The sequence below is a fragment of the Methylosinus sp. R-45379 genome (assembly GCF_001644125.1).
Classification (GTDB): domain Bacteria; phylum Pseudomonadota; class Alphaproteobacteria; order Rhizobiales; family Beijerinckiaceae; genus Methylosinus.
The window spans coordinates 54,699-109,964 of the sequence record NZ_LUUM01000246.1 but is presented as its reverse complement, the minus strand read 5'-3'; the positions used below and the strand labels follow the sequence as shown (position 1 = coordinate 109,964).

The window sequence follows — 55,266 nt, the reverse complement described above, 5'->3', positions numbered from 1 at the left end:
GCGGGGCCGATCACGCGCACAGTGCGCGACGCGGCCATCATGCTGCGCTCCATGGCCGGCCATGATCCCAAGGACACGACCAGCGTCGATGCGCCGGTTCCCGATTATGAGGCGGCGATCGGCGCCTCGGTGAAGGGCCGCCGCATCGGCATCCCGAAGGAATACCGCATCGGCGGCGGCGCCGAGATCAATGCGCTCTGGGATCAGGGCGTCGCTTGGCTGCGCGACGCGGGCGCCGAGATCGTCGAGATTTCTCTGCCGCATACGCGTTTCGCGCTGCCGGCCTATTACATCATCGCGCCGGCGGAGGCCTCCTCCAATCTCGCGCGCTATGACGGCGTGCGCTACGGCCTGCGCGAGAAGGGCCGCGACATCGCCGACATGTATGAGAAGACGCGCGCCAAAGGCTTCGGGGCCGAGGTGCGCCGCCGCGTGATGATCGGCGCTTATGTGCTCTCGCATGGCTATTACGACGCCTTTTATGTGCGCGCGCAAAAAATCCGCAGCCTCATCAAGCGCGATTTCGACGAGGCTTTCGCGGCCGGCGTCGACGCCGTGCTGACGCCGGCGACGCCTTCCACCGCTTTCGCGCAAGGCGAGAAGGGCGCGGCCGATCCGGTTGAAATGTATTTGAACGACATTTTCACCGTGACGGTGAACATGGCCGGCCTGCCGGGCATTGCGGTGCCGGGCGGGCTCGGCGCCGACGGATTGCCGCTCGGCCTGCAGCTCATCGGCCGCCCCTTCGACGAGGCGACCTTGTTCTCGCTCGCCGCGGCGCTGGAGAGCGCGGCGCCGAAGATCGAATTCCCGCAGCCCTGGTGGACAGAGGCGAAATGACGCGCAGAGCAGAGGCCGCAAAGCTTGAACCGCGCGACGAAATGTCGGACGTGCGCGCCACCATAGACGCGCTCGACGACGAGCTCGTCGCTCTGCTCGCGCGCCGCCAGCGCCAGATCGAGCGCGCCGCGGCGGTGAAACCCTCGCTCGGCATTCCCGCGCGCGTGCCCGAGCGCGTCGACGAAGTGCTGGCGCGCGTCGCCGCGGCGTCGCAGCGCGAGGGGCTCGATGTCGAACTGGGGCAAGCGCTTTGGCGCGCGCTGATCGAATGGTCGATCGGCTATGAAGAGCGGCTGATGGGCGATCGCGAGCAAAGCGAGACGCCGTCCGGCGCCTGAGCCGTCATTGCTGGGAGCGGAGCGGCGACGACGCGATCGAGGGTCCATCGGCCCCTGGATTGCTTCGCCCTCGGCTCGCAATGACGAGCGTCGATCTTAGATGTAAGCTTCCCTCAACGATAGACACGGTTCGAGGACGAAAGACATGAACACGCGCGAGACGCAGCCGAGCAAGCTCCTCAAAGGCGCGACCGGCGACTGGGAAGTCGTCGTCGGCATGGAGATTCACGCCCAGGTGACGAGCAAGGCCAAGCTCTTCTCCGGCGCTTCCGCCGAATATGGCGGCGAGCCCAATAACCATGTCTCGCTCGTCGACGCCGCCATGCCGGGCATGCTGCCGGTCATCAATGAGGAATGCGTCAAACAGGCCATTCGCACCGGCCTCGGCCTGCAGGCGCAGATCAATCTGCGTTCCGTCTTCGATCGGAAAAACTATTTCTATCCCGATCTGCCGCAGGGCTATCAGATTTCCCAGTACAAGCATCCGATCGTCGGCGAGGGCGAGGTCATCGTCGATGTGACGCCCAGCGAGCGCATCACCGTCGGCATTGAGCGTCTGCATCTCGAGCAGGACGCCGGCAAGTCCATCCATGATCTCTCGGCCACCGAGAGCCATGTGGACCTCAACCGTTCCGGCGTCGCGCTGATGGAGATCGTCTCCAAGCCGGATATTCGCTCGGCGGAGGAGGCGCGCGCCTATGTCTCCAAGCTGCGCACCATTCTGCGCTATATCGGCTCCTGCGACGGCAATATGGAGCAGGGCTCGCTGCGCGCCGACGTGAACGTCTCCGTGCGCAAGCCCGGCGCGCCCTTCGGCACGCGCTGCGAGATCAAGAACGTCAACTCCATCCGCTTCATCGGCCAGGCGGTGGAGGTGGAGGCGCGCCGCCAGATCGGCATTCTCGAGGATGGCGGCGTCATCGCTCAGGAGACGCGCCTCTTCGATCCCGGCAAGGGCGAGACGCGCTCCATGCGCTCCAAGGAGGAGGCGCACGACTATCGCTATTTCCCGGACCCCGATCTGCTGCCGCTGGAATTCGATCAGGCCTATGTCGACGCGCTGAAGGTCGAACTGCCGGAGCTGCCAGACGAGAAGCGCGCGCGCTTCGTCGCCGATTACGGCCTGCCGCCCTATGACGCCGGCGTGCTCGTCGCCGAGCGCGCGAGCGCGGACTTCTTCGAGGAGGCGGCGAAAGGCCGCGACGCCAAGCTCGTCGCCAATTGGGTGATCAACGAGCTGTTCGGCCGCCTCAACAAGGAGGGGCTCGACATTACGCGTTCGCCCGTGTCCGCTGCGGCGATCGGCGCCATCGTCGATCTCATCTCCACCAGCGTCATCTCGGGCAAGATCGGCAAGGATCTGTTCGAGATCGTCTGGCAGGAAGGCGGCGATCCGCGCGAGATCGTCGAGACGCGCGGCTTGAAGCAGGTGACGGACACTGGCGCGATCGAGAAGGCGATCGACGAGATCATCGCCGCCAATCCCGACAAGGTCGCGCAAGCCAAGGCGAAGCCGACCATGCTCGGCTGGTTCGTCGGCCAGGTGATGAAAGCGACCGGCGGCAAGGCCAATCCGCAAGCCGTCAATGAGTTGCTGAAGAGCCGTCTCGGCGTCTGAGACACTTCCGACAGAGCCGAAACTCGAATCACCGGCGGCGTCGATTCGATCGAATCGACGCCGCGCGATGGCCGCAGCGCGGCTTTCGCGAGACGCGGCGCGCGCGCTGCGCACAATTTTTTTTCACATGGTTAGCAGCGCTGCGAGAGCGCGCGTGACGAGCTTCGCAGAGGCGGCGCCGGCGTCGTCGCGCATGCGTCGAGACATGCGAAGCGATCGGCGCGGAGCGTCGGCGACAGCGTGAAACGAAAGCGCAAAATCGCGCTTCGTCATGCGCGCATCGTCGCGCGAATGCGTTACGCGCAATTGTGCGCATCTCCTAGTCATTGAAGAAAAACAATAGATTGAATGGCCTCGTCGACGGTCGCGCGGAGTGCGTGGACATTTCGAGGAGGCGTCGTCGTCGATGCGCGACGCGCCTTTCGAGCGCTGTCGAGATCGCTTTCGACATGCGTCTTCCGCGCTGCGTCTTACGCCTTCATCGACATGCGTCGCGGCGTTCATCGGCGCGCGCATTCGCTGCTGTCGCGCGCTATGCGACATCGCATTCGCGAGCAATTCGTGAAAGCGCCACTTGAACGACTGGTTAACCACGTTACGCTATTGCGGCCTATTGTCGGTCATAGCGACATTCCGACGATATGGATCAAGGGGACTGAAGATGGCGAAACCAACGACGAAGCGTAAGCCTGCGAAAAAGGCGGCCGCGAAGAAGGGTGCTCGTAAGACTGCGACCAAGAAGGCGGCGACCAAGAAGGCCGCGACCAAGAAGGCCACCGCCAAGAAGGCTACGCGCAAGGCCGCTTCGAAGAAGGTCGCCCGCAAGACCACGCGCAAGACGGCGACGAAGAAGCGCGTTGCGACGAAGAAGCGCGTTGCGACCAAGAAGCGCGTCGCCACGAAGAAGCGCGTCGCGACGAAGAAGACCGCCACGAAGAAGGCCGTGCGCAAGGCGCCCGTCAAGCGTCGCGCTCCGCGCAAGGCCAAGGAAACTCCTCCGGCTCCCGAAAGCTCGGAAGCGGTCTGACGAAAGACCCGCGGCCGAAACGCGTTCGCCATGCGCAGCCGATCCACCTCGCATCGTGAACGCGTTTCGCAGCACTTCTCTCGCCCGGGCCGGCTCGGCCCGCGCTCCTTGCTCCTGCTGATCGGCTTTCTTTCTCTCGCGCTTTTCCGGCCGACCTCGACGCGAGGTCCGCGACGGCGGGCGAGACCGCTCCCTCAGGCCATCAACGGGTGAGACATCTGGTCGCGAACTCGCGCCAGCTCGTTCCCGCCGTTCGACCTTCCTGCCGGATCTTCATCCATTGTGTGGCGCATTGGCGCATGCGCTCGCGCGAGGCGCGCGGCAGCGAGGGCGGCGGCGTCGATGTGTCGAGCGGCGGCAGCTCCTGCGGCGGCGCGGGCGGCGTCTCTACCGCCGGCGGCTGCGGCGCGCGCTGCTCTGGCGGACGTCGTGGCGGCGCAGGCGCGCGCGTCGCGCGTCGCGCGGCCGCGTGCGGCGGACGTTCGCTAGCAGGCTGTGGCTGAGGCGCTGCGACGACAGCGGTCGCGAGCGCGCAGAGCGAGGCGACGATCGCCGCAAAGGCGCTCCGCGATGAAGAGAGAGCGCCGGAGTTCACGCGTTCCGCCATCGGCTCCCATTGCTCGTCGCGCCGCATCCGCGGATGAGAGCGCGGCGTCGGACGTGAGGACGGCTCTAGACCGGAAGGCGGCAGGGCGTCAATGTTCGGAGGTTTCGCAGTCTTCCCATTGCGACGAGCGCCATGCTACGCACGCTTCGCCGCCGTGCGCGTTTTCCGTGACGCGGCTGCGCTGGAGGTCGCGCCAATGAAATCTCCCGGAAACAAATTCGCCGACGCCTCCGCGCGGCTCGCGCTCACCGCGCGCCCGCGCCGCAATCGCAAGAGCGAATGGGCGCGCCGCCTCGTGCGCGAGACCAGGCTCTCCGCCGACGATCTCATCTGGCCGCTGTTTCTGCTCGACGGGGCAGGGCGCTGCGAGCCGATCGCCTCCATGCCCGGCGTCTATCGCTATTCGATCGACACGGCGCTGGAGGCGATTGAGGAGGCGGCCTCGCTCGGCGTGCCGGCGGTGGCGCTGTTTCCCAACACTGATCCGGCGCTGCGCGATCCGCATGGCTCGGCCGCGCTCGATCCCGAAAATCTCGTCTGTCTCGGCTGCCGCGCGATCAAGAAAGCGGTTCCGGGCATAGGGATCATCACCGATGTCGCGCTCGATCCCTATACGAGCCATGGTCATGACGGGCTGCTCGTCGGCGATGAGATCGTCAATGACGAGACCGTCGCCGTGCTGACGGCGCAGGCGGTCAATCAGGCGCGCGCCGGCGCTGATGTCATCGCGCCCTCGGACATGATGGACGGGCGCATCGGCGCGATCCGCGCCGCGCTCGACGCCGAGGGCTTCGAGAATGTGCAGATCATGAGCTACGCCGCCAAATACGCCTCGGCCTTCTACGGACCGTTCCGCGACGCCATCGGCACCAATAAGACTCTGCGCGGCGACAAGCGCACCTATCAGATGGACCCCGCCAATAGCGACGAGGCGCTGCGCGAGGTGGCGCTCGATCTCGAGCAGGGCGCCGATATGGTGATGGTCAAGCCGGGCATGCCCTATCTCGATATTGTGCGACGCGTCGTCGACGCCTTTCATGCGCCGACCTTCGCTTATCAGGTGTCGGGCGAATATGCGATGATCGAGGCCGCCGCCGCCAATGGCTGGCTCGACGGCGAGCGCGCGATGATGGAGAGCCTCACCGCTTTCAAGCGCGCGGGCGCCGCGGGCATTCTCACTTATTACGCGCCGCGCGCCGCCGCCTTCCTGCGCCGCGGCTGAAGCCGCGGCGAGAGCTCCGGGCCATCATCGCGAGGAACGAAGCGACGAAGCGATCCAGGGGCCGCCCTATGGCCCTGGATTGCTTCGCTTCGCTCGCAATGACAGCCGTCACCATTCGGCTTTCACCAGCGGCAGCTTCTGCTTCAGCCGCGTGAGAAGATCCTTCAGGCTCTGGCGATTGGCCTTGTCGCAGAGCTGAGCGTCGAGATCGGCCTGCACCGATTGCGACAGCCACCAGCTCATCGAGACTTTGGACATGGACAAGGTCTGGCCCTTGAAGCGCGCGCAAGTCGCGTCGAGCAGCGGATCATCGCCGCCATCGGCGACCAGCACGGGCTGCACGCGCACGCCGATCTGGAAGAAGCTCGCCGTCATATCGCCGGCGTAGCGGTCGGTGTCGGCGTTCATCTCGAGCAGGCTGCGCTGCGCCAGCGCCGCCTGCTCGGCCGCATGGCCGGCGCGCGTCGCCAGCAGAGCGTTCGCGGGCGCGGCGACGAGGCCGAAGAGATCGGAGACGAAGCTCACCCCCGTCTCGCCCAGCCGCGGCGTGCCTGCCGCGCGCGGCGGCAGGGTATTGTCGGTGAGCGCGCCGACGGGATCGTTCTGCACCCACAGGATCAGCGGCGTGACGCCCTGGCCCTTCAGTGCGCGCGCCACATCGAGCGCGGAGGCGAGGCCGGCATTGTCGAAATAGCCGCCATCGACGACGCGGTCGCCATGGGAGCCGTCGCCCTTGGCGCGCAGCGTTCCCGCGGGCGAGATGACGGGGAAGCGCGCGCTGAGCAGCGCCGCGGTGGAGAGAAGAATGTCCGGCCCGTCGCGCAGCGCCGCGACGTCCTTGTCGCCCTGCGCCGCGGCCGGGCACATGTCGCCCTGCGGCGTCTTGCAGGGCGTCGAGATCATCTCGAAGAAATCATAGGCGGCGGGATAGAGCGGCGCGCGCGAATTGGTCGCGGGGGCGGGGCGCGTCGAAATCAGATCGGTTCCGATGATGCGCGTCCCGCTGTCCACCGACGTGCCGTTGAGCAGCAGCAGCGGCGCCCATTTGCCCGCCGGCGTCGCGCGCGCATAGCCGAGCCGACGGCACATGCCGGTCGCGGCGCCGCTCGCGCAGGGCTCGCCGGTCTGGATCAGCTCGCCGGTCCAATAGTCTTTCTTATAGGCGGCGTTGGTCACGAAGTCGTAATGACGCTCCCAGGATTTCTCGAGCAGAGCGGCGCGATCTTCCATCCAGCTCTCCTCGCCGAAGAAAAATTTGCGCGGCGAGAAATTGTCGCGAAAGCCGAGGCCGACGAAGGCGGGCGAGAGATAATCGCCGGCGACCAGCAATTGCAGGCAGTCGCGCCAGCTCTTCGTCGGGTCGCGATGCTCATGCGCGCCGACCCAGACGCGCGCCGAATTGACGCAGGGCGGCGTCGGCGCGTCCTTCTCCGCGGCGTCGGCGAGCGCGGCGCGGAAGATCGCCGAGCCGAAGGCGCCGCCGGAGACGCCAGAGAAGGCGAAGACTCGCCGGCCAGGCGAGCTCAGCTGCGGCGCATCGTGGAGATCGTCGTCGCGATCGATCAAATGGCCGATGACCGTCGCCGCCATATAGGCCGCGCGGCTGGCGCCGCCTTCGGCCGCGACGATCAGCGCCGGCGGACATTCCGTCTCGGTGCAGCCATTGGCCGCCTTCCAATTTCTCACCGCCTCGGTGATGTCGATCTGCCGATCCTCCTTCGAGGGCGCGCCGGAAGCCTCGGGCAGGGCGCGCACATCGTCGAGATGCGTGTTCGCCGCCGTGATCCCGGCCGCGAAGAGTATGGCGATCAGCAGCAGCGGGCGACCGGTCTCATAGCCCTTGCGCACCAGCCAGCTCGCGCCGAGCACGAGGCTGCCGAGCAGAAAGGGAACCAGCAGCGCGCGCGGCGCATGGTCGGACAAGAAGAAGGGCCAGATCAGCGCCGAGACGAACACCGCTGTCGTGGCGTGCAGCGAGGCGAAGGTCAGCCAGCGCAAATCCATGCTCGCGCCGATGAATTTGGCGATGCGCTGACGCTTCATTACAAAATAGACGAACGCGGCGGCTGTCGCAGCGTCGAGCGCCAGCAGCGCATAGATCTGGTCGCGCGTCGCCGTCGCCTCGGGGAGGATGGCGGCGTTCTCGATCGAGGCCTGCGCGCCCCAGAGGCCGAGCGCCACGGCGACGAAAGGGATTAGTCCGAGGAGACGCGGCGTCCAACAGATGACATGCCCGAAGCGTCGGCGCACATGGTCGCGGACGGAGCGTATGTCGTTGTCGCGCATCTCGACGCGCAGCAGATAGGGGATCATCCAGGCCGAATCGGCGTCCTCGAGCACGCGGCGCGCGCCGTAATGGACGGGGAAGGCCCAGACCAGGAAGATCGCGGCGAAGACGCTGAGCCAATAATGCGCGCCGAAGAGCAGCGCGTCGAAGGAGCGATCCGCGAACAGATTCTGCGCCTGATCGACGAGGCCGAAGAGGAGAAGGCCGGCGAGGGCGCTGACGACGCTCACGCGGCAGGCCCAGAGAATGCGCAATATCCAATAGAAGTCCGTCTTCCATTGCGGAGCTGGAGCCGTCACCTCCGCGTGAATCTCTGCTTTCGTCTCGAGCAATTGCGACATGATGCTCTCCATTGAAAAGGTCATGCCCGGACCTTCGCGGCCCGGCGGGAAAACCTGTCTTTAAGTCTACGCTAGGTCGTGACAGTGACAAGACGGCCACGCCCGCGGCCCGATTGCGCGCCAGGAGGCGTCGTCGGGGTGGACAAAGCGGCCGTCCCGTGGTTTGGCTGTGTATCGCCGCTTCGGACCGCCGGTCCGCGGCGCCGCTCTTCGACCCTCTCGCGACTGTTCCGCCCATGCCCGGACGCACGACTCTCTTTGTGATTATTTCGTGTTGTCTTTGCGTTATATCCGGCGCGCGAGCGGATTTTCGCCTGTGCAACAACACGACGAACAGAGTGAGCGTGTCCTTGGCCTATACGGACGGACGCAATTGGCTGTCGGAAGGGTGGTGGAATTTGCGTTCCTCCGCCTGCGAGACGCTGTTGCGCGGACCGCTGGCGGCGCAGTACTACTACGTATATGCCATGGACGAGCGTGGCGGAGAGTGGAAGGGCAAGGCGTTCATGTGCACGCGCGATCGCGAGTTCCGCATCGACGGGCGCGAGGACTGCTTCGCGCGCGGCTTCGACCGCACGGGCTTCTTCGAGATAGACACGGGGCGCGACGCCAAGAACTGGACGGTGCAGCTCACAGATCCGACGCCGTCGTCGACGCAGTGACGAAGACGGCCCGCGCGGCTCTGACAAAAGAGGATTGGGCGACAAAATGAGAAGGTTGCGGCGCGTGAAGATCATCGCGACGCTCGGTCCCGCGAGCGTCGAGAAGACCGTCGTGGCCGGCCTGTCGACGGCCGGCGCCGATGTGTTTCGGATCAATATGAGCCACACCGATCATGCCGGGCTCGCCGCCTATGTGCGCATGATCCGCGAGATCGAGGCCGAGACCGGCCGCGCCATCGGCATATTGGTCGATCTGCAGGGGCCGAAGCTCCGCATCGGCGCCTTCGCCGACGGACCGGTGCATCTGCGCAAGGGCGATCATTTCGTCCTCGACGCCGATCCGACGCCGGGCGACGCTGTCCGCGTGCAGCTTCCGCATCCTGAGATTCTGCAGGCGCTGAAGATCGGCGACGCCATTCTGATCGACGACGGCAAGGTGCGGCTGCATGTGGTCGAGACCTCGGACGACATGGCCCGCGCCGTCGTCGACATCGGCGGCCGCGTCTCCAACCGCAAGGGCGTCAGCCTGCCGGACACGGATATTCCGATCACCTCCATGACGCCCAAGGACCGCGTCGATCTCGACGCGGCGCTGATCGAGGGCGTCGATTGGGTGGCGATTTCCTTCGTGCAGCGCGCCGAGGATGTGCTCGAGGTCAAGCGCGTCGTCGGCTCGCGCGCGCTGGTCATGGCCAAGATCGAGAAGCCGCAGGCCATCGCCCGGCTGGACGAGATCATCGAGCACGCCGATGCGCTGATGGTGGCGCGCGGCGATCTCGGCGTCGAGGTGCCGCTCGAGAAGGTCCCGAGCCTGCAAAAGCGCATCACCCGCGCCGCGCGCCGGCTCGGCAAGCCGGTGGTGGTGGCGACGCAAATGCTGGAATCGATGATTCTGGCCCCGCTCCCCACCCGCGCCGAAGTGTCGGACGTCGCCACTGCTGTCTATGAGGGCGCCGACGCCGTCATGCTCTCGGCGGAGAGCGCCGCTGGTCAGTTCCCGATCGAGGCGGTGGCGACGATGAGCCGCATCGCAGAGGAGGTGGAGAGCGACGGCGTCTATCGCTCCATCCTCAACGCTCAGCGCAATGCGCCGCCCAATCCCACTGCCGCCGACGCCATCGCCGTCGCCGCGCGCGACGTCGCCGAGACGCTGGACTCCATGGCCATTTGCGCCTGGACGGCCTCCGGCGCCACGGCGCTGCGCATCGCCCGCGAGCGGCCGCGCCCGCCAATTCTCGCGTTGACGCCCAATCGTGACACGGCGCGCCGCCTGGCGTTGGTGTGGGGCGTCCATGCGCTGGAGACGCAGGATGCGCGCGACGTGGAGGATATGGTCGATCGCGCCAGCGTGAATTCGCTGGGCGAGGGCTTCGCCGCGCCGGGTGATCGCATCATCATCGTCGCCGGCATGCCCTTCGGTTCGCCGGGCGCGACCAATATGGTCCGGCTCGCGCTGGTCGGCGAGAAGATCGGCGCCTAGAGCGTACGCCGATCGAGCGGAAGCCCGTTCGATCGGTCGGCCTTCGCTCAGGTCAAGATCGCGGCGCGGCGGCCGACGACCATTCCATGATCAGCGTCGGCCGGCCTGCGAGGCTCGGCCGGCCTTCGCCGACACGCACGAAGCCTTCGCGCTCATAGAAGGCGACGGCGCGCTTATTGTCCTGATTGACGTCGAGCCGCAGCCGCGCGGGCGAGAGGCTGCGCGCCGCCTCGATCAGCGCCTCCGCCGCGCCGGAGCCGAAGCGCTCTGGATGCACGCAGAGCTGATCGAGCCAATGCGAAGCGGGATCGACGGTGACGAAGCCGACGAGCGTCCGCCCGGCGCCCTCGAGCAGCAGCAGCGTGCGCGCGCCGCCGTGCTCCAGCTGGATGATGTGATTCTTCAGCCAGTCGCGGCGCGCCTCGAAATCAATGTCCGCATAGGTCCGCCGCCAGGCGGCGACCCAGAGCTCGATGAGCTCGGCCCAGTCCGAATCGCGGCGCGCGACGATACGCGGGCCGGATATCGGGGGGCCGCCTGTCACGCGCGCGCCTTGCGCACTGTGTCGAGTAGGAGCCGGTGGATCGTCTCATTGCCGGCGCAGATCGCGCCCTTGGGCAGCATGTCGCCGCCGCCGTCGAGATCGCTGACGAAGCCGCCGGCCTCCCGCACCAGAACGATTCCGGCGGCGATATCCCAGGGCTTGATGCCGCGCTCCCAATAGGCGTCGTAGCGGCCGGCGGCGACGCCGGCGAGATCGAGCGCGGCGGCGCCCATGCGGCGAATATTGCCGGTCTTGGCCATGACGGCGGTCAGCTCCGTCTGGAAGAGCGCGTGGCGGTCCACCGCTGCGAGCGGGGGGATGCCGCAGGCGATGAGCGAGTCGCCGAGCGATTTGCGCGAGGCCACCCGCATGCGCCTGTTGTTATGATAGGCGCCCTGGCCCTTCTCGGCGACGAACATATCGTCGGTCGCCGGATTATAGACAACGCCGGCGACCAGCTGGCCCTCCCGCTCGAGCCCGATGGACACTGCGAAAATCGGGATGCCGTGCAGGAAGTTGGAGGTGCCGTCGAGCGGATCGATGTGCCAGGTGTGGGTCCTGTCGCTGCCCTCGACAGCGCCGCTCTCCTCCATGAGGAAGCCATAGCCGGGACGCGCGCGCGACAATTCCTCGAACACGACCTTTTCGGCGCGGCGGTCGGCGGCGGAGACGAAATCGCCGGGGCCTTTGACGGACACCTGCAAATTCTCGACCTCGCCGAAGTCGCGCTTCAGGCTGCGCCCGGCCTTTATGGCGGCGGCAGTCATGACGTTCATCAATGCGGATCGGATCATGGAGTCCTGAAGAATGGCGCGTGTGGGGGGAGGTGGGGCGAGGTCTCAAATGACAGGCCGGCGGCGGGCGCGTCAAGCATTCACTGACGTCCCGCCCGCATTCGCGCGCCCTCCGCCGCTCAGGCGTTAACCGGAGATAAACCCTGACGGCGGCGCTGGTCGCGGCCTTCACCGTTTCGAAAGCGCCATTTGGCCAGAGTGAGGCCCTCGGCCCCCTTCGTTGGAGATCAGTTCCGTGCCGTTCGATCCTGTGGAAATCCTCGAGACGAGAGGCGGCCGGCCCGCCGTGACCCTTCGCCGGAGCGACGCCGCGCCGAAAAACGGTCGCTCGCTCGCGTTCTCCAACCGGCCGGCGGCGCCCGATGGCGGGCAATTGCTGCGCGTCGGCCTGCTGCTGGCGCTCGCCGCGCTCTGCGCCGGCGCTCTGAAGGCGGGCCTCGGCCGCTCGGTCGTCGGCGCCGAGCGCACCGCCGATATGGAGCTCCAGCGGAACATCAAGAGCTGAGCCTAAGCGGTTTAGCTGGAAGGATATTCTGCGCCTCCACGCGCCTCGGCGGCGGAATTTTGCGCCATTCTTCGAGCAATGGTTAAAGCAGACCGATAAAAGGCGATATTTCATTTGCTTAAAGCCGGTCGCTAATGCGCCGCATCAGCATTGGCCGGGCAGGGAGAGGCGGGCGCGGACCCGCGCGGAGGCGGCTCGCGAGCCGTGACCTCGGGCGTAATACGTACGGATTCAAAGATTAAGGTTAAGCAAAACCTAATAAGGCGCGCCCCGCAAATTTGCGTTACATAGGTCTCATCGGAACGGCGCGGATCGAGCGCGGCGTTCGAGCGTTCGAGAGCGTCGTATGATGGGACAAGCGTCCGATTCGGTGGAGAGCATTCAGACTCCGGTCTCCTTCGTGGAGAAGCTGGCGGGGTCGGAGGCGTTCGGGGCCATGTTTCGAGAGGGCATGGCGCTGGTGGAGGAGGCGGCGGCCTATCTCGACGGCGATGGTCGGGACGACGCCAAATCGCTGCCGCGGCCCGAGGCTCTGGCCTATGCGGCCGAGAGCATGCGGCTGACGACGCGGCTGATGCAGATCGCTTCCTGGCTGCTGCTGCAGCGGGCGGTCAATCAGGGCGAGATCACGAGAGCGCAGGCCGCCAGCGACAAGCACAAGGTGCGGCTGTCGCAGCAGGAGCTCGCGTCCAATCCGGATGTTTTCGCGCATCTGCCGCAGAAGTTGCGCGATCTCGCCATTCACTCGCTGCGCTTGCAGGCGCGGGTGATGCATCTCGATCAGCTGATCTATGGCTCGGACGCCGGCTATCGCCAGAACCAGGCCGAGAGCCCGGTCGAGGCCCAGCTGCAGAGGCTGCGCAACGCTTTCGCCCCGGGCCTCTGAGGCGCCGGGTTCCCGAGACGAGAGAAACCAAAAAAGCCGCGCTCTCGAGCGCGGCTTTTTTTGGCGCCGGTGAGGGACGCGCTTACTTCTTGCCGAAGGACAGATTGCCGAAGCGCGAGTTGAAGCGCGACAGGCGGCCGCCACGGTCGAGCAGCTGAGCAGAGCCGCCGGTCCAGGCCGGATGCGTCTTGGGGTCGATGTCGAGGTTGAGCGTGTCGCCCTCGGCGCCCCAGGTCGAGCGCGTGAAATACTCCGACCCGTCGGTCATCACGACCCTGATCGTGTGATAGTCGGGATGGATTTCCTTCTTCATCGTCATTCCTCGAAATGAGAGCCGCGCCGACGCCGGCGTTTGGCGGCGCTCATAGCGCATGGCGCGCAAAGGAGCAAGGTCGCGTGAGCGGCGCCGGCAATTCTAGGCGCGTTGCGCCGCATTTTGGTCAGGCGGCGAGCAGACGCTGCACCTCGTTGACGAGGTCCTTGAGGTGGAAAGGCTTGGAGAGGATTTTCGCCTGCCGCGGGGCCTGATTGTCGGGATTGAGGGCGACCGCCGCAAAGCCTGTGATGAACATGACTTTTATGTCGGGATCGAGCTCCGTCGCGCGGCGCGCCAGCTCTATGCCGTCCATCTCCGGCATCACAATATCGGTGAGCAGCAGCTCGAAAGGCTCGACGCGGAGCTGGTCATAGGCGGAGAGCCCGTTGTCGAAGGACGTGACGGCGAATCCGGCCGTCTGCAGCGCGCGCACCAGAAAGCGGCGCATGTCGGTGTCGTCCTCCGCCAGCAGGATTTTCGCGGCAATCTTGTCGGTCATATCGCTCCTCGCATGTTCTATGTCATAAGGGCGCAGTTTGGTAAAAATCGGGTGAAAATAAGGACCCGCTCACGCCCGCCTCTGAAATTCTGGCCCTTGTTTCGCATGATCTGAAATTTTCGGGAATATGCGCGCTGAAAGAGTCTATGCTGCGCATCCGCGATATTCTCTCGAGGGGGCGATAGGAGAGTGAGAGCGATGAGGCGTCGACGATGATGGACGAGGAGCGGGCCGAGAGCCCGACGCCCGCCGATCCCGAGCTCCATGTTCCGTTCGAGCTGGTCGAGCCCATCGAGCTCTCGTCGCCGCTCGTCTTCTCGTCTCCGCATTCGGGCGACATCTATCCGGCGAGCTTTCTCGCCAGCTCGCGGCTCGACATCGGGAATCTGCGCCGGTCCGAGGATGCGCATGTGCATGAGCTCTTCGCTCTCGCGCCGGCGATCGGCGCGCCGCTGCTCAAGGCGCATTTCCCGCGCGCTTTTCTCGACGTGAATCGCGAGCCCTATGAGCTCGACCCGCGCATGTTCGAGGATGCGCTGCCGGAATTCGCCAACACGCGCTCGCTGCGTGTGGCTGCAGGCCTCGGCACCATTCCGCGCGTCGTCGCCGACGCTCGCGAGATCTATTCCAGCCGGCTGCGCGTCGCCGAGGCGCTGCATCGCATCGAGAGCCTGCACAAGCCCTACCACGCCGCTCTGCGCTCGCTGATGGAGCGCGCGCGCCGCAAGTTCGGCGTCGCTCTGCTGGTTGATTGCCATTCCATGCCCTCCAGCGTCGCCAAGGAGAGCGCCACCGGCCGCGGCGACAAGCGCAAGCCGGATTTCGTGCTCGGCGATCGTTTCGGCGCGAGCTGCTCGGGCGACGTCGTCGAGGCCATAGAGGCGCGGCTGCGGCAATGGGGCTATCATGTGCAGCGCAATCGCCCCTATGCCGGCGGCTATATCACCGAGCATTACGGCAGGCCGGGCGCCGGCTGGCATGCGGTGCAGATCGAGATTTCACGAAATCTCTATATGAACGAGGCCGATCTGCGTCGCAGCGTCGATTTCGATCTGCTGGCCTCCCGGCTCGGCGAGATCGTGCGGCTGCTGACGCAAATCGTCGGCCCGCGCGAGCAGCGCGCCGCCGCCGAATAAATCCACAGCGCCGGAGAGGCAATGACCGCCGTCGATTTCGAGAAATTCGTCGAACGCCTCGCCGACGCCTCTGGCGAGGCGATTCTGCCCTTCTTCCGCACCAGCCTCGCGGCGGAGGACAAAGCCCCGGGCGGCGCCTTCGATCCGGTGACGGAGGCCGATCGGGCCGCCGAGATCGCCATGCGCCGGCTGATCGAGGCGACTTTTCCGAGCCATGGAATCATCGGCGAGGAATTCGGCAATATCCGCGCCGACGCCGAATATGTCTGGGTGCTCGATCCCATCGACGGCACCAAGAGCTTCATCTGCGGCCTGCCGCTGTGGGGCACGCTCATCGGCCTCCAGCATCGCGGGCGGCCCTGCTACGGGCTGATGCACCAGCCCTTCACGCGCGAGCGCTTCTCCGGCGATGGCGCGGCCGCCTATTGGCGCGGGCCGGCGCGACATCACCATGTCGAGCCCAGCTGGAAGGCGCAGCCGCCGGCGCCGACCGAGGAGCGTCGCAAGCTGCAGACGCGCCCCTGCGCCACGCTCGCCGAGGCGACATTGATGACCACCTCGCCGAGGCTCATCGACGAGCGCCTCCGCGATGATTTTTTCAGAGTGGAGGCGCAGACCAGGCTCTCGCGCTATGGGGGCGATTGCTACGCCTATTGCGCGCTCGCCGCCGGACATGTGGATTTGGTCATCGAGACCAATCTCAACCCTTATGACATTGTCGCGCTGATCCCGATCGTCGAAGGCGCGGGTGGCGTCGTCACCACATGGGACGGCGGCCCGGCCGCGCAGGGCGGCGCGATCATCGCGGCGGGCGACAAGCGCGTGCATGAGGCGGCGATGCGGGCGCTCTCTGCGGGATGACCGCAGCCTCCGCCGCTCGACCGCGCTTCGACGAGACGCTACCCTCCGCGCGTCCTTATGCGAGGTCTCGTCATGCGGAATATTTTGCGCCTTTGCCTTCTCGCCTTCCTGTCCACCTTCGCCGCCGCCGCGCTGGCGCAGGCGCCTGCGACATCCATCGCCAAAGCGGGCAAGAGCGCGCCCGCCAAGCAGCAGCCGGAGGCTCCGGCGCAGGAACCTTCCAAGGAGCTGCCGGCCAAGGAAGCCGCTCCCAAACCGGTGGAGCTTCTCGACATAAACTCCGCGACGAAGGAAGAACTGAACGCGCTGCACGGCATTGGCGAGGCGCGCTCCGTGGCGATCATCAAGGGGAGGCCCTATAAGGGCAAGGACGAGCTCTATCAGAAGAACATCCTCCCCAAAGGCGTCTATGAGAAGATCAAGGACAAGATCATCGCCAAGCAGAAGTGAGCGCGCCCCGCGCGGTGGTTTGCAGCGAATTCTGATCGCTCGAACGGTCCGTTCGAGCGGAAAACGCTGTGACGCGCGGACGCTTCCTTGATCGCTTTTACCGACAAGCTGCCGATCGACGAGGTTCTGCCGCGCGTGACGGCGGCGCTCGGCGACGGGCGCAATCTCGTCGTTGTGGCGCCGCCCGGCGCCGGCAAGACGACGCGCATTCCGCTCGCTCTGCTGGACGCCGATTGGGCGAAAGGTGGCAAGATCATTCTGCTGGAGCCGCGCCGTCTCGCCGCGCGCGCCGCCGCCGCGCGCATGGCCGCGAGCCTGCGCGAATCCGTCGGCGAGACGATCGGCCTGCGCATGCGGCTCGAGTCGAAAATCTCCGCGAAGACGCGCGTGGAAGTCGTCACCGAAGGCGTTTTTGCGCGCATGATCCTCGATGATCCCATGCTCGAGAGCGTCGTCGCCGTGCTCTTCGACGAGTTTCACGAGCGCTCGCTCGACGCCGATGTCGGCCTCGCTCTGGCGCTCGACGCGCAAGCGGGGCTGCGCGACGATCTGCGCATCGTCGCAATGTCGGCGACGCTCGATGGAGCGCGCGTCGCGGGGTTGATGGGCGGCGCGGGAATCGTCGAGAGCGAGGGTCGCGCCTTTCCGGTGGAGACGCGCTATCTCGGCCGCGACTCCAATGAGCGCCTGGAAGAGGCCGTGATCCGCGCCGTGACGCGCGCACTGGCGGAGGAGAAGGGGTCGATTCTGGTTTTCCTGCCGGGGCAGGGCGAGATTCAGCGTGTCGCCAATTTTCTCGGCGAGCGGCGCCTTCCCGCCGACGTCGATATCGCCCCGCTCTTCGGCGCCATGGATCGCAAGGAGCAGGATCTCGCCGTCGCGCCCGCTGCGCCGGGACGCCGCAAGGTGACGCTCGCCACTTCCATCGCCGAGACCTCGCTGACCATCGAAGGGGTGCGCGTCGTCATCGACAGCGGCCTCTCGCGCGTCGCGGTCTTCGAGCCCGATCTCGGTCTCACCCGGCTCGAGACCGTGCGGGCGGCGCGGGCCAGCGTCGATCAGCGGCGGGGCAGGGCGGGGCGCACGGAAGCGGGCGTCTGCTATCGCCTGTGGGACGAGGCCGCGACCGTGTCGCTGCCCGCTTTCGCCGCGCCGGAAATCCTCGCCGCCGATCTCTCCGGCCTCGCGCTCGATCTGCGCTCCTGGGGCCTCGACGATCCGGGCAAGCTCGCCTGGCTCGATCCGCCGCCGGCGCCGGCTTGGAAGGAGGCTGTCGCTCTGCTGCGCGCGCTCGGCGCTCTGGACGAGACAGGCGCGCTCACCGCGACCGGCCGCGCGGTCCGCTCGCTGCCGCTGGCGCCGCGCCTCGCGCGCATGATCTTGGAGGCGGCGCGCCATGGCGAGGCCGAACGCGCCGCCGATCTCGCTCTGCTGCTCTCCGAGCGCGGGCTCGGGGGAACGTCCAGCGATCTCTCGGATCGCCTCGATCGCTTCCGCTCCGACAGCTCTCGCCGCGCTCGCGATGCGCAGCGGCTTTCGGCGAGCTGGGCCAAGCAGGCGAAAGCCGCCGTCCGGCGTGAGGCGGAAGCCGATCTCTCCGATGGCGCGCTCATTTCCATGGCCTATCCCGATCGCATCGCCAAAGCGCGCGGCGCCGGCGGCGAATTTCTGATGGCCAATGGCCGCGCCGCCGCCACGCCGCCGCATGACGTTCTCGCCAAGGCGCCTTTTCTGGCGATTGCCGAGATCACCGGCCGCGCTGCGCAGGCGCGTATTCTCGCCGCTTGCGCGCTAATGGCCGAAGAGGTGGAGCGCATCGCCGCCGATCGCATCGAGACCCGCGACGAAACAATTTTCGACGCGCAGAGCGCGAGCTTGCGGCGACGGCGTTTTCGCAGGCTCGGGGCGATCCGCCTCGCCGAGCAGAATCTTTCGGTCGAAGCCAGCGAGGAGAATGCGGCCATTCTCGCGCGCGGCGTCGCCGGGCTCGGCGTAGCGCGTCTGCCTTGGAGCAAGGCGCAGGAGCAATTGCGCGACCGCATCGCCTTTCTGCGCCGCGCCGAAGGCGACGATTGGCCGGACGTCAGCGACGAAGGTCTCGCGCAGAGCGTCGAAGATTGGCTCGCGCCTTTCATTCTCGGCCGCGCCAGCGTCGCCGCCATAACGGCCGATGATCTCGGCGCCGCGCTTTCGGCGCTGCTTCCCTATGAGCTGACGCGGCGGCTCGATCAGGAGGCGCCGGCCTTTTTCGCGACGCCCGCCGGCTCGCGCCATGCGCTCGATTATGCCGCCGCCAATGGCCCGCTCTTATCGGTGCGCGTGCAGGAACTCTTCGGCCTCGCCACACATCCGACGCTCGCCAAGGGCCGCGTTCCCTTGACGCTGGAGCTTTTGTCGCCGGCGCATCGGCCCATTCAGACGACGCGCGATCTGCCGGGATTCTGGGCGGGCTCCTGGAGCGAGGTGAAGCGCGAAATGAAGGGCCGCTATCCGCGCCATCCCTGGCCCGACGATCCCGCTGGCGCAGCGCCGACGACCCGGGCGAAGCCGCGGGGGACGTGAGCAAAGACGGCTTGATACTGCCGGCCGCAGCGACAGATACACCGGCCTGCAAGGAATCTCGCCAATGACCGAGGTTCAGACGCTCGCGGAATTCGTCGATCGGGCGCAGCTCGAGGAGATGAGCGAGGCCGCGCTGCGGCAATTGAAAATCCGCGTTCTCGACACGATCGGCGTCGCCATAGGCGCGCTCGACGCGGCGCCGATAAAGGCGATCCGCGAGATGACGCTGGCGCTCGGCGGCGCGCCGATTTCGACGCTCATCGGCGGCGGCAAGACCGCGCCCGATCGCGCCGCCTTCTACAATGGCGCGCTGTCGCGCTATCTCGATTTCATGGACAGCTATCTCGCGCCGGGCGAGACCTGTCACCCTTCTGATAATCTCGGCGCCGTTCTCGCGGCGGCGGAAATGCGCGACGCCAGCGGCGCGGAATTTTTAGCGGCGCTCGCCGTCGCCTATCAAGTGCATACGCGCTTGAGCGATGTCGCCCCTGTGCGGGCTCGCGGCTTCGACCATACGGTGCAGGGCGCCTTTGCCGCCGCCGCCGGCGTCGCCAAGGCGCTGCGTCTCTCGCCCGAAAAAATCGCCAACGCCATCGCCATCAGCGGAACCGCGAATAATGCTTTGCGCGTGACGCGTACGGGCGCGCTCTCGAATTGGAAGGGCCTAGCCTATCCCAATACCGCAATGGCCGCGACGCATGCGGCGCTGCTCGCCGCGCATGGGATCACCGGGCCGTCGGAAGTCTTCGAAGGCAATAAGGGCTTCGAGGAGACGATCGCGGGGCGTTTCGAAATCGACTGGCTGCGCGAGGATTTGGAGAGCGTGACGCGCACCATCGTCAAGAAGCACAATGCCGAGATTCATTCGCAATCGGCGATCGACGCGGCGCTCGACATCCGCGCGCGGCCGGGGTTTTCGGCGGCTTCTGTGCGCGAGGCGCGGCTCGAGACTTTCGCGGTGGCGTTTCAGATCATCGGCGGCGGCGAAGAAGGCGACAAGCGACTGGTGCGCAATAAGGAGGAGGCCGATCACAGCCTTCCCTATATACTCGCCGTCGCGCTCATCGACGGCGAGGTGCAGCCGGAACAATATGCGCCGCAGCGCATTCTCGCCGAGGATGCGCAGACGCTGCTGCGCAAGGTGAAGATCGCCCCTTCGCCGGAGCTTACAGCTCTGTTTCCGAAATTTTTGCCGGCGCGGCTCGCGATCGAGCTCGAGGATGGGCGCCTGCTCGGCTGCTCGCGCGACGATTATCACGGCTTCTATACCGATCCCTTCGATTGGGAGGCGGCGCGACGAAAATTCGATCGCGTCACGCGCGAGAAGACGAGCGAGATCGAGCGCGACGCCATCGCCAATGTGATCGAGACGCTCGACCGGCGGCGCGTCGCGGAGCTGACGGGACTGCTGGGGCGCATCGGCGGATCGGCGCAGGGGGAGCGACGAATGCGAGCCTGAAGGCTCGCGGTCCAGGGACTGCGTTGGACCGTGAGCCCTCAGGCTCGCACTCGAGCACGCTAGGTGAACGCCATGGTCGAGACCACATTCTCCTTCATTCCGCGCGCCGCGCGCACCAGCAAGCCGCGCCAGCGCGGGCTCACCGAAATTCGTGGGCCTTATTACAGCGCCTATGGCAAGCGTCATCTCGCCGATCTCTTCGAGACCATGGGCGCATGGATCGACGGCGTGAAATATGCCGGCGGCTCTTTCGCGCTGATGCCGCCCGAGGCGGTGAGGAGCTTCAACAAGACCGCGCATGACCATGGCGCCTATATCTCGACCGGCGGCTGGCTCGAGAATGTGATGCGCTTCGGCCCTGACGCGATCGACCGCTACATAGAAGAGGTGAAATCGCTCGGCTTCGATGTGGTGGAGATATCGGCGGGCTTCGTCAGCCTGCCGGTCGACAGCCTGCTGCGGCTGGTGCGCGTGGTGAAGAAGGCGGGGCTGAAGGCCAAGCCCGAGGTCGGCATTCAATTCGGCGCCGGCGGCGACACTTCGGCGTCGGAATTGGAGGCGGAGGGAACGCGCGACGTCTCCTGGCTCATCGCGCAGGCCGAGCGCGCGCTCGACGCCGGCGCCGACATCATCATGATCGAGAGCGAAGGGATCACCGAGAATGTGACGCGCTGGCGCACCGATGTCGCCGCGCGCGTGATCGACAGCCTCGGGCTCGAGAAAGTGATGTTCGAGGCCGCCGATCCGCCGGTCTTCGAATGGTACGTCAAGAATTACGGCAATGAGGTCAATCTCTTCGTCGACCACTCGCAAATCGTGCAATTGGAGGCGCTGCGCCAGGGCATATGGGGCACGAAGAGCACTTGGGGACGCATTCAGAACGTCGGCGGGTGAGGAGGGGCCGCGGCGCGGCGGAGGCGACGTACGAGTTGCAACGGATTGATAGATTGCAACTTGCGGTTTATCAAAAGATTCAAATCAAGCGTTATTTCGATTATTCGAATTAAATCGAGGTTCAGGTCGAGATCGATATCTCCCATGCTTCGGATTTGAAGTCGTTTTTCTGTGGTGTTGGTTCGTAAGGTGATCAAGATGGGCACTTCTACAGTAAATTATACGATTCCCGCCAATGCGGCGGATGGAACTCCCAAAATCGACGTCACGCTCAATCTGACATATTCCGATGCCCTGAATACCGACGGCTCGCACACTGTCACGAATGCGAGCGGTACCTATTCCGTGAATGGAACGGTCTACAATGTCACCGGCGTCGTCGATCCGAGCGGATCGACCGAGGGCGCGGACAATCATTTTTGGCCGAGCGGCAATGGCCCGAACGGCGCCTATGTCGACTACAACGGCCTCAATTTCGTGACCGATTATCCCGCCGCCAATGGCAATCAGACCGGCGGAAACGGCAGCTATGTCGGCCCCAATGTCGATCTCTACTATGATCCGCGTCAGCAAGCCTATCTTCAGGACACGGGCGTCCAGAAGAGCCCGCTCGCCGCGACCAATTTCAGCGCGACCGTGACCTGCTTCGTCACCGGCACGCTGATCCGCACGACGCGCGGCGATATCGCCGTCGAGAATTTGCGCATCGGCGATCTCGTCGTTACGACAGAAGGGCGCGAGCGTCCGATCGTGTGGATCGGCCATCGCAAGATCGATTGCACAGCGCGCGCGACGCCGCGCGACGCCTGGCCGGTGCGCATCGCAGCAGGGGCTTTCGGCGAAAATCGCCCGGCGCGCGATCTCTATGTCTCGCCGGGGCATGGTCTCTGCGTCGATTGCGTCGGCGAGGCGCTGATCCATGCGCAGAGCCTCGTCAATGGCGCGACGATCGCGCGCGTCCCGGTCGAGACGGTCGATTACTGGCATGTCGAGCTCGAGAGCCACGATATTCTGATCGCCGAAAATCTTCCGTCGGAGAGCTACAGCGCGACCGGCGAGCGCGGCTTCTTCCTCGACATCCAAGGCTCGCCGGCGTCGGAGCGGCGTTTCGACTCCGACTTCTGCCGCCCCTTCGCTTCGGCGGCGATGATCGCGGCCGTGCGCGAGCAGCTCATGGCCCGGACGGAGCGATTGGGCTATCGGCGCGAGCTCGATCCCTGCGTGCGCCTCCTCGTCGATGGGGCGGAGATCTCGCCGATCCGCGCCGAAGGCTCGGCGATATTCTCATTTCCGCACGACGCGCAGGACATTCGGCTGCTTTCGACGAGCTTTGTTCCGGCGGATGACACGGGACTCTGCGCCGACATGCGCCGTCTCGGCCTCTCTCTGAGCGGCCTGGTGGCGACGGATGGCCGGGAGATCGCGCGAATTTCGCTCGATCATCCGCAGCTCGCCGAATCCTTCCATCCAGAGGAGGCGGGCGAGCATCGCCCCTGGCGCTGGACGCAGGGCGATGGTCTCGCGCTGCCGCGGTCTCTGTTCTCGCAATTGAACGGCGCGCAGATCATGCTGGTCGTCGCCTATAATTGCGACCAGATGCGCGGATGGGCGCCGCCGCCGTCACGCCGCGACGTCTGCGCCATTGAAGTGGAGCGCCGCGAGGCGGCCTGACGAGAAAGGCGCCGGGCCGCTCACGCCGGCCCGGCGCGGAAGGTCCACAGGCGATTGCCCAGAAAGGACCAGAAGAAGACAATTCCCGTGGTGACGATTTGCGCCGGCAGATAGGGCGCCCCCATGTTCTCCACAAAGAGGCGCATGAAGCCATAGGTGAGGCAGAAGCCGACGAAGGCGACGAGGGCGAAACGCCATGTCGTCTCCTCATGCGGCCGCACGCTCTCGAAAGTGTGACGGCGGTTGAGGATGTAGGAGACCACTCCGCCGGATAGATAGCCGGCGAGCGCGCCCGGCACGGGCGTCCAGGCGGCGAGCTCGACGAGGCCGACGAGCACCGCATAATGGAGCGCTGTCGCGACGACGCCCACCAGGGCGAAGACGGAGAGCTGGCGGGGGAGCGACACGCGCCGACAATCGCATGTTTCCCGCTCCCGCGCGAGAGGGGCGAGCCCGCGGATGAGACCAGAGACCTACTGACGCAGAACCAGCTTTCCGCTTCCCGCCTCGATACGGGACAGGCGCGACAGGAAGGTCATGCCGAGCAGGCTGGCTCCCAGAGCGTTGCGCTCGGCGACATAGGCGTCGACGTCGCGCAGCGCCACCTGGCCGAGACGCGCCTCGCGCAGCTTCACGCGCGCCATGCGGGTGACGCCATTGGCGGTCTGGGCGGGGTATTTGAAATCGGCGGGCGTTGGCAGATAGCCGATCGCGGCGGCGTCCTCATAGGACAGCACGACCGTGCTCGCGCCCGTGTCCACCAGCATGCGGACGCGCTGGCCTTCGATCTCGACATTGGCGGAATATTGGCCGAGCCGATCGGCGGCGATGGTCGCCTCGCCGGGCGCCGCGAGCGGGGCCGCCGGCGCGACAGGCGCGTAAGCCCGCATCGGAGCGGCATAGTCGGCCTGCTGGCGGTAGGGCGAGGTCTTGGCCTGCACCTGGGTGAGAATATGAACGAGCGACTGAGATGCGACGAGCGTGATGAACGCCCCGCCAATGGCGGTGCGGAGGATGGAGCTGGACATCGACATGGTCCCTTAATGCCGGCGACACACCGCCGGCTACGGAAGGCAGAGTAGCGAGGGGACCCTGATCAATACTTAAGGAGTTTCCTTAAACTAGGGCGTGTCAGCGCTTTTTGGAGAGGCTGCGCTGCTCCTGGGCGACCTCCTGCTCGGGCGTCGGCTCACGCACCATCGGCGCCGAGCCGAAGCCGGCGCTCACCACATGCACCAGCGCGGTCCGCACGTCCCAGCCATGATCCGTCAGCGTGATGTCGTAGCAGGCGCGCGGCTCGCCTATGTCGGATTTCTTGCCCGCCTTCGCCTGCTGGGCGATTACTTTCGCCTTGATCTGCGGATTCTCGACGAGAGACGCGAGACCGCGATCCTGCAGATGATGATCGGTGCTGAAATCGTCGATCATGGAGGTCGTCGGCTTGTCGAACTCGCAGAGATTGGCCAGCAGGCCGACCTGCAGCAGCCGCAGCGCCATGCGCGGCTCCAGCGCGTTCAAATCGCGGGCGACGCGCCGACGGTCCTTGGCGTCGAGCCGCTCGAAGAGCATGGGCGGCACGCGCTGCTCGATCGTCGCCTCGCCGAAATCCAGCTTGACGCCGGCGATCTCCGCGCCGCGCAGCCCGCCGAAGCGATCCGCCAGAGCCGCGAGGCCGTCGCCGATCGCATTGGCGTTGACGATGGCGAAGCCGATCGCCAGAACGAGGCCGACAGTCGCGATCAGGCTCTTCAGCGCCGCGAGCGCCTCCTGCATCCCCTTTATGTCCATTTCTCCTCCGAAACCGCTCGCAATATCGCGTGATGATAGCGGAGGCCGGCGGGCTTCGCCATTCGGGGCGCCGGCGCGGAAGCGCACATGCGCTTGCGCCCCGCCGCCGGTTCGGCTAAGGGGCTGTGCTTCATGCACTCCAGCCCGCCGGAAGAGCCGTGGCGCAGTCCAAGAAGCCTGTCGCGATCATCATGGGGTCCCAATCCGATTGGGCCACCATGCGGCATGGCGCCGAGACGCTCGATGCGCTCGGCGTCGGCTATGAGGCGCGCATCATATCCGCCCACCGCACGCCGGACCGGCTCAGCGCCTTCGCCAAAGGCGCCGAGGCGGAGGGATTCGAGGTCATCGTCGCTGGTGCCGGCGGCGCGGCGCATCTGCCCGGCATGACGGCGGCGCATACGACGCTTCCCGTGCTCGGCGTGCCGATCGAGAGCGCCGCGCTCTCCGGCATGGATTCGCTGCTCTCCATCGTGCAGATGCCGGGGGGCGTGCCCGTCGGCACTCTGGCCATCGGCAAGGCCGGCGCGATCAACGCCGCTCTGCTCGCCGCCGCCATTCTCGCGCGCGGCGACGCCGAACTCGACGCGCGGCTGAAGGATTGGCGTCGCCGCCAGACCGAGCAGGTCGCCGAGACGCCGAGCGACGATGCGGGAACCAAATGACCAGTCTGCGCCCCGGCTCCACCATCGGAATATTGGGCGGCGGCCAGCTCGCCCGCATGCTGGCCAAGGCCGGCGCGCGGCTCGGCCTGCGCGCCCATGTCTATTCGCCCGTGGCGGATGATCCTGCCTTCGAGGTCTGCGCCGCGCGCACCATCGCCGCTTTCGAGGACGAGACGGCGCTCGCCGGTTTCGCCGCCGCCGTCGATGTCGTCACATATGAATTCGAGAATGTGCCGTCGCAGACGGCGGCTTTTCTCGAGGCGCATTCGCTGGTGCGGCCCAATCCGCGCGTGCTGGCGCTGACGCAGGACCGGCTCACCGAGAAGAATTTCGTTCGCGGCCTCGGCATAGAGACGGCGCCTTTCGAGAATGTCGAGAGCGTCGACATGCTGGCCGCCGCCGTGTCGCGCCTCGGCCTGCCCGCCATATTGAAGACGCGGCGCTTCGGCTATGACGGCAAGGGCCAGATCATGCTGCGCGAGGGCGCCGATCTCGCCGGCGCTTTCGAGCAGCTCGGCCGCGCGCCTTGCGTCCTCGAGGGCTTCGTGCCCTTCACGCGCGAGGTCTCTGTGGTGGCGGCGCGCGGCGCGGACGGCGCCTTTCGCGCCTATGACGTCTGCGAGAACGTCCATGAGCATCATATTCTCGCGCTGACCGTCGCGCCGGCGCGGATTTCGCCGCAGACTGCGACGGCTTCCGTCGAGATGGCGCGAAAAATCGCCGAGGCGGCCGATTATGTCGGCGTGATCGCGGTGGAGATGTTCGTCGTCGAGACGACGGGCGGCGAGCTTCTCGTCGTCAATGAGATCGCGCCGCGCGTGCATAACTCCGGTCATTGGACGCTGGACGGCGCCGTGACCTCGCAATTCGAGCAGCATATGCGCGCCGTCGCCGGTTGGCCGCTCGGCTCGACGCGCCGCCATGGCGCGCGCGTGGAGATGCGCAATCTGATCGGCGACGAGGTCGACAAGTGGCCGGAGCTGCTGGCGGAGGAGGGCGCCTCGCTCCACCTCTACGGCAAGAAGGAGACGCGCCTCGGACGCAAGATGGGGCATGTGACGCGGGTGTTCGCGGAAGACTGATTGGGCGTATCAGCGCGCCTCCGCCACCCTGCGTCGGGCCGCCACGGCCAGATTGCGCTCCACCAGCGGCGCTATGCCGGCGACGATGCGCTCGACGCCGGCCGCATTGGGATGAATATGGTCCTCCTGCATCAGCGCCGGATTGCCGAAAGCGCCCGCGAGGAAGAAGGGATAGAGCGAAGCGCCCCAGCGCGCGGCGAGCTTCGGATAGATCTGATCGAAGGTCACATTATAGACGAAGCCGAGCTCCGGCTTGGACAGCATGCCGCCGATGACGACGCGGGTTCCGCGCTTCTTATAGCCGTCGAGTATCCAATCGAGATTGCGCGCGACGACGGCCGGATCGGTCTGCGTCAGCATATCATTGCCGCCGAGCTCGACGATGACGACGTCGGCGTCATAATCCTGCGGCGTCGAGGCGAGCCGGGTGGCGGCGTCGGCGGTGGTGTCCCCGGCCATGGAGCCATTGACGACATCGACATTGCGATAGCCGTCGGCGCGCAGCCGCCGCGCTAGCGCCGGGCCGAAGCCATAGCCTTCCGGCACGCCGAGGCCGGAACTGAGACTGTCGCCCAATATCAGCAGCTTCAATGGGGAGGACGGCTGGCTCCGCGCGGGCGAGCCATGGATCGACGCGGCGAGCGCGATCGCGGCTCCGAGAGCGGCTCCGAAGCGGAAAATTTCACGGGCCATTTTGCACCTCGAACGCCTGAAATGAAATCGAGCGGACGGTAGAGGCGGCGCGTTGATCGACCATGAAAAAAGCCCGGCGGATTCGCCGGGCTCTTAAATCTTCTCAATACTTTGGCTTGGCCGTTACTCGGCGAACTCCATGATCACCGCATCGACGGCGAGGCTGTCGCCCGGCTTGGCGGCGATCTTCTTGATCGTCACGTCGCGCTCGGCGCGCAGCACATTCTCCATCTTCATGGCTTCCACCATGCAGAGCGGCTCGCCGGCCTTCACCTCCTGGCCCTCGACGACGTCGACTGTCTTGACGAGGCCGGGCATGGGGCACAGCAGATGCTTGGAGACGCCGACATTCTTCTTCTTCGGCATCAGCGCGTTGAGCTCGGCCTCGCGCTTGGTGAAGACGCGCGCGTCCACCGCCACGCCCTGGTGCGAGAGCTGGAAGCCGTTGAGGATCGGCCGAATCTGCACATAGATGGAGGCGCCGTCTATGGTCCCCTCGAAGACGGGATCGCCCGGCCGCCAATGCGAGGAGATGCGGCGCGTGCGGCCGTCCTCCTCTTCGAAATGGACGATCAGCGCCTCGCCCTGCGTGTCCAGCGAGACGTGGAACGACAGCTCGCCGAGCGAGCAGACGCGCTCGCGCTCGAACTCGAACGGCCGGCCATGGCCGAGCTGGCCGCTGATCAATCGCTTGCGTTCGTTGCCGATGTGATCGACCAGCGCGGCCACCGTCGCCAGCACATGGGCGACCTCGCCATCCGGCTGCGGGGCGGCGAAACCGCCCGCATATTCCTCCGCGATGAAGCCGGTGGAGAGCTGGCCGGAACGCCAACGCTCATGCTGCATCAGCGAGGCGAGGAAGGGGATGTTGTGGCGAATGCCGTCGATCACGAAGCGATCCAGCGCGCTGCCCTGGGCGTCGATCGCGGCGAGGCGGTCGGGGCCATGGGTGACGAGCTTGGCGATCATCGGATCGTAATGGATCGAAATCTCGCGGCCCTCGGCGACGCCCGTGTCATTGCGGACGGTGATCGCACCCTCGCGCTTCTCCTCCGGCGGGCGGTATTTCACCAGACGGCCGATGGAGGGCAGGAAGTTGCGGGTCGGATCCTCGGCGTAGATGCGGCTCTCCACCGCCCAGCCGTTGATCGTCACCTTCTCCTGGCGCAGCGACAAAGGCTCGCCGGCGGCGACGCGAATCATCTGCTCGACGAGATCGATGCCGGTGATGAGCTCGGTGACCGGATGCTCCACCTGCAGGCGGGTGTTCATCTCGAGGAAGTAGAAGCTCTTGTCCTGGCCGGCGACAAACTCCACCGTGCCGGCGGAATCGTAATCCACCGCCTTGGCGAGGGCGACGGCCTGCGCGCCCATGGCGGCGCGGGTCTCCTCGTCGAGAAGCGGCGAGGGGGCTTCCTCTATCACCTTCTGATTGCGGCGCTGAATGGAGCACTCGCGTTCGTTGAGGTGGATCACATTGCCATGCTTGTCGCCCAGCACCTGAATCTCGATATGGCGCGGGTTGACGATGAATTTCTCGATGAAGACGCGGTCGTCGCCGAAGGAGGAGGCGGCCTCGGAACGGGCGCGGTTGAAGCCCTCGACCACTTCCTCGGCCTTGAAGGCGACGCGCATGCCCTTGCCGCCGCCGCCGGCGGAGGCCTTCAGCATCACCGGATAGCCGATCTCATTGGCGATGCGGACCGCCTCTTCGCCGTCCTGGATGACGCCGAGATAGCCGGGAACGACACTCACCTTGGCGGCGGAGGCGAATTTCTTCGACTCGATCTTGTCGCCCATCGCCTCGATCGCGCGGGGATTGGGGCCGATGAAGACGATTCCGGCCTCGGCCAGCGCCTTGGCGAAGGCGGCGCGCTCGGAGAGAAAGCCATAGCCCGGATGCACGGCCTCGGCGCCGGTCTCCTTGCAGGCCGCGACGATCTTGTCGATCAGCAAATAGGATTGCGCAGCAGGGGGCGGGCCGAGATGAATGGCCTCGTCGGCCATTTCGACATGAAGCGCGTCTGCGTCGGCGTCGGAATAGACTGCGACCGTCTTTATGCCCATGCGGCGAGCGGTCTTGATGATGCGGCAAGCGATCTCGCCACGATTGGCGATCAGGATTTTACGAAACATGCGCGCCCCGATACATGCGGAACGGCGCGCCTGCCATTCTCGACCAGCGAGAAAAGCGGGCGCGCCGGGATTTGATCTGCGTCAGGCCTTGGCCTCGGTCGAATCGTCGGCATGGCTGACCTCCACCCGGTCGACGATGCCGAATTCCTTGGCCTCCTCCGCGGACATGAAGTGATCGCGATCGAGCGTCTTGTCGATCGTGTCATAGTCCCGGCCGGTGTGCTTGACGTAGATTTCGTTGAGACGCCGCTTGATCTTCATAATATCCTCCGCATGGCGGAGGATATCCGAGGCCTGGCCCTGGAAGCCGCCCGAAGGCTGATGGACCATGATGCGGGCGTTGGGCAGAGCGATGCGGTTGCCGGCCTCGCCGGCGCAGAGCAGCAGCGAGCCCATGGACGCCGCCTGGCCGATGCAGAGCGTCGCCACCTTGGGCTTGATGTATTGCATCGTGTCGTAGATCGCGAGACCGGAGGTCACGACGCCGCCCGGCGAGTTGATGTAGAGAAAAATCTCGCGCTTCGGATTCTCGGCCTCGAGAAACAGGAGCTGGGCGATGATGACCGAGGCCATATGGTCCTCGACCTGACCGGTCAGAAAGATGATTCGCTCGCGCAGCAAGCGCGAATAGATATCGAAGCCGCGCTCTCCGCGGCTCGTGTTCTCGATCACCTGGGGGATCAGATATTGGTTGTAGACGTCGATCGGATCACGCATCTGTTTTGCGCCTTTTTTAGATTTGACTGGCCTGCGACCGATGCGCCACGCAGCGGGGCTCTATGCTCCCCGGCTCCGCGGCGGCCTCTTCGACCCGCCGTCCTTCCCCCGCATGGAGTGAAAGCCACGAGCCAGCTTTTGGCTCGTTGGTAGCATATTGCGGCAAGCCGTCCAGACACAAACCGCAAAAGGGGCGGGCGGAAACCCCGGGGCCGCCCTTAATCGGCCCCGGGTCGGCGCGCCGGATCAGGCGGCGGGCTGGGCCAGATCGTCGTCTTCCTCGGCTGCGAGCAGCTCTTCCTTGGTCACGGACTTGTCGGTGACGCTGATCTTGGTGACCAGATGGTCGACGACCCGCTCCTCATAGAGGGGGGCGCGAATCTGGGCGAGGGCCTGCGGGTTATTGCGGTAAAAGTCCCAAACCTGCTTCTCGCGGCCGGGGAAGGCGCGCACGCGCTCGACCAGCGCATCGGTGACGTCCTTGTCCTCGACCGTCACGCCGGCGCCCTGGCCGATCTCGGCCAGCACCAGGCCGAGACGCACGCGGCGCTCGGCGATCTTGCGATATTCCTCGCGCGCCGCCTCTTCCGTCGTGTTCTCGTCCTCGAAGCTCTTGCCGGAGCGCTTGCGCTCTGCCTCGAGCTGGTTCCAGATCGTGTCGAACTCCTGGGCGACGAGACCCTCGGGCAGCTCGAAGCTATATTTCTTGTCGAGAGCGTCGAGCAGCGAGCGCTTCAGCTTGGCGCGCGAGGCCTTGGCGTAATCCGCCTCGAGATTGCCGCGCACGGCGAAGGTCAGCTCGGCGAGTGATTCGAAGCTGTATTTGCTGGCGAAAGCGTCGTCGATCGGCAACTCCTTGGGACCGAAGACGCCCTTGACGGTCACGTCGAACTCGGCGTCGCGGCCGGCGAGCGTCGGCACGCCGTAATCCTCGGGGAACTTCACCTTGACGACGCGCTGCTCGTCCTTGGCCGCGCCCTCGAGCTGCTCCTCGAAGCCGGGGATGAAGGAGCCCGAGCCGAGAACCAGATCGACGTCGCCGCCCGTGCCGCCCTCGAAGGGCTCGCCGTCGAGCTTGCCGGTGAAGTCGATGGTGACGCGGTCGCCCTTGGCGGCGGCGCCTTCTTTCGCCTCGAACTCGCGGATGCGCTCGGCGAGATCGGAGATCGCCTTCTGGACCTCCTCCTCCGAGACCTCGGCGATGGGACGCTCGATGGCGATGTCGTCGAAAGCGCCGAGCTCGATCGCCGGCAGCACCTCGAAGGCGACGGAATAGGAGAAGTCGCCCTCGGCCTCGAGCGCCTTCTCGACCTCGGCCTGATCGGTCGGGAAGTCGAGGCGGGGCTCCATGGCGACGCGCAGGCTATTGTCCTCGACGATCTTGCGATTGGCCTCGTTGACGGCCTCCTGCAGGACCTCGCCCATTATGCCTTTGCCATAGATCTTCTTGAGATAGGAGAGGGGCGCCTTGCCGGGGCGGAAGCCCTTGATCTGCGCCTTGCCGCGCAGCTCGACGAGCTGCGACTCGAGCTTGGCGGCGAGGTCGCCGGCCGGAAGCACCACTTTGAACTCGTGTTTCAAGCCCTGCGACAGGGTCTGCGTCACCTGCATGTCGTTTTCGCCTTCTCGAATCTCGACCAGTCCGGCGTACGCCGGGAAAAAATCTCTGCCGCCGGCGCGCGTCGGATGGTGCGGGCGGAGGGAGTCGAACCCCCACGACTTGCGTCACCGGAACCTAAATCCGGCGCGTCTACCAGTTCCGCCACGCCCGCCGCCTCGACGCGCAAACGCCCGACGAGCCGCCGGCTCGCGGGTGAAACGCCAAAGGACCGAAGCCACGAGCCATCCGGCGTCGAAACGTCGCGGCGACAATCGAAACGCCGGCTTCGAAATGCCGGCGTCGACGCGCGGACGCGGCCACGCGCCGGCTCGGGCGGGGGGTCTATAGCACGACGCGCCGCCGGCGCTAAAGAAAATGTCACTTGCGGGATGCGGGGTCGCGCCCTGTTGAAAGCCGGGCTCCGCTCGGGCCATATGCGGCGGCGAGGAGAAACCGGAGCCATCATGCCGTTCAACTGCTCACGCCGCGCCTTTGTTCGCGGAGTCGCCGCGACCCTCGTCTCTCTGGACGCCCGCGCCGAGCCGCCGGCCGCCGCCCTGAAAACGTTGGCGGCGCGCAAGGGGACCGCGCGGCTGCTGCCGGAGCCGGCCCATGCGACCGAGATTTGGGGATTCGAGGGGAAGGCTCCGGGGCCGCTGCTGCGCTTCGCCCAGGGCGACGAGCTGTCGGTCGGTCTGACCAACGGCTTGGAGAAGCCGCTCTCCATCCATTGGCATGGCATGCGCGGCGACAACGCCATGGATGGCGTCGCGCCGCTGACCCAGGCGGAGGTCGGGCCGGGCGGGCGATTCGACTATCGCCGCAAATTGGTCGACGCCGGTCTCTTCTGCTATCGGCCGTCGGTTTTCGGGGCGACGCCGGAGCTCTGCGGCCGCGGGCTGAAGGGCCTCGTCGTCGTCGACGAGCCCAAGCCGCTGGAGGCCGACGCCGATCTTCTGCTCGTGCTCGACGATTGGCGGCTGGACAAGAATGGCGCGATCGAGGGCGATTTCGCCTCTCCCGCCGCAGCCGCCGGGGCAGGGCGCATCGGAACGCTGGTGGCGGTGGACGGCGCCCCGGCGCCGGCGCGACGCGATTTCGCGCCGGGCGCGCGCATTCGCCTGCGCCTCGCCAATCTCGCCAATGCGCGAATCATGTTCGTCGGCTTCGACAATATTCAGCCCTTCGTCGTGGCTGTGGACAGCCAGCCCTGCGACGCCTTCGAGCCTGTGCGCCGCACCATTCCCGCGGCGCCCGGCTCGCGATTCGAATTGCTGTTCGATCTGCCGCAGGCCGAGAACGCCGCCGGCAAGCTGATTCTGCGCGGCATGGACGAGCCCGACCGCGAGCTGGCGATCTTCACCACCCGCGGCGCAAAGGCGGCGTCGCGCCCGCCCATAGCGGCGCTGCCGCAAAATCCGCTGCTGCCCACAGAGATAAAGCTGCAGGCGGCCAAGAAGGTCGATCTGACATTGGAGCCGCCCGCCGCGCCCGGCGCCCCCTGGCGCATCAATGGCGCGCCGAGCAAGGCCTATGGCGGGCCGCCTTTGTTCCAGGTGAAGCGCGGCGCGCCGGTGACGCTCGGCTTCGTCAATCGTTCCGATGTCGTCGCCGTCATGCATGTCCACGGCCATTGCGTGCGGCTCCTGCATGATCTCGACGATGGCTGGGAGCCCTATTGGCGCAATGGCGTCGTCGTGCCGCCGGGCAAGACCAAGCATGTCGCCTTCGTCGCCGACAGCCCCGGCAAATGGGCGGTGCATGACGATATTCTCGAGCACGAGGCCGCCGGCCTCGCCGCTTGGTTCGAGGTGAAGTGACGATAGCGTCAGCGAATCCTGGCCCGCGGTTGCGCGCTGCTGCGGCTGCGTGCAATATCCGCATGACGCGTCGCTTCACGACATGGCCCGCTCCACGCGGGGCCGCATTAGGCGACCTCTCGCCGGTCCGGGTAACTCTACGATAACCGAGCTCGAATAATAGTATGTAATCGCATCGATTTCGGGCTAGTTTTGCGACGAGGGCTCCAGTCGGGGCGTACTGACATCGACTTGCGAGATCGACTTGTGGCATCGACTCCCGGAGTGGCCATGGCGACGGCAGCCTTGGAGCATAAGCTTCGAAAACCGAATGAGTTTCCTGATTGGGAATTCGAGAATCTCGAAGTCGCCTATGACTCCGAGAGCCGTTCGGTGTGGATGAACTATAAGGTCGGCGCTCCGCATCATTATAGTCTCGCCATGCTCCTAGAAGCGGTCGAGATGCGCGAATCGCTGAAAGCGCTCGCGCAGTCGCCCTATGCCGAGCGCTGGCCGATCCGCTATTTCGTCATGAACTCGAACAAGCCGGGCGTGTTCAGCCTGGGCGGCGATCTGGCGATCTTTTCGGCCTCGGTCCGCAAGCGGGACAGGGACAGCCTGCTGACTTACGCTCATGTCTGCATCGATGTGATGTATGGTCTCACATCGGCCTTCGGCCTGCCGCTCGTCACTGTCTCGACCGTCCGCGGCCAATGCTTCGGCGGAGGCTTCGAGGGCGCCATGGCGACCGATTTTCTGATTGCCGAGGAGAGCGCCAAGCTCGGCGTTCCAGAGGTCGCCTTCAATACTTTCCCCGGAATGGGCGCCGTCACCTTTCTCAAGCGCCGCTTGGGCGCGGCGCTCGCGGAGCAAATCATCGCAACCGGCGCCGCCCATTCGGGATCGAAGATGCACGAGCTCGGCGTCGTCGATGTGCTGGCTCCCGATGACCGTCTGCGCGAGACCGCCCTCGAATGGATGTGCGAAGGCGGCGAGGAGCGTTGGCTGCGGCGGCGCGCGCTCGCCGATCTGCGGCGCGACTGCTTTCCGATCACGCACGACGAGCTGCTGCGTGTCGTCGAGCTGTGGGTGGATTGCTCGTTTTCGATCGGCGAGCAGGACTTGCGTCATATGGAGAGGCTGGTCGCCGCTCAGGGGCGGCTTTCTGGCCAGCGGCCGAGATCGGCGTGACAATGCTGCGCCCTCTGGCGGCAGCGAACTGGAAAGACCGTTCCATGTCGTCGAACGTCAATGCGAGCGACATCGAGAATAGCGAGATCCGCGAGGAGATACATCGCGATCTCGTCGAGACGCTGTTCGGCACGCCCGGATCGTTCGCCGCGGGACTCGTCGGTGGGATGATCGCGCCGGTGAGCGCCTGGCTGATGACGCGTCACGACGTCTATCTCGTGCTGACGGCGATCATGGCCTGCTTCGCCGCCTACCGGCTCTATGTGCTCTATGCCCACACCAAGACGCCGGTCGACGTTCGTCGCGGCGACGCGCAGCTGTGGGAGATTCGCTATGCGATCGGCGGCGTCGGCTTCATGACCGCGGTCGGCCTCAGCGTCGCGATCCTCTTCTCCGAGCATCATGACGAGATCGGGGGCTATTACGGCATCGTCATTATGATGAGCGGCGTCGGCATGCTCGCCGGACGCAACGCCGGAAGTCCCAGAATCGTCTATGCGCAAATGCTGGGTCTCTGCACGCCGCTGACGGTCGCGGCGCTGCTGCACGACGATCTGCGCTATTGGGGCCTCGCCTCCATATTCGTCCTCGTCATGGTCTCGTTGCGCTCGACGACGATATTCCTGCATGGAAATCTCGAATCCGCGCTGCGCAACGGCCGTGACGCCAATATGCAGCGCCGCCGCTTCAAATCGGCGCTGAACAGCATGAGCCACGGGCTCTGCATGGGCAATTGCGACGGGAGGCTGACCGTCGTCAATCGCCGCCTGCTCGAATTTTTCCAGATAGACGAGGGCAGCGCGCCGTCGACGCTCGCCGGGCTGGCGCGACGGATCGCCGAAAAGGCGGACATGCCCGAGTCCGAATGGCGCGCCTTCGCCGAGCAATGGGAATCGCATTCGACACTGCCGCGCACCAGCGTCTTCTCTCGCGAGATCGGCGATCGCATCTTCGATTTTCGCTGCGAGCCGGCCGACAACGGCGCCTTCGTCACCGTCGTCGAGGATGTGACCGAGCAGAGACGCGCGGCGCGCGAGATCGAGCGAATCGCGCATTTCGACACTTTGACCAGTCTCGCCAATCGCTTCCAGTTCCAGCAGCGGCTGGAGCGCGATCTGCGGCATATTCGCAAGCGCGGGCTCAGTCTCGCGCTTTTGTGCATCGATCTCGATCAGTTCAAGGAGGTCAATGACACGCTCGGACATACGATCGGCGACCGGCTCCTCTGCGCGGTCGCCGAACGTCTGCGCGAATGCGTGCGCTCGGTCGACATGGTGGCGCGCTTCGGCGGCGACGAGTTCTGCATCCTCATGCATCCGACGATCGAGACGCCGCCGGCCGACGCGCTGGCGCGCCGCGTCATAGAGGCGATCGGCCGTCCCTATGTCGTCGAGGGGCATACGATCGTCATCGGCGCCAGCGTCGGCCTCTGCATCGCGCCGCGGGACGCCGTTTCCGTCGAGGGGCTGCTGAAATGCGGCGATCTCGCAATGTATCATTCCAAGGCCGCCGGACGACGGCAGGCCATATGGTTCGAGACGTCGATGGAGGATGCGCTGGTCAGCAAGCGGCGCATCGAGCGCGAGCTGCGCGAGGCGCTCAGGACCGAGGCGCTCGAGGTTCATTACCAGCCCATCTACGACGCGCGCGATCAATCCATTTCTACCTGCGAGGCGCTGACGCGCTGGCGCCATCCGCAATTGGGCTATGTGCCGCCTTCCTCCTTCATCCCGATCGCCGAAGAGACGGGGATGATCGTCGAGCTCGGCGAATGGGTGCTGCGCCGCGCCTGTCGCGACGCGCATCTGTGGCCGTCGGCGGCGCGGGTCGCGGTCAATTTCTCCTCGCGGCAGTTTCAGCAGCCGGACATGATCGAGCGCGTCCGCAACGCGCTCGACGCCGCCGGGCTGGCGCCGAGCCGGCTCGAGATCGAGATCACCGAATCCACGCTCATGCAGGACACGGAGGACGCCGCGGCCAAGATCGCGGGGCTGCGCGCGATCGGCGTCCGCCTGTCGCTCGACGATTTCGGAACCGGCTTCAGCAGCCTCGGCTATTTAAATCGTTTTCCGGTCGACAAGGTGAAGCTCGATCGCAGCTTCGTGTCGGAGCTCAGCGTCTCCAGCAAGACGCAGGCGATCGTCGGCGCGGTCTCGCTGCTGACCGCCGAGCTCGGCATAGATCTCGTCGCGGAGGGCGTCGAGACGCATGAGCAGCGCGCGCTGCTGCTCGCCAAGAATGTGCATCTGATGCAGGGCTTTCTGTTCAGCATGGCCAAGCCGCAGGCGGAGCTGACGCAGATCTTTTCCGGCGTCGCGCGCGGCGGCAAGCTGAAGGTCGTCGCCTGACGGAAGCGCCCGGCGCCCACCTTCAGCGGGCGCCGGCCGAAATCGCGTCTCGCCACAAATCCTGCGTCAGCCCCGCCGGCTCGCGGCGGTCGTCGTCTCCACCCGGCGCACCGGCGGGGCGCTGATGCGCTGCGCGCGGAACATGCTGTAGGAGGCGTTGTAGCGGCGCCCGCATTGCCGCACATAGCTCTCCGCGCCCAGCAGGCCTTCGCCATTCTCGACGATATGCTTGACGAGGCAGAGGTCATGCATCTGCTCGGCGGTGAGAATCTCGCCATTCTCCATCAGCCGCTCCGCCTTCACGAAGCCGAGCTTCTGCGCCAGCGCCCCATAGACGCCGACCGCCGAAGCGAGATCGGCCTCGAAGGAGAAGCGCGCGTAACGGTCGGCCACCATCATCGAGCAGGAGAGGGCGAAGTCCAGATCCGCTCCGTTCAGATAGGTCCTGGCCCATGCGATCGATATTACCGGCGCATCGAGGATGAGCCGCGCGGTCGCCGACGCCAGCTCGTCGAAGCCTTCCGCGGCGACGGCCGTGGAATCGTCACAGTGCGCAAAGTCGAAAACCAGATATTTGAGACCGGGCAGATGGCCTTCGGAAATTTTGCGCAGCAACAAGGTCAGGCCGTCGATGCTGTCGCGATCGAAACCGCAGCCGAGCTTGCTCACCAAAATCGTATCCAGCTCGTCCATACGATGGATCTCCAGCGACGAGCGCTGACGGATGAAATCCAGCGGATCCGAAAAGTCGGAAGGGGAAACATAAGTCTCGGCGGCGACAGCGGACGTGATGTCGTTCTTCGAAACTACCGCATTCATGTTTCGTCTCCTATCTCGAATGGTTTCGCAATTCTTACCGAGTTACTTAAATTTTTAAAGAAATTTCGGCCGCGTCTTCGCTCATGGTTAATAGCCGAGAGCAAAATTTACGTACGTAGTTTCCTGATTCGCGCCGACTGGGCAGGTTGCGACTTTTTGCCGCTGGCGGATTTTAAAATTATGGAAGCACTGCCCGAAAGTGCGGAGCCCGGCGGCAAAGCACGTGCTGGAGAGGTTCGGGCGGCGGCGCCGTCGGCGGCGGGGCCGCGGCATTTCCGCGCCGGCTCGTTTCCGAGCGAAAACTTCGTCCCTATCTCGATGGGAGTGTGTGCTAAAAGCCGGGAGCGACCATCGGCCGGGGGGACCGAGTCGCATCGCGGTCATCGACGCCACGGTCGGCGAGAGTGCTGCAGCCGCTCATGAGAAGCGGCGAGAACATGGATAGGGAGAGAAAAGATGAATCTTCGACTTCTGGTCGCTCTTGCCATGGCGACGGCCGGACTGGTCGGCGAGGCCCATGCGCATGGCGGCGTGAGCTCCGACACCGGCCAGTGCATCATGAAGATCGGCCCCGACACGATGAACTTCACCGGCTATCAGCCGCTGAAGTCGCGCGAGGTCTTCTGCGACGACATTCCCGATGTCGGCCCGACCATCATCGTGCTGGACGCCGTGCAGGACGAGCTGCGCGACATGGCGCTGGAGATCCGCATTCTGCGCAATGTCGGCCAGGCGGACGACAACGAGAATCTCGAGCAGAATACGGAAGTCTATCTGCCGCCGAAGAAATACCGCACCGGCACGCTCAATTTCGAATATAATTTCACCAAGAAGGGCAATTTCATCGGCTTGGTGAAGGCCAAGGCCGACGATGGACGCGAATATGTTTCGCGCTTTCCCTTCGCTGTCGGCACCACAGAGGACAAGAACACTATCATCGCCGTGTTCTTCGCCGCGCTCGGCCTCGTCGGCTTCGGCCTCTGGTATAAGAACAGCTTCCTCGACAAGAAAAAGAAGGCGGCCTGATCTTTCGGTCGCCAATGCTCCGGCCGGGCGAGTGTCCGGCCGGAACGCTTCAGACGAGCTCGACGAGACGGCCGTCGCTGAGCGTGACGCGACGGTCCATCTGATCGGCGAGGTCGAGATTATGCGTCGCCACCAGCGCGGCGAGGCCGGTATTGCGCGCCAGCGTCATCAAGGTCGCGAAGACATGCTGCGCGGTGCGCGGATCGAGATTGCCCGTCGGCTCGTCGGCGAGCAGAACATGCGGCGCATTGGCGACCGCGCGGGCGATGGCGACGCGCTGCTGCTCGCCGCCCGATAGCTGCGAGGGCAAATGCCCCGCCCGCTCGCCGAGCCGCAGATAGTCCAGCAATTCCGCCGCGCGCCGCTCCGCCTCGCGGCGATCCAGCCCGTTGATCGCCTGCGGCAGCGCCACATTCTCGAGCGCGGTGAACTCCGGCAGCAGATGGTGGAACTGATAGACGAAGCCGATCGTCGAGCGGCGCAGGCTGGTGCGCTCATTATCGCTCATGTCGGAGGTCGCCAGCCCGGCGATGAGCACCTCGCCGTCATCGGCGCGCTCCAGCAGGCCGGCGATATGGAGCAGAGTGGATTTGCCGGCGCCCGAAGGCGCGATCAGCGCCACCATCTCGCCGGGAGAAAGCGCGAGATCGGCTCCCATCAATATGTCCAGCCGCCCATCGCCTTCGCGATAATGGCGGGCGACGCCGGAAAGCTCGAGAACTGTCATGGGCCTCACTCGTGGCGCAGGGCGTCGATCGGATCGAGGCTCGCCGCTTTCCAGGCTGGATAGATGGAGGCGAGAATGGCGAGCACGAGCGTCATGACGACGACGAGCGCCACCTCGCGCGGCTCGACGATAGAGGGCAGGCGCGACAGAAAATAAAGCTCCGCCGGAAACAGATTGGCGTGCATGAGCTTGTTGAGCAGCAGCCGGATCGCGTCGAGATTTTTGGCGAGCGTCAGTCCCAGCAGAAAGCCGGCGATGTCGCCGACGACGCCGATGGAGGCGCCGATGATGAGGAAGATGCGCAGCACCGCGCCGCGCGTCGCGCCCATCGTGCGCAGAATGGCGATGTCGGAGGATTTGTCCTTCACCAGCATGGTGAGGCCGGAGATGATGTTGAGCGCCGCCACCAGCACGATCAGCGTCAATATGATGAACATCACATTGCTCTCGACCTGCAGCGTGTCGAAGAAGGTCTTGTTGCGCTGCCGCCAATCGGTGAGCATCATCGGTCGATCGATATTGGCGTCTATGTCGGCGCGGAACTTGTCCACGGCGTCCGGCGCGTCGAGAAAGACCTCGATCACCGTCGCCTCATTCTCGTGATTGAAGAACAATTGCGATTCGGCGAAGGGCATGTAGACGAAGACGCGGTCATATTCCGACATGCCGATCTGGAAGATCGCCGTCACCGGATAGGCTTTTATGCGCGGCGCCACGCCGAAAGGCGTCGATGCGCCCTTGGCGATGAGAATGCTGATATTGTCGCCGACGCGCACGCCGAGCGTCTCGGCGAGGCGCTGGCCGATGGCGACGCCGCCGGCGCTGTCGAAGCCCTGGAAGGTCCCGTCCTTCACATTGCCGGCGAGGCCCGGCAGACGCAGAATGTCCTGCTCGCGTATGCCGCGCACCAGCGCGCCCGACTGCCCATAGGGGGAGGAGACGCCGGCCGCGCCCTCCACCATGGGGGCGACGAGCTTGACGCCCGGCAGGCGCTGCAGCCGCGCCGTGACCTCGGCCCAATCGTTCAGCGGCCGCTCGGCCGCCTGGACGAAAGCGTGGCCGTCTATGCCGACGATCTTGTCCATCAGCTCGCGATGAAAGCCGTTCATCACCGACATGACAACGATGAGCGTCGCCACGCCCAGCATGATGCCGAGAAAGGAGAAGCCGGCGATCACCGAGACGAAGCCATTGGCGCGCCGCGCCCGCACATAGCGGAAGGCGACCATCCATTCGAAGGGCGCGAAGGCGCGCAAGCGCGGCGGCGGCTCGGTCTCGACCACGGTAGACAAAGTAGATTCGCTCATTTCGGCATTGTGCCCATCCGCTCGAGCCTTTCAAGCGCGCCACAGAAATGGGCGTTTCCCATGTGAGAGAGGCGAATCGAAGGCGAAGACGCGGGCCGTCGCCCGCATGGCGGAAAACCGACAGCGGGGCTAGAGCCGAGCCTGCCGAGGCCAGAAAAATTAACGTCTGGCCCTTAATTTGCTGCACTGCATTCACCACCTCGACATCGGCGGTGGGCAATCGAGGAGACGAGAAATGGGTTCGATCGCCCAGCTGAAGAGCGGCCCGCGCAAGGCGCATGGCGCCGTGCATGACAATGTCGAGCTCGATCGTTTCGAGCTCGATCTCGAAGACGGAACGGCCGTCGCCTATTACCGCATGGCGCCCGGCGCCATCGTCTTCACCCATACCGAGACTCCGCCGGCGCTGCGCGGCAAAGGCGCCGGCTCGGAGCTGATCCGCGGCGCGCTGCAATGGGCGCGGGCGCGTGGGCTGAAGGTCGTTCCCGAATGCTCCTTCGTGGCCGATTATATCGCGCGCCACCAGGAATTCGCCGATCTCGTGCTGCGCAAATCGGCCTAGAGCGCTTTCTACTCCTCTTCCGAGAGCGAGAGCCATTGATCTTCCGCCTCGGCGAGCGCCGAGGCGAGATCGGCGCGCTGCTGGGCGAGGCGGTTGGCCTCCTGCGGATTGCGGGAAAAGGCGCTCGGATCGGCGAGCGCGGCGTCGACGCGCGCCAATAGCTCGGCGAGCTTTTTCATGCGCTCTTCCGCCGCCGCCAGCTTGCGGCGCGCCTGGCCGGCGTCGCGCTTGCCTTTGACCGGGCGAGGTGCCTCGCGCGGCTCCTCCTCCTTGCGCTGCTCGCGGGCGTCGTCATTGGCGCGCGCCAGAACATAGCGCGCATATTCGTCGACATCGCCGTCGAAGGCCTTCACCGTGCCGCCTTCGACGAGCCACAGGCGATCGGCGCAGGCCTCCAGCAAATAGCGATCATGCGAGACGAGCACGATCGCGCCCTCATGGGCGTTGATCGCCTCGACCAGCGCGGCGCGGCTGTCGATGTCGAGATGATTGGTCGGCTCGTCGAGAATGAGCAGATGCGGCCCGTAGAAGGAGGCGACGCCGAGCAGCAGCCGCGCCTTCTCGCCGCCGGAGAGGCGCTCCACCTTCGTGTCCGCCCGTGCGCCGGAAAAGCCGGTCTGCGCGGCCCGCGTGCGAATGCGCGCCTCTGGCGCGCCGGGCATCAGCGCGGCGAAGACGGAGTAGGGCGAGTCCTTTTCGTTGAGATCGTCGACCTGATGCTGAGCGAAAAATCCCGCCTCCAGCTTGGCCGCGCGCACCATATTGCCGCTCTTGGGCTCGAGCCGCCCAGCCAGCAGCTTGGCGAAGGTCGATTTGCCATTTCCGTTGGAGCCCAGCAATCCGATGCGATCGTCATTGGAGAGGCTGAGCGACAGGCGCGACAGCACGGTGCGCTCGCCATAGCCGACGCTCACATTCTCGAAAGCGATAATCGGCGGCGACAGCGGCTTTTCCGGCGACGGCAGATAGATCGGCAGCACCTCGTCGTCGACGACCGCCGTGACCGGCCCCAGCTTCTCCAGCATTTTGAGACGCGACTGCGCCTGACGCGCTTTGGTCGCCTTGTAGCGGAAGCGATCGACGAAGGCCTGCAGCTCGCGGCGGCGATCCTCCTGCTTTTTGCCTGCCTTGGCGGCGAGCGCGCGCGCCTCCAGCCGCTGCGCCTCGAAGGAGCTGTAATTGCCCTTGTAGATCGTCAGCTTGCCGCGCTCGAGATGCAGAATATGCGTCGCCACCGCGTCCAGCAGATCGCGGTCATGGCTGATGACGACGACATTGGCCGGATAATGCGCAAGATAATCGACGAGCCAGAGCGTGCCTTCGAGATCGAGATAATTGGTCGGCTCGTCGAGCAGCAGCAGCTCCGGCTGCGAGAACAGCACGGCGGCGAGGGCGACGCGCATGCGCCAGCCGCCCGAAAACTCCGAGAGTGGGCGCCGCTGCCCCTCGGCGTCGAAGCCGAGGCCGGAGAGAATCGCCGCCGCCCGCGCCGGCGCCGCATGGGCGTCTATGTCGACGAGGCGCGTCTGGATTTCGGCGATCTCATGCGGGTCGGTCTCGGTCTCGGCGCGCTCCAGCAGATCGGCGCGCTCTATGTCAGCGGCGAGCACGAAATCGACCAGCGCCGTCGGCCCACCCGGGGCCTCCTGCTCGACGCGCCCTATCTTCAGCTTGGCGGGGAGGGAGATGGTTCCGGTCTCGCCGGCGATCTCGCCGCAGATGATTCGGAAGAGCGTCGTCTTGCCGGCGCCGTTGCGGCCGACGAAGCCCGCGCGCGTCCGCGGCGGCACGAAGACCGAGGCCTTGTCGAAGAGCAGCCTCTCGCCGAGCCTGTAAGTGAGATCGTCAATGGAGAGCATGGCCTCGCCTCTAGGACCTTTGCCGGCGATGTGCAACGTCGGCGCCGCCGAAGCCTTGCGCGCAGCTTGTGATGAGGCCTTCTTGACGCTTGTCAGCCCGAGCGCAGCCCTCTATATCTGCGCCCGCTTCGCGCCGCCCTCTGGACGGCGCAGCCCGCGCCCATCGTCTAGAGGCCTAGGACGTCGCCCTTTCACGGCGAAAACACGGGTTCGATTCCCGTTGGGCGCGCCAATGAAATCAATCGCTTATCGTCAAGGCGTCCGGCCAATATCCAATATTTGGCCAATAAAGCAGGGCGAAGCGCCGCGGATTTCAGGCGAGTTTGGCGCAGTTCGCTTGCCGCTCAACGTCACTTCCTGTCCAGTCAATTCGGCCGCACGTCCATTGGACGCACGCCACATGCCGCGCGGCGGAATCGGGGGAGCCGGCTACAGCCGGGAAGGTCCGAGTGGACTATGGGCGTTCTAGCCGTCCTGAGAGCTGCTTTACAGAGAAGTGCCGTAGGGGTAGCGTCAACGCAGAAAGGCCGCCACGGGCAAGGTGGCAGCCTTTCGTGAACCGATCGACCATTTCTGGGACGGCTCGTTGCACGCCGACTATTCTACAAATCGGCAGCCCGTGTCCAGGGATGTTGGTCACCGCCTCAACATTCTGAAAAAGCACGGAAATATCATGTCATCGAAGAGTTTGGTCACCGCCCCCGAACAGCTCAAGCTAAAGCTTGAAATCGTAGCAGAAAGGGAAGTGGACGGCGTCGGAATGGGCGTTCTCGGCGACGGGAACACCTTTCTGACCGTGAGCGGCTTGGCTCGCATGTGCGGAGTCGATAAGGCCTCCATCATTCGCATAACGGCAGCTTGGCAGGAATCGCCTCTGAAGCCTAGAGAACGAAAGATCAGAGAGCTCGTCAGCGCACAGGGCGCAGATGATAGTATTTGCTTTATAGCAACCATGAAGAATGGCGTAATTAATCACGCAATACCGTCATTCGTTTGTATGGCAGTGTTAGAATATTATGCATTTGAGGTAAAAGGAGAGTATGAACAAGCCGCAAAAAACTATAGACTGCTTGCACGCAAGGGGTTTAATGATTTTATTTACGCACAGGTTGGATATAACCCCACCGGAGAGGCGGGTGTTGCATGGCAGCAATTTCACGACAGAGTCTCTCTATCGTATCATACAGTTCCAGATGGGTATTTTAGTGTGTTTAAAGAGATATCTAATATTTTTGTTACACTTATTCGAAATGGCGCGCAGTTAGGAAACAAATTTATTCCAGATATCAGCGTTGGTCTTCATTGGGGGAAGTACTGGACGAAAGAAAATTTAGATATTATTTACGGAGACCGTCTCAAATACGAACATAATTACCCGCAATATTTTCCTCAGGCCGCATCAAACCCACAGCAGCCCTACTGCTATCCTGATGAAGCGCTTGGGGAGTTCCGAAAATGGGTTCGTGAGCACTACATCCCCAAGCATTTGCCGGGCTATATCGACCAGAAGGTGAGAGAAAAACAAATTCCCGCGCCTGCCGCTCGACGAGCGCTTGAAGCCTTCGCGCCGAAAGCAATTGCAAGGCGCAGGTAGTTTTCCAAAAAAACGCCCCGCCTGTTCATCCGAGGTCGGGGCGTTTCGCTGTTGCGTCGGTTCCGGGAAACCTTCGGCTTGCTCATAGATTAGGCGGGTCTGGTCTGTGATGCAAGAGCGGGCGCCGTAGCTCATAGACCCCGTCACCGCGCCGAGAGAACTCTATCGCCCCGACGTGCGGCCTCGGGCCGGCGACGAGAGCAACGGCTCGCCGGGCGAGATTGGCGAGAGCATAGCGCCGGGCGAGGTCACGCACGCCAGCGGCGAGGATCGGCCCGAGCGTCTGCGCCAGTGTCGGCGGGAGGCGTGGCGTCTCGACGACGATCGGCGTGGGGAGCTTGCGGGTCGGGATAGCGACCATTTCTTGCTGGCGGCCGGAAGAATCGTGCGTGGTGATATCACCACACATGAATTTCTCCTTTTGTTCGTCGAGCTTGGAATAGGAGCCCCCAGATTTGGGGGCTGCGCTCAATCCAAGTTTGGATCGAGCGATCCTGTAGCCGTTACCCCGCTTCGACTCGACGTCGACGCCCTTCCTGCGCAGCCGAGCAACGGCGCTCGAAAGCGCCGCCACCTTTCCCGAATCGCCATAGACGGCCTCGGCGAGGTCGGCTCGGGGAACGTAACGCCCCCGTGACCGGCGAAGGCGAGCGACGATCTTCGCCTCGATTGGCGTCATGACGATATCCTCGCGAGATAGAGACGCCAGCGGGCGAACTTCACGCGGGCGAGCAAGAGCGCCAGCTCCCGCAAGGTCGCCGGACGATCGGCCCGCTCCCCAACTCTGGGGGCCGGCAAATCGACGCGGCGGGCGAGCCATAGCAGCGCGCGGGCGGCAAGGAGGCGGGGAAGAGAGGGGCGCGTCGTCATTGGCTCGGCTCCGTGGGACGCCGCGAGGCCCTTACCAAACCATGGATACCCTTCGCGATTTCCTCCAAGTCGTCGCAAAAATGATCCATCAGCGCGCCGGTTCCCCGACTCAGGCAGTCGTCGCTGTCGACGATATGAGAGATCGCCGCATTGATTCCGAAGGCGCGAATAGATGCTTCCAGCAGCCTATTTGTAAGGCTTTCGAGTTCCGAAATCGTTTGCTCGCTCATGCCAGCGTCTCCTTTTCTAGGACCGCGACAGTCGCGGATCGCGCCTCGTCCTTTCGAACGACGATCGGCGCGGCGGCCTCATAGCATTCGTCCATTCGCTCGGAGAGGTCCGCGGCGAGTTGGACGACGCCGCGCATCTGCTCATGCTCTAAATACAGCGTGTGCTCGAAAGCCGACTCCATGAGCGCCGCGAAGCCCCGCAAACGCATCCGCATTTTGATAAGGTGATCGAATGCCAGTTCTTCGGCGGACGGCGCTTCGTCCGCCTCTTCGACGGTCGTGGTCTGTTGCTTGGTCACTGCCGCTCATCCTTCTCAAAGACGACGGAATCGGCCTTGTGCGCCGCTTCGGCTTCGGCGCGGCGGCGATCATGCTCGAGGTTGAAGGCGTAAACGGTCGCGGTGGCGTGGTCGGCTACGTCGCTCGCCAATTCGAATAGCGCCATCTTATCGCGATCGTCGGTCCCGGAATCGAGCCCGTCGATTGCTATGAACAGCGCTCGCGCGAGGCGGGCGGTGCGGTTCGCGTGCTCCTCGAGGGATTGCAGGCAATGGGCGCGGGCGGGCCAGTGGAGCGCGTCAGCGTCGGCGGTCGTCAGTTCACGCATATTCGAACTCCTTCACAGTGTTGGCCGCGCCGCCTTGAAGGACGGGATGCGGATCGTCGTCGACGATGGCGGATTGCTGGCCCTCGCCGCGCTCGGCGGCTTCCAGGAGGGCTTTGACGAGCGGGTCGTCGAAAAGGTGGGAGATTTTCACGGCGTCGACTCCATTGATTTAAATTCGTTACAGTGATAGAAAATCATCACTATGATGGCTTGTCAATAGGAATGCATCACAGTGATGGAAAATGATCAAATCACGGGTCGGCAGATCGCCGCGGCGCTGGCGCTGGCGCGCCTTTCACAGGCTGAACTAGCCAAGGTCGCCAATGTTTCAGTCCCCACATTGGGGCGGATGATCGCGAGCGAAGGGCCGGCCTCGGGCATGGCGAACAACGTGATGGCAGTCCGCGCCGCGCTCGAGGCCGCTGGCGTGATCTTCGTCGACGAGAATGGCGAGGGGTCAGGCGTGAGGTTAAGGAAAAAACAAATGACGAAAGAGCCAATTTATGTAGACGCGTCACGATCTGCCGTTCTTGAGCATGGAGCTAAATCAATAAACTGCCTTACTTTGCAAGAAGCAAAACTAGAATATGATAAATTGCCCCTTGACCGGAAAGAGATTGCAAAAATAACATCGGGAGGAATTGTTTATTCTGCGTCAGAAATCGAGCGATTCCACTATGCAGAAAGAGAACAATAGCTGACGACTCAGACAATGACAAATTGTCGCTTGCTGAACCTTGCCGGTGGCCTCCGAAGTTGCGGAAGTGAAGCGGTCGGATCGAGTGGCAGAATTTGCCACTTGATCGCTCTTGCGGTCGCCGCCGTGCTTCGTCTCCGGGTGAAGCTCCTCGTAAATCTGCTTGCGCCGGAAGATGGCGCTCGCTTCCTGCGCCAGCGTCACTCGAGATGGATAACCCGAATAACCGCGATGTTCGACCACGGCAGGAACCACGTCACGACGTCGCTCGGCTGGCGCTTCATGTAAATGCCGCCGAGCTTCCTGATTTCCTCGATCGCGCCCTTATAGTCGCCGTCTCTGACTTCCATGTTCCAAGTCAGGCTCATCGGAACACCTTCGATTTCGAAAGGGTGGCCGACGACGGTAAGCGCAACGCCCTTCATCAAATCCTTGAACCTGTGATCGTCCAAGGCGACGATGTTCTCTGCCATGGCTTTGTTCTCCGTTATGGAATCTGAGCAAGCACCGGAGCGCCGGGAGAGGCGGGCGTCGCGCGAATCTCACTCAACCAAGGCCCGCCGGGCAATTGCGCCGAAAGATCGTGCGCCACATAGAACGTGTTCCATGTGCCGGTTGCAGGCGTCAAATCGCTCTTGACCTCGATCTGACAGCCGAATTTCAGTTGCGGATTAAACTGCGTTCGCACGATGATGGAATTCGTCGAGAACGCGGGATAGCCGATCATTCCTGTTTGCGGCGAAATGAGAACCGCCGCGCCCTTTCTCGCCTGTCCCGGATTCCAAATCGCGAGCGAATTATTCTCGATTATCCACATAATGCCGGCGGCGTCGCAGAGAACCCGGATTTGCTCGAGAGCGCTACCAGCGAGATACTGCGGGCCGATCTTGATATTGACGCCATTGTTCTCGAAACCAAGCCCCGCCTTCGTCGCGATTTGCTGCAATGTCTGCACGACGTCGGTATCCGTCTCATTGCTCGTCGGGTCGATAGGACTGACGCTTTCATAACCCGCGGCGACGGCGTTGAAGCGAAAGCACACTTCCGGCTGTGCATTCGCATCTACAAAGGCAATGCCGATCGTCCCCTTGAAGATCAAATTCATACGGCTGGCGTCGCCGCCTTCGAGTGTGACCTTGTTCTGATTGAAAACTCCCCACTGTGTTCCGACCGTCGACATTTGGTTCATGTCGCTCAGACGCAGGCCGAAAATCACGCAATCGAGCTGACCCTGACTCGGCGCGCCTGCATTCGAGACCTTCGCGACGATGCGCTTGCCGGCAATCGTCTTCGACGAGCCGTCGGAGAGGTTGAACGTAACCCGGAGCTGCTTCTCCGTGAACGCCATCGTTCAACGCGCCCCGTAGTTCGTCTGCATTCCGAAGAGCTGCGTCGACATGAAATCCCCAAGGGCGTCACGTATCGACGGCGCGTCGCCGCTCGGCGCATTGATATTGATGGCGCCGATCTGTGCCGAATTCGACGAGCTGTTGTTGACCGTCGACGAATTGCTGTTCGCGATACTGGCAGCGCCGGGCGCCCCCATGGTCTGAGCGAAAAACGGGAGAGAACCGCCGGGCGCCGCAGTCGGCGCGTATTGCGTCTGACGGTCTCTTCCAGCCGCTAGGGCCGCCGCCGCGCGGGCGCGTTGTCCAGGATGAAGCTTGAAGCCTTCCCACGCGCCGAGGCCCTGGTGGCGCGCAATCCATGACGCCATGCGGCGCTGATTTTCTTCCGAGAATAGCTCGTCGCCGCGAATGCCGAGCGCACGCATGGCCGCGCGTTGTGTCGAATTCACAATCTGAAACGCGCCCTTCGCAGAGGAATTTAACCCCTGTGCCGCGCGAACCTTGTCACCCCACGCGAGCGCTTCGTCCATCGTCATCTGCGTGAGAGGTTTCGGCGATTTCATATAGCCGAGCGACGTATTGTAAGGGTCGCCGTGCTTGCCGGTTCCTTCGGCCTTTATGATCGCGTCATAGAAATCATTCGAATCACGATAGGAAGCCCCACGGGCCGCGCGCGGGCCAATACCGGGCCTCGTCGTGCCGCGCGCATGGCCATCGCCGAATTGCTCTATGACGCGGCGCCGCATGTCTCCATATGTCCCGCCCTGCGATCCGTCATCGAAGAGCGGATGACCGAAAGCCTTTTTCCAAACCTCGTTCAAATCTCGCTTCGCGAAAAACACCAGTTCTTCAAGCGAGCGTTTGAGGCGATCGACGGCGCCCTGCAATTTATCCCAATTCTCGATAGCGAGCATTGCGGCCGTCGCCAGCAAAGCGAAAGGATTTGCAGCCCGAACCGCGAGCATACCGATCTTCAGCGCCGTCATCGCAACGCCAGCCGTTCCGATCGCGACGGCGAAATTCTTCGTGACGTCGATATTCTCTTCAACCCACTTCTTCGCCGTCGTGAGAATTTGAATCAATGACGGGCCGATCGCCTCGACGATGCGATAGCCGACAGCGACGACAGCCTCTCCGAGCTGCTTGAAGACGTCGAGGAGATCGCTCGCGATCTTGAGCTGCTTCTCCGATGGCGCGTGCTTCGCAGCGTCGGCGAGCGCTTTATTCAGTTCCGTCGAGCCGAGTAGCAGCGCATTGGCTGCGCCTTGCGAGCCGGCTATGAGCCCCGCGAGACGATTGGCGAGACCCGGATCGCTCTGCCGAATTCTCGCGAGGCCGTTCGCAATCGCATCGATCTGACCGGATAGCGGCTTGGTGACGTCGACGTTCGTCTTCCCCGCCGAGTTCAATATTCCGATGTTGCGAACAAGCTCTTCATCGATCCTGCCGAGCTTGAAATCCGCGGCAATGTTCGCGAACCGGCCGAACAATTGCTTTGCCTCTTCGGCGCTCCCGCCGAGCCGTTCAATGACCTTGCCGAAAGCATCGATCTTTTTGGACGAAACGTCGAAATTCTGCGCCGAGCGATTGAGGTCCGCCATATCGGCAACGAGCGCCTTCAAGCTCTTGCCGCCCGTGATCGCAGCGAACAGCCCGAGCAATGAGCGATGAAGGCTGACAATCTCGTCAGTCACGCCACGAATGGCGCCTTCCATTTGCTGCGCATCGCGCGATATCTCGGCCTTGGCCTTTTTGAAGCTCTCGGTCGTGGCCTTTTGACCCTTCACAAATCCCGATGCGTCGAGATTTAGTGACACTATGAGCGCGTCCACGACGGTCGCCATTGATGCGAATCCTTATGCAGATTATTGCGGTTGCGCTGCGTCTAGCGCAGCATATGCGGCTTCGAAAAACGCTGCGTCACAAAGTTGACGCTCTTCGACGAGAGCGCGGAAGCTGTCGACTGTCTGGCCTTTGGACATGCGCGAGAAGGCTTCATTCAATGCAGCGTCGACGGCGGCTCTGCGGCCTTCGATTTGTTCGAGCGTCATCCGAAAATCCTCCTCTCATGAATTGAAGATGCCGGCCCCTCGCCGAGGTATGAGAGCGAAAGGCCGGCAAGCCGGTGTTTTAACGCACCGCCGGCTGGCGCACCCCGCGGCCTGTCCAAGCACGGGATTAGAGCGCGCGCCTATTCCGTATGCGCGCACCCATTCACGAAATTCGCAGCTCCGCATCAGCGTCTCGCAAGAGCGTCTGAATCGCGTCTGAAAGCGACTGAACCGAAGCATGGTCTTTCCATCGCCCATTGCCCTCATGCGCGAGCCATGGAAGTGCAAGGAATGCTTGGATTGCTTCGCGTTCAGCGCCATCAGGAAGAATATTGCGGAGCTGAATGAGCGCCGCTCGCTTGCCGACGACGGCCGCCTGCGCATCCTCGGCCTCACGAAGGAGTGCATCTACATCGATGGACTGCCTCACGACTTCGGCCGCCGCCGCAGTGACACGACGCTCGGCGTATTCGACCGTGCGCGCCCTGTCGGGAATAAGCCCCTTGGCAGTGTCGCGAGCCTTGCGCCATGCGTCGAGTTCGGCCTCGGCCGTCTCGACCTTCGCACGCGCGTCGGCGGCAGGACGATCAAGCTCGAGGACGTTGATAGCGGCTCCCGAGGCCAAGGACGCGATAAACGCCTCGGGGCGCCCGAGATTGCCAGCCTCCGCGCGGGCAGCGTCCAGGCGCTCGGAAGCGCGCCAGGAATGGCGTTCCGCTGTGGTCGCGGCGGCGCGCGCATCGTCGAGGTTCTGGCGCGCCGTAACGGCGTCCTGAATGGCCTCGGCCAGCGCGACGCGGGCCGGATCGCGAGGGGGAGCGAGAACTTTCGCCATGTTCGACCTCAGCGAATGCCGATGCGGGCGCCGTTGGGAAAGCGCGCTGCAAAGCTTTCGGCCGAGTTTCGAACCGACGCGAGCGAGAGCGGGCGGCGATCCTGCGCCTGATTGGCGTATTCGCCCGCCGCCCTCAGGCCTTCGATCAACGTGGCGATTTCCTCGGGAGCGAGGTTGTCTTTCGCCCAGCCGACGATTTTACCAACCGCCTCGGAAGCGCCGGCGCCATTCGCGGAATCGAAGGCGAAGCCGCTCCTGCGGCGGATCGCGCGAAGATGAAGATCATGTGCCATTGTTATTGCCCTTGAGATTGCGAGCCAAAGAAGGCCCTTGGTTTGACGCGCGAATACGAATGCGCCGCCGCCGGTTGAGCAGAGCGCGTGAGGAGTTCATTGGATATAACGAGCGGCCCTTTATTGGCGGCGACGAGAACAAGAGCGCCAGCGGCGGAGTTGATGCGGTCGTCGTGCGATCCGGCGCCCGGAGGATGGTCGACACTATCGCGCCCGCCGCGCGCCGTGCGGCGTTCAAGATTGCAAAGCTGAGCGATAAGACGATCATCGTCGAGAAGATCGACGCGACGCGAGTTCAGAGCCGGCAACAGCGCGAGGTATATCTCGCTGCGCGTCTTCTCTGCGACTTCATACGTCACGCCATGCTTGCGGAACGCCTCGCGCGGCCATTCGCCGCCGTAGCGGTCGCCCACGACTTTCGAAACGCGATAGGTCTGACACAGCTCGGCGAATTCTTTGACGACAGAGTCCGGCGAGAATGGCGGCTTGCGCTCCCGGATCGCGTCGAGGACCGCAACCTCTTTCTCGCGATGCGCAATTGCAAGCGTCATGCTATCCGCCGAGCCGCCGGACGGGTCGACGAAGCCGAAGTAGCGGATGCTCGACAGTGGCGCCCGCTCGAGAATGCCCGCCGTCACACAGGCGTCGACAGCCTCGCGCGACACGAAGCTCTCGACGTCAGTTCGAAACTCGGCGCCATATTCGGCGCTCGCAACCGCCGCGTCGCGCTCATAGGCGCGGGCGACGACCTTTTCGGACAAGGTCGAATTCATCGTCCGGCTCGGGGCCTTGGCGACAATGACGAGCGGATCGCCCGCCGGGCCGTGATGGCGCTTATAGGTGTTGTAGACCTCGCCGCGCCGAGCATAGGGCGAGGATATTGCTATTAGCGGGCCGCCTGTCGTCGCGAGGCCGGGGCGGATCGCGTCCAGGATTTCACGATCGGGATTTGCCGAGTTCTCACTTCTCCAAAAGGCCACCTCGTCGCCGATCGCCGCCGCAAGCGTTCCGCCGCGCGCCGTCCTGAAGCTCGCCGGCCGAACCTCGATGTCGACGCGCGTCGAAAGGCTAATCGTGTCGGCGGTGATGTTCTCGACGAGTTCGGCCATCGCCGGAACCTCGGCGAAAATGCCGTTCAGATATTGCAGCGCCTTCGAAGCCTGCCATGTGGTCGCGCTCATGATCGGCAGCGACGCCCGCTCTCCCGGCGCCAGCACGTCGCCGTAATCGCAGAGCCCGGCGAGGTAGCTCGCGAGCACGGCTGTAGCGCGCGTTTTCCCGCCGCGACGCCCGATGATGGCCCAAAACTCGTCGACGCGCTCCCCAGGCTCCGCAGGCCGCCCCGTGAGCTGTTCGAAGGTGACGCGCTCGTCGTCATGCAGCGGCTCGCCCATGGCCGCAATGAGCAGCACGCGCCAGGCCGACCACGTCTCGCCGGACAGGACCGAGCCGAAAATGTTCGCGTCCTCGAGGGCGTGGCGCATGGTGACGAGGGGCTTCACTTGCCGGCGGCCTCGGCGTTCTTCGTGGCGATGAGCTTTTCGAGCAGGGTAGGGAGGCGCTTCGGCTTTTGGCGAAGGCGGAGGTCGCGCTCCCGGCGGGCAATGATGTTGCTCAGGCGGACAAGCTCGTCGCACTGCGATTGATCGCCGCCGAGAACCGCCGCCTGCGTCGCCTCCAATGTGAGTTTGAGGCTCGCCAGCTCGCGCACGCGGGAGGTATCGGCCTCGGCCCCGAACTCGACGAGCAACGCCTCGACGATATCCTTGAAGCGCCGAGCGGCCGACGAGCGCATGTCGGCGCCCGGCAAGCGACGGGGATCATTCGTCAGGACCGAACGGCGCTTCTTCAATCCCGTCTCGACGGCGCGAGTAGCTGCGGCGGATGCGCTCATGATCGAAGCCGAGTCCCTTCACGAAATGGCGCGGATCAGCGCCGCTTATTGGCCGTATATTGGACATCATACCAGCGCGCTTCAATTAAGTCATTGTATCTATTGCTTCTTGTAAATGCGCAGTGCATTTATTTTCGCCTTGATACGGCGACATGCACGAAATGGCCGCCTTCGATCGTCGTCGGCGCGCTCGGAAAGCGAGGGTATGCGGATTGGTCGCGCCAACCCTTTTCGCCCCTCAAACCCCGCCCATGACGCTTATGACGGGAGACTGGTATTAGGGCGTATGCGCGCGCGCGCGTAACGGTGGTAATGCAAGTTGGCGTCATAAGCGTCATGCTGTCCCCCAGGGGGCCGATTGGACGATACGGAGGCCAGCGAAGCCGCGACCGTTCATTTTCCTTTGGGGAATGAAACCGCGGGATTCGAGCGTTTGAGAAAAGCGGCGCATTGTGCCGACAGGCTCGCCGGCTTTCTCCGCCCATGCGGACCAAGAGCCGAAGAGGTCGCTCGATTGCTCCCAAGCCTTGGCGTCACGGTCGCATTTGTCGTCTATCCATGCGGCGATAGCGTCCTCGGCTTCGAGGTATGCCGCCGTGGCGTCGAGAACGGCTTGGGGCGGGCGTAGGCCGTCGCGCTGCCATTCGAGACAGCCGTCGACGAGCCATTGCAGGATACCAGGCCATTCGGCTTTGAGCTTATCGGCGAGTTCCGGGTCCGCCTTGTCGGCGGGGATGGTGACTGCGAAGGGGATCAGGTGGAAGCGGCGGCGGATGGCCTCGTCGACAGAGCGCAGGGACGGTTTGTGATTGCCGGCGATAACGAGCTTGAACTGAGGGCGATATTCGAAAAAGTCCTGTCGCATAAACCTCGCCGAGACAGTGTCGCCGCCCGTGAGGGACTTGATCCGGCTTTCCGCCCAACGGCGGCCTTCTTCCGTCTCGACGGCGGTGACGAGGCGTGCGCCACGTAGGCCGGCGAGGTCGGTAGGATGACGATCGGAATTGCTCGCCGTGAAAGTCTCGATTCCCGCCGTCTTGTGATAGGCGCCGAGAATGTCCGCGACAGTTTTGAGCAGCACGCTTTTGCCGTTGCGACCTGTTCCGTAGCCGAAGAAGAGCGCGTGCTCGCGCGTATCGCCCGTTAGCCCGTAGCCGAAGACGCGGCGGATGTAGGCGACAAGCTCGGCGTCGCCTGCCGATATCTCGTCGAGGAACGACAGGAAGCGCGGACAACTGCCGCCCGGCGCAACTGCGGTGATCTTCGTCAGATAGTCGTCGGGCCGAGCGTGGCGACGCGCTCCTGTGCGCAGGTCTATGACGCCCTCGGGAGTATTGAGCAACCAAGGGTCCGCGTCCCATTGGTCGATTGTCGCGGCGAGCCGGCGATCGGCCTTCGCCAATCGCTCGATTGCCGCAACCGTTTTCGCGCTGGCGATTACGTTGGCGATCTTCGACTTGTTACACTCCGCCGCCGCTTCGCGACACACAGCGCGGGCGAGGTCGAAGGCGTGAAGCGTCTCGTCGAA

Annotated in this window: 56 protein-coding genes, 2 tRNA genes and 2 pseudogenes (2 of these 60 running past the window's edge); 26 read left to right on the top strand and 34 right to left on the bottom strand. The window is 64.4% G+C overall.

Features of this window, described 5'->3' with window-relative positions:
• From gatA to A1351_RS11480, 4 genes are all read left to right on the top strand, one after another.
• Positions 1-840, top strand: the 3' portion of a protein-coding gene (gatA, locus tag A1351_RS11500) for an Asp-tRNA(Asn)/Glu-tRNA(Gln) amidotransferase subunit GatA (RefSeq protein ID WP_064033010.1). The gene continues 660 nt to the left of window position 1, outside the view; 840 of the gene's 1,500 nt are visible here — the last part of the coding sequence; its start codon lies beyond the left edge, outside the window; the stop codon is at positions 838-840.
• The gene (locus A1351_RS11495) at positions 837-1,178 is read left to right on the top strand and encodes a chorismate mutase (protein WP_083967277.1); all 342 of its coding nucleotides are present in this window, start codon (positions 837-839) and stop codon (positions 1,176-1,178) included. The genes gatA and A1351_RS11495 overlap by 4 nt, the downstream gene beginning before the upstream one ends.
• Before the next feature lie 145 nt (positions 1,179-1,323).
• Positions 1,324-2,796, top strand: a complete 1,473-nt coding sequence (gene gatB / locus A1351_RS11490; RefSeq protein WP_026598788.1) for an Asp-tRNA(Asn)/Glu-tRNA(Gln) amidotransferase subunit GatB — start codon at positions 1,324-1,326, stop codon at positions 2,794-2,796.
• A 661-nt stretch (positions 2,797-3,457) separates the two neighbouring features.
• Positions 3,458-3,823 carry a hypothetical protein gene (locus A1351_RS11480; protein ID WP_024880142.1) on the top strand — a complete coding sequence of 122 codons (366 nt, stop codon included), beginning with the start codon at positions 3,458-3,460 and terminating at the stop codon, positions 3,821-3,823.
• A 202-nt stretch (positions 3,824-4,025) separates the two neighbouring features.
• Here the strand turns inward: A1351_RS11480 and A1351_RS11475 are convergent, their stop codons facing one another.
• Complete coding sequence (locus A1351_RS11475; RefSeq protein ID WP_157096265.1) at positions 4,026-4,430, bottom strand: hypothetical protein; 405 nt, start codon at positions 4,428-4,430, stop codon at positions 4,026-4,028.
• A gap of 196 nt (positions 4,431-4,626) precedes the next feature.
• Here A1351_RS11475 and hemB point away from each other — a divergent pair, with 196 nt between their 5' ends.
• Positions 4,627-5,652, top strand: a complete 1,026-nt coding sequence (gene hemB / locus A1351_RS11470; RefSeq protein WP_024880140.1) for a porphobilinogen synthase — start codon at positions 4,627-4,629, stop codon at positions 5,650-5,652.
• A 108-nt stretch (positions 5,653-5,760) separates the two neighbouring features.
• Here the strand turns inward: hemB and A1351_RS11465 are convergent, their stop codons facing one another.
• A complete protein-coding gene (locus A1351_RS11465; RefSeq protein WP_157096264.1) occupies positions 5,761-8,280 on the bottom strand; it encodes a hypothetical protein in 2,520 nt (839 codons plus the stop codon).
• Between the two features lie 236 nt (positions 8,281-8,516).
• On the opposite strand from A1351_RS11465, the gene A1351_RS11460 reads away from it, so the two are divergent.
• Both A1351_RS11460 and pyk read left to right on the top strand, forming a co-directional pair.
• Complete coding sequence (locus A1351_RS11460; protein WP_024880138.1) at positions 8,517-8,942, top strand: DUF1036 domain-containing protein; 426 nt, start codon at positions 8,517-8,519, stop codon at positions 8,940-8,942.
• Positions 8,943-8,988: 46 nt separating this feature from the next.
• Entirely contained in the window at positions 8,989-10,422 is a 1,434-nt protein-coding gene (gene pyk, locus A1351_RS11455; RefSeq protein WP_024880137.1) for a pyruvate kinase, read from the top strand.
• A 52-nt stretch (positions 10,423-10,474) separates the two neighbouring features.
• Here pyk and A1351_RS11450 read toward each other — a convergent pair whose 3' ends face one another.
• Together A1351_RS11450 and A1351_RS11445 are read right to left on the bottom strand one after the other, a co-directional pair.
• Complete coding sequence (locus A1351_RS11450; protein WP_024880136.1) at positions 10,475-10,966, bottom strand: GNAT family N-acetyltransferase; 492 nt, start codon at positions 10,964-10,966, stop codon at positions 10,475-10,477.
• A complete protein-coding gene (locus A1351_RS11445; RefSeq protein ID WP_024880135.1) occupies positions 10,963-11,760 on the bottom strand; it encodes an inositol monophosphatase family protein in 798 nt (265 codons plus the stop codon). Before A1351_RS11445 ends, A1351_RS11450 begins: the two co-directional genes overlap by 4 nt.
• A 235-nt stretch (positions 11,761-11,995) precedes the next feature.
• Here A1351_RS11445 and A1351_RS11440 point away from each other — a divergent pair, with 235 nt between their 5' ends.
• The gene (locus A1351_RS11440) at positions 11,996-12,265 is read left to right on the top strand and encodes a hypothetical protein (protein WP_134188095.1); all 270 of its coding nucleotides are present in this window, start codon (positions 11,996-11,998) and stop codon (positions 12,263-12,265) included.
• 349 nt (positions 12,266-12,614) lie between these two features.
• Positions 12,615-13,151, top strand: coding sequence for a DUF1465 family protein (locus A1351_RS11435; RefSeq protein ID WP_024880133.1), 537 nt, complete (start codon positions 12,615-12,617; stop codon positions 13,149-13,151).
• An 82-nt stretch (positions 13,152-13,233) separates the two neighbouring features.
• Here the strand turns inward: A1351_RS11435 and rpmE are convergent, their stop codons facing one another.
• Both rpmE and cpdR read right to left on the bottom strand, forming a co-directional pair.
• On the bottom strand, positions 13,234-13,464 hold the full coding sequence (rpmE, locus tag A1351_RS11430) for a 50S ribosomal protein L31 (RefSeq protein ID WP_024880132.1): 231 nt from the start codon (positions 13,462-13,464) through the stop codon (positions 13,234-13,236).
• Positions 13,465-13,591: 127 nt separating this feature from the next.
• Positions 13,592-13,966 carry a cell cycle two-component system response regulator CpdR gene (gene cpdR, locus A1351_RS11425; protein WP_018265194.1) on the bottom strand — a complete coding sequence of 125 codons (375 nt, stop codon included), beginning with the start codon at positions 13,964-13,966 and terminating at the stop codon, positions 13,592-13,594.
• A gap of 215 nt (positions 13,967-14,181) precedes the next feature.
• On the opposite strand from cpdR, the gene A1351_RS11420 reads away from it, so the two are divergent.
• The 7 genes from A1351_RS11420 to A1351_RS11390 all read left to right on the top strand — a co-directional run bounded on the left by A1351_RS11420 (position 14,182) and on the right by A1351_RS11390 (position 22,999).
• Positions 14,182-15,102: an N-formylglutamate amidohydrolase gene (locus tag A1351_RS11420; RefSeq protein ID WP_134188115.1), complete on the top strand. Its 921-nt coding sequence runs from the start codon at positions 14,182-14,184 to the stop codon at positions 15,100-15,102.
• A 21-nt stretch (positions 15,103-15,123) separates the two neighbouring features.
• A complete protein-coding gene (gene hisN / locus A1351_RS11415) occupies positions 15,124-15,963 on the top strand; it encodes a histidinol-phosphatase (RefSeq protein ID WP_024880130.1) in 840 nt (279 codons plus the stop codon).
• A 72-nt stretch (positions 15,964-16,035) separates the two neighbouring features.
• Positions 16,036-16,413 carry a helix-hairpin-helix domain-containing protein gene (locus tag A1351_RS11410; protein ID WP_024880129.1) on the top strand — a complete coding sequence of 126 codons (378 nt, stop codon included), beginning with the start codon at positions 16,036-16,038 and terminating at the stop codon, positions 16,411-16,413.
• Positions 16,414-16,500: 87 nt separating this feature from the next.
• Entirely contained in the window at positions 16,501-18,975 is a 2,475-nt protein-coding gene (gene hrpB / locus A1351_RS11405; protein WP_371441480.1) for an ATP-dependent helicase HrpB, read from the top strand.
• A 64-nt stretch (positions 18,976-19,039) separates the two neighbouring features.
• Positions 19,040-20,434, top strand: a complete 1,395-nt coding sequence (locus A1351_RS11400; protein ID WP_064033006.1) for an MmgE/PrpD family protein — start codon at positions 19,040-19,042, stop codon at positions 20,432-20,434.
• A 72-nt stretch (positions 20,435-20,506) separates the two neighbouring features.
• Positions 20,507-21,328 carry a phosphosulfolactate synthase gene (locus A1351_RS11395; RefSeq protein WP_064033005.1) on the top strand — a complete coding sequence of 274 codons (822 nt, stop codon included), beginning with the start codon at positions 20,507-20,509 and terminating at the stop codon, positions 21,326-21,328.
• A gap of 198 nt (positions 21,329-21,526) precedes the next feature.
• Positions 21,527-22,999 (top strand): Hint domain-containing protein, encoded by a 1,473-nt coding sequence (locus A1351_RS11390; RefSeq protein WP_134188096.1) that lies wholly within the window; start codon positions 21,527-21,529, stop codon positions 22,997-22,999.
• 20 nt (positions 23,000-23,019) lie between these two features.
• On the opposite strand, the gene A1351_RS11385 is transcribed toward A1351_RS11390, so the two are convergent.
• From A1351_RS11385 to A1351_RS11375, 3 genes are all read right to left on the bottom strand, one after another.
• Positions 23,020-23,406 carry a GtrA family protein gene (locus A1351_RS11385; RefSeq protein WP_024880122.1) on the bottom strand — a complete coding sequence of 129 codons (387 nt, stop codon included), beginning with the start codon at positions 23,404-23,406 and terminating at the stop codon, positions 23,020-23,022.
• A gap of 66 nt (positions 23,407-23,472) precedes the next feature.
• Complete coding sequence (locus tag A1351_RS11380; protein WP_245291637.1) at positions 23,473-24,027, bottom strand: TIGR02281 family clan AA aspartic protease; 555 nt, start codon at positions 24,025-24,027, stop codon at positions 23,473-23,475.
• 103 nt (positions 24,028-24,130) lie between these two features.
• Positions 24,131-24,787, bottom strand: a complete 657-nt coding sequence (locus tag A1351_RS11375) for a hypothetical protein (protein ID WP_024880120.1) — start codon at positions 24,785-24,787, stop codon at positions 24,131-24,133.
• 191 nt (positions 24,788-24,978) lie between these two features.
• Here A1351_RS11375 and purE point away from each other — a divergent pair, with 191 nt between their 5' ends.
• Both purE and A1351_RS11365 read left to right on the top strand, forming a co-directional pair.
• Positions 24,979-25,452, top strand: coding sequence for a 5-(carboxyamino)imidazole ribonucleotide mutase (gene purE, locus A1351_RS11370; protein WP_036291589.1), 474 nt, complete (start codon positions 24,979-24,981; stop codon positions 25,450-25,452).
• Positions 25,449-26,534, top strand: coding sequence for a 5-(carboxyamino)imidazole ribonucleotide synthase (locus A1351_RS11365; protein ID WP_024880118.1), 1,086 nt, complete (start codon positions 25,449-25,451; stop codon positions 26,532-26,534). The genes purE and A1351_RS11365 overlap by 4 nt, the downstream gene beginning before the upstream one ends.
• A gap of 9 nt (positions 26,535-26,543) precedes the next feature.
• Here A1351_RS11365 and A1351_RS11360 read toward each other — a convergent pair whose 3' ends face one another.
• From A1351_RS11360 to A1351_RS11340, 5 genes are all read right to left on the bottom strand, one after another.
• A complete protein-coding gene (locus tag A1351_RS11360; RefSeq protein ID WP_024880117.1) occupies positions 26,544-27,227 on the bottom strand; it encodes an arylesterase in 684 nt (227 codons plus the stop codon).
• Between the two features lie 123 nt (positions 27,228-27,350).
• A complete protein-coding gene (locus A1351_RS11355; protein WP_024880116.1) occupies positions 27,351-29,363 on the bottom strand; it encodes an acetyl/propionyl/methylcrotonyl-CoA carboxylase subunit alpha in 2,013 nt (670 codons plus the stop codon).
• Between the two features lie 81 nt (positions 29,364-29,444).
• On the bottom strand, positions 29,445-30,080 hold the full coding sequence (locus A1351_RS11350; protein ID WP_024880115.1) for an ATP-dependent Clp protease proteolytic subunit: 636 nt from the start codon (positions 30,078-30,080) through the stop codon (positions 29,445-29,447).
• A 246-nt stretch (positions 30,081-30,326) separates the two neighbouring features.
• Positions 30,327-31,691 (bottom strand): trigger factor, encoded by a 1,365-nt coding sequence (tig, locus tag A1351_RS11345; protein ID WP_024880114.1) that lies wholly within the window; start codon positions 31,689-31,691, stop codon positions 30,327-30,329.
• Between the two features lie 76 nt (positions 31,692-31,767).
• Positions 31,768-31,852, bottom strand: a tRNA-Leu gene (locus tag A1351_RS11340).
• 292 nt (positions 31,853-32,144) lie between these two features.
• On the opposite strand from A1351_RS11340, the gene A1351_RS11335 reads away from it, so the two are divergent.
• The 3 genes from A1351_RS11335 (at position 32,145) to A1351_RS11325 (ending at position 37,018) form a co-directional block, all read left to right on the top strand.
• Complete coding sequence (locus tag A1351_RS11335; RefSeq protein ID WP_036309527.1) at positions 32,145-33,500, top strand: multicopper oxidase family protein; 1,356 nt, start codon at positions 32,145-32,147, stop codon at positions 33,498-33,500.
• Positions 33,501-33,770: 270 nt separating this feature from the next.
• Entirely contained in the window at positions 33,771-34,670 is a 900-nt protein-coding gene (locus A1351_RS11330; RefSeq protein ID WP_024880112.1) for a crotonase/enoyl-CoA hydratase family protein, read from the top strand.
• Between the two features lie 44 nt (positions 34,671-34,714).
• Positions 34,715-37,018, top strand: a complete 2,304-nt coding sequence (locus A1351_RS11325; RefSeq protein ID WP_024880111.1) for a bifunctional diguanylate cyclase/phosphodiesterase — start codon at positions 34,715-34,717, stop codon at positions 37,016-37,018.
• Between the two features lie 66 nt (positions 37,019-37,084).
• Here the strand turns inward: A1351_RS11325 and A1351_RS11320 are convergent, their stop codons facing one another.
• A complete protein-coding gene (locus A1351_RS11320; protein ID WP_024880110.1) occupies positions 37,085-37,837 on the bottom strand; it encodes an enoyl-CoA hydratase in 753 nt (250 codons plus the stop codon).
• A gap of 456 nt (positions 37,838-38,293) precedes the next feature.
• On the opposite strand from A1351_RS11320, the gene A1351_RS11315 reads away from it, so the two are divergent.
• On the top strand, positions 38,294-38,863 hold the full coding sequence (locus tag A1351_RS11315) for a hypothetical protein (protein ID WP_024880109.1): 570 nt from the start codon (positions 38,294-38,296) through the stop codon (positions 38,861-38,863).
• A gap of 49 nt (positions 38,864-38,912) precedes the next feature.
• On the opposite strand, the gene A1351_RS11310 is transcribed toward A1351_RS11315, so the two are convergent.
• Both A1351_RS11310 and A1351_RS11305 read right to left on the bottom strand, forming a co-directional pair.
• Positions 38,913-39,590 carry an ABC transporter ATP-binding protein gene (locus tag A1351_RS11310; RefSeq protein ID WP_036290929.1) on the bottom strand — a complete coding sequence of 226 codons (678 nt, stop codon included), beginning with the start codon at positions 39,588-39,590 and terminating at the stop codon, positions 38,913-38,915.
• A gap of 5 nt (positions 39,591-39,595) precedes the next feature.
• On the bottom strand, positions 39,596-40,897 hold the full coding sequence (locus tag A1351_RS11305) for a lipoprotein-releasing ABC transporter permease subunit (RefSeq protein ID WP_051465411.1): 1,302 nt from the start codon (positions 40,895-40,897) through the stop codon (positions 39,596-39,598).
• A 235-nt stretch (positions 40,898-41,132) separates the two neighbouring features.
• On the opposite strand from A1351_RS11305, the gene A1351_RS11300 reads away from it, so the two are divergent.
• Positions 41,133-41,459, top strand: coding sequence for a GNAT family N-acetyltransferase (locus A1351_RS11300; protein ID WP_064033003.1), 327 nt, complete (start codon positions 41,133-41,135; stop codon positions 41,457-41,459).
• Between the two features lie 8 nt (positions 41,460-41,467).
• On the opposite strand, the gene A1351_RS11295 is transcribed toward A1351_RS11300, so the two are convergent.
• Positions 41,468-43,318 carry an ABC-F family ATP-binding cassette domain-containing protein gene (locus A1351_RS11295; protein WP_064033002.1) on the bottom strand — a complete coding sequence of 617 codons (1,851 nt, stop codon included), beginning with the start codon at positions 43,316-43,318 and terminating at the stop codon, positions 41,468-41,470.
• Between the two features lie 156 nt (positions 43,319-43,474).
• Here A1351_RS11295 and A1351_RS11290 point away from each other — a divergent pair.
• A tRNA-Glu gene (locus A1351_RS11290) sits at positions 43,475-43,550 on the top strand.
• A 441-nt stretch (positions 43,551-43,991) separates the two neighbouring features.
• A complete protein-coding gene (locus A1351_RS23930; protein ID WP_083967279.1) occupies positions 43,992-44,912 on the top strand; it encodes a hypothetical protein in 921 nt (306 codons plus the stop codon).
• Positions 44,913-44,994: 82 nt separating this feature from the next.
• Here A1351_RS23930 and A1351_RS25830 read toward each other — a convergent pair whose 3' ends face one another.
• The 7 genes and pseudogenes from A1351_RS25830 to A1351_RS24705 form a co-directional block, all read right to left on the bottom strand.
• Complete coding sequence (locus A1351_RS25830) at positions 44,995-45,321, bottom strand: hypothetical protein (protein ID WP_245291636.1); 327 nt, start codon at positions 45,319-45,321, stop codon at positions 44,995-44,997.
• 144 nt (positions 45,322-45,465) lie between these two features.
• Positions 45,466-45,591 (bottom strand): annotated as a pseudogene (locus A1351_RS26195) (hypothetical protein); the annotation flags it as partial.
• A complete protein-coding gene (locus A1351_RS25340; RefSeq protein ID WP_064033000.1) occupies positions 45,588-45,782 on the bottom strand; it encodes a hypothetical protein in 195 nt (64 codons plus the stop codon). The pseudogene A1351_RS26195 and the gene A1351_RS25340, both read right to left, overlap by 4 nt.
• Entirely contained in the window at positions 45,779-46,012 is a 234-nt protein-coding gene (locus tag A1351_RS11275; protein WP_064032999.1) for a hypothetical protein, read from the bottom strand. Before A1351_RS11275 ends, A1351_RS25340 begins: the two co-directional genes overlap by 4 nt.
• Entirely contained in the window at positions 46,009-46,311 is a 303-nt protein-coding gene (locus A1351_RS11270; RefSeq protein ID WP_064032998.1) for a hypothetical protein, read from the bottom strand. Before A1351_RS11270 ends, A1351_RS11275 begins: the two co-directional genes overlap by 4 nt.
• Entirely contained in the window at positions 46,308-46,619 is a 312-nt protein-coding gene (locus A1351_RS11265; protein ID WP_064032997.1) for a hypothetical protein, read from the bottom strand. The genes A1351_RS11270 and A1351_RS11265 overlap by 4 nt, the downstream gene beginning before the upstream one ends.
• A complete protein-coding gene (locus A1351_RS24705; protein WP_157096263.1) occupies positions 46,612-46,770 on the bottom strand; it encodes a hypothetical protein in 159 nt (52 codons plus the stop codon). The genes A1351_RS11265 and A1351_RS24705 overlap by 8 nt, the downstream gene beginning before the upstream one ends.
• An 81-nt stretch (positions 46,771-46,851) precedes the next feature.
• Here A1351_RS24705 and A1351_RS23925 point away from each other — a divergent pair.
• Positions 46,852-47,100, top strand: a pseudogene (locus A1351_RS23925) (transcriptional regulator); the annotation flags it as partial.
• 416 nt (positions 47,101-47,516) lie between these two features.
• On the opposite strand, the gene A1351_RS11255 reads toward A1351_RS23925, so the two are convergent.
• The 9 genes from A1351_RS11255 to A1351_RS11220 all read right to left on the bottom strand — a co-directional run.
• Entirely contained in the window at positions 47,517-47,789 is a 273-nt protein-coding gene (locus A1351_RS11255) for a hypothetical protein (RefSeq protein WP_064032995.1), read from the bottom strand.
• 14 nt (positions 47,790-47,803) lie between these two features.
• Positions 47,804-48,664 (bottom strand): hypothetical protein, encoded by an 861-nt coding sequence (locus A1351_RS11250; protein WP_064032994.1) that lies wholly within the window; start codon positions 48,662-48,664, stop codon positions 47,804-47,806.
• A gap of 3 nt (positions 48,665-48,667) precedes the next feature.
• Positions 48,668-50,509: a hypothetical protein gene (locus tag A1351_RS11245; RefSeq protein ID WP_064032993.1), complete on the bottom strand. Its 1,842-nt coding sequence runs from the start codon at positions 50,507-50,509 to the stop codon at positions 48,668-48,670.
• A gap of 21 nt (positions 50,510-50,530) precedes the next feature.
• Positions 50,531-50,716 (bottom strand): hypothetical protein, encoded by a 186-nt coding sequence (locus A1351_RS25335; RefSeq protein WP_198162348.1) that lies wholly within the window; start codon positions 50,714-50,716, stop codon positions 50,531-50,533.
• 163 nt (positions 50,717-50,879) lie between these two features.
• Complete coding sequence (locus tag A1351_RS11240; RefSeq protein WP_064032992.1) at positions 50,880-51,551, bottom strand: hypothetical protein; 672 nt, start codon at positions 51,549-51,551, stop codon at positions 50,880-50,882.
• An 8-nt stretch (positions 51,552-51,559) separates the two neighbouring features.
• Positions 51,560-51,844, bottom strand: coding sequence for a hypothetical protein (locus A1351_RS11235; RefSeq protein WP_064032991.1), 285 nt, complete (start codon positions 51,842-51,844; stop codon positions 51,560-51,562).
• Positions 51,845-51,846: 2 nt separating this feature from the next.
• On the bottom strand, positions 51,847-53,346 hold the full coding sequence (locus A1351_RS11230) for a phage terminase family protein (protein ID WP_245291635.1): 1,500 nt from the start codon (positions 53,344-53,346) through the stop codon (positions 51,847-51,849).
• Positions 53,343-53,654, bottom strand: a complete 312-nt coding sequence (locus A1351_RS11225) for a hypothetical protein (RefSeq protein WP_157096262.1) — start codon at positions 53,652-53,654, stop codon at positions 53,343-53,345. Before A1351_RS11225 ends, A1351_RS11230 begins: the two co-directional genes overlap by 4 nt.
• A gap of 418 nt (positions 53,655-54,072) precedes the next feature.
• Positions 54,073-55,266 carry the 3' portion of a phage/plasmid primase, P4 family gene (locus A1351_RS11220; protein WP_064032989.1) on the bottom strand. The gene runs 165 nt beyond the window's last position, so 1,194 of the gene's 1,359 nt are visible here — the last part of the coding sequence; its start codon lies beyond the right edge, outside the window; it ends in the stop codon at positions 54,073-54,075.

Excerpts from the sequence above, each read along its gene's own strand:
- A1351_RS11235 (WP_064032991.1), bottom strand. The coding sequence starts at position 51,844 with ATGGCACATGATCTTCATCTTCGCGCGATCCGCCGCAGGAGCGGCTTC.
- A1351_RS11360 (WP_024880117.1), bottom strand. The coding sequence starts at position 27,227 with ATGGCCCGTGAAATTTTCCGCTTCGGAGCCGCTCTCGGAGCCGCGATC.
- A1351_RS11410 (WP_024880129.1), top strand. The coding sequence starts at position 16,036 with ATGCGGAATATTTTGCGCCTTTGCCTTCTCGCCTTCCTGTCCACCTTC.
- A1351_RS11330 (WP_024880112.1), top strand. The coding sequence starts at position 33,771 with ATGGCGACGGCAGCCTTGGAGCATAAGCTTCGAAAACCGAATGAGTTT.
- A1351_RS11355 (WP_024880116.1), bottom strand. The coding sequence starts at position 29,363 with ATGTTTCGTAAAATCCTGATCGCCAATCGTGGCGAGATCGCTTGCCGC.
- hemB (WP_024880140.1), top strand. The coding sequence starts at position 4,627 with ATGAAATCTCCCGGAAACAAATTCGCCGACGCCTCCGCGCGGCTCGCG.
- A1351_RS11295 (WP_064033002.1), bottom strand. The coding sequence starts at position 43,318 with ATGCTCTCCATTGACGATCTCACTTACAGGCTCGGCGAGAGGCTGCTC.
- A1351_RS11305 (WP_051465411.1), bottom strand. The coding sequence starts at position 40,897 with ATGAGCGAATCTACTTTGTCTACCGTGGTCGAGACCGAGCCGCCGCCG.
- rpmE (WP_024880132.1), bottom strand. The coding sequence starts at position 13,464 with ATGAAGAAGGAAATCCATCCCGACTATCACACGATCAGGGTCGTGATG.
- A1351_RS11445 (WP_024880135.1), bottom strand. The coding sequence starts at position 11,760 with ATGATCCGATCCGCATTGATGAACGTCATGACTGCCGCCGCCATAAAG.
- A1351_RS11435 (WP_024880133.1), top strand. The coding sequence starts at position 12,615 with ATGGGACAAGCGTCCGATTCGGTGGAGAGCATTCAGACTCCGGTCTCC.
- cpdR (WP_018265194.1), bottom strand. The coding sequence starts at position 13,966 with ATGACCGACAAGATTGCCGCGAAAATCCTGCTGGCGGAGGACGACACC.
- A1351_RS11325 (WP_024880111.1), top strand. The coding sequence starts at position 34,715 with ATGTCGTCGAACGTCAATGCGAGCGACATCGAGAATAGCGAGATCCGC.
- A1351_RS11250 (WP_064032994.1), bottom strand. The coding sequence starts at position 48,664 with ATGGCGTTCACGGAGAAGCAGCTCCGGGTTACGTTCAACCTCTCCGAC.
- A1351_RS25340 (WP_064033000.1), bottom strand. The coding sequence starts at position 45,782 with ATGACGACGCGCCCCTCTCTTCCCCGCCTCCTTGCCGCCCGCGCGCTG.
- A1351_RS11265 (WP_064032997.1), bottom strand. The coding sequence starts at position 46,619 with ATGCGTGAACTGACGACCGCCGACGCTGACGCGCTCCACTGGCCCGCC.
- A1351_RS11315 (WP_024880109.1), top strand. The coding sequence starts at position 38,294 with ATGAATCTTCGACTTCTGGTCGCTCTTGCCATGGCGACGGCCGGACTG.
- A1351_RS11240 (WP_064032992.1), bottom strand. The coding sequence starts at position 51,551 with ATGGCGAAAGTTCTCGCTCCCCCTCGCGATCCGGCCCGCGTCGCGCTG.
- A1351_RS11335 (WP_036309527.1), top strand. The coding sequence starts at position 32,145 with ATGCCGTTCAACTGCTCACGCCGCGCCTTTGTTCGCGGAGTCGCCGCG.
- purE (WP_036291589.1), top strand. The coding sequence starts at position 24,979 with ATGGGGTCCCAATCCGATTGGGCCACCATGCGGCATGGCGCCGAGACG.
- A1351_RS11275 (WP_064032999.1), bottom strand. The coding sequence starts at position 46,012 with ATGAGCGAGCAAACGATTTCGGAACTCGAAAGCCTTACAAATAGGCTG.
- pyk (WP_024880137.1), top strand. The coding sequence starts at position 8,989 with ATGAGAAGGTTGCGGCGCGTGAAGATCATCGCGACGCTCGGTCCCGCG.
- A1351_RS11420 (WP_134188115.1), top strand. The coding sequence starts at position 14,182 with ATGGACGAGGAGCGGGCCGAGAGCCCGACGCCCGCCGATCCCGAGCTC.
- A1351_RS23930 (WP_083967279.1), top strand. The coding sequence starts at position 43,992 with ATGTCATCGAAGAGTTTGGTCACCGCCCCCGAACAGCTCAAGCTAAAG.
- A1351_RS11475 (WP_157096265.1), bottom strand. The coding sequence starts at position 4,430 with ATGGCGGAACGCGTGAACTCCGGCGCTCTCTCTTCATCGCGGAGCGCC.
- hisN (WP_024880130.1), top strand. The coding sequence starts at position 15,124 with ATGACCGCCGTCGATTTCGAGAAATTCGTCGAACGCCTCGCCGACGCC.
- A1351_RS11375 (WP_024880120.1), bottom strand. The coding sequence starts at position 24,787 with ATGGACATAAAGGGGATGCAGGAGGCGCTCGCGGCGCTGAAGAGCCTG.
- tig (WP_024880114.1), bottom strand. The coding sequence starts at position 31,691 with ATGCAGGTGACGCAGACCCTGTCGCAGGGCTTGAAACACGAGTTCAAA.
- A1351_RS11480 (WP_024880142.1), top strand. The coding sequence starts at position 3,458 with ATGGCGAAACCAACGACGAAGCGTAAGCCTGCGAAAAAGGCGGCCGCG.
- A1351_RS11365 (WP_024880118.1), top strand. The coding sequence starts at position 25,449 with ATGACCAGTCTGCGCCCCGGCTCCACCATCGGAATATTGGGCGGCGGC.
- A1351_RS11320 (WP_024880110.1), bottom strand. The coding sequence starts at position 37,837 with ATGAATGCGGTAGTTTCGAAGAACGACATCACGTCCGCTGTCGCCGCC.
- A1351_RS11255 (WP_064032995.1), bottom strand. The coding sequence starts at position 47,789 with ATGGCAGAGAACATCGTCGCCTTGGACGATCACAGGTTCAAGGATTTG.
- A1351_RS11395 (WP_064033005.1), top strand. The coding sequence starts at position 20,507 with ATGGTCGAGACCACATTCTCCTTCATTCCGCGCGCCGCGCGCACCAGC.
- A1351_RS11300 (WP_064033003.1), top strand. The coding sequence starts at position 41,133 with ATGGGTTCGATCGCCCAGCTGAAGAGCGGCCCGCGCAAGGCGCATGGC.
- A1351_RS11400 (WP_064033006.1), top strand. The coding sequence starts at position 19,040 with ATGACCGAGGTTCAGACGCTCGCGGAATTCGTCGATCGGGCGCAGCTC.
- gatB (WP_026598788.1), top strand. The coding sequence starts at position 1,324 with ATGAACACGCGCGAGACGCAGCCGAGCAAGCTCCTCAAAGGCGCGACC.
- A1351_RS25830 (WP_245291636.1), bottom strand. The coding sequence starts at position 45,321 with ATGTGTGGTGATATCACCACGCACGATTCTTCCGGCCGCCAGCAAGAA.
- A1351_RS11390 (WP_134188096.1), top strand. The coding sequence starts at position 21,527 with ATGGGCACTTCTACAGTAAATTATACGATTCCCGCCAATGCGGCGGAT.
- A1351_RS25335 (WP_198162348.1), bottom strand. The coding sequence starts at position 50,716 with ATGACGCTCGAACAAATCGAAGGCCGCAGAGCCGCCGTCGACGCTGCA.
- A1351_RS11465 (WP_157096264.1), bottom strand. The coding sequence starts at position 8,280 with ATGTCGCAATTGCTCGAGACGAAAGCAGAGATTCACGCGGAGGTGACG.
- A1351_RS11460 (WP_024880138.1), top strand. The coding sequence starts at position 8,517 with ATGCCCGGACGCACGACTCTCTTTGTGATTATTTCGTGTTGTCTTTGC.
- A1351_RS11495 (WP_083967277.1), top strand. The coding sequence starts at position 837 with ATGACGCGCAGAGCAGAGGCCGCAAAGCTTGAACCGCGCGACGAAATG.
- A1351_RS11350 (WP_024880115.1), bottom strand. The coding sequence starts at position 30,080 with ATGCGTGATCCGATCGACGTCTACAACCAATATCTGATCCCCCAGGTG.
- A1351_RS11380 (WP_245291637.1), bottom strand. The coding sequence starts at position 24,027 with ATGTCCAGCTCCATCCTCCGCACCGCCATTGGCGGGGCGTTCATCACG.
- A1351_RS11310 (WP_036290929.1), bottom strand. The coding sequence starts at position 39,590 with ATGACAGTTCTCGAGCTTTCCGGCGTCGCCCGCCATTATCGCGAAGGC.
- A1351_RS11245 (WP_064032993.1), bottom strand. The coding sequence starts at position 50,509 with ATGGCGACCGTCGTGGACGCGCTCATAGTGTCACTAAATCTCGACGCA.